Source organism: Streptomyces sp. JN8, assembly GCF_055808075.1.
Genome location: NZ_CM147852.1, coordinates 1,486,059 through 1,542,326, shown reverse-complemented (window position 1 = coordinate 1,542,326; position 56,268 = coordinate 1,486,059). Strand labels below are relative to the sequence as shown.

Sequence of the window (56,268 nt, the reverse complement as noted above, 5' to 3'; positions counted from 1 at the left end):
ACGACCGGCAGCTGGCCGCATGGTTCCTCGCCCGCGTCGACGACGAGGCCCACTACCTCGAACTGGCCGCGTCCCAGGCGGAACAGGCCCTCGCCCTGCTGCCCCCGCCACCCGAGCCGTTTCCCGCCGCGCCCGGGCCGGCCCGCCCCGCGTCCGACCCGCACCCGACCCGATCCGGGCCGTCCCGTCCCCCGTCCGACCCGCACCCGGATCCGTCCGACCCGGCCCGCACCGCCTCCGACCCGCACCCGAGCCGACACCGAGCCGAGCCGTCCGGTGCCGTGCCCCACCCGGCCGGTCCGCCGCCCGCCGGCCGCCCTGACCCGGCCGACGGGGACGTCGCCCGCACGGTCTTCGTGGTCCACGGCCGCGACGACCAGGCCCGCGACGCCGTGTTCACCTTCCTCCGCGCCCTGGACCTGCGGCCGCTGGAGTGGGAGACCCTGGTCGCCGGGACCGGCAGCGCCGCCCCCTACCTCGGCGAGGTCATCGGCCACGCGGTCCGCCGCGCCCAGGCCACCCTGGTCCTGATGACCCCCGACGACGTGGTGAACCTGCACCCGGGCCTGGGCGGGGACGGCGGGGACGGAACCGGCGCCGGGCTGCAGGCCCGCCCCAACGTGCTCCTCGAACTGGGCATGGCGCTGGCCGCGTACCCGGACCGCACCGTCATCGTGAGGGCCGGGGACCAGCGCGAGGTCACCGACCTGGGCGGCCGCAACTTCATCCGGCTGGACGCCGGTCCGGCCTGCCGCCGGAAGATCGCGGACCGGCTGCGGTCGGCCGGCTGCCGGGTCGACGACAGCGGCCAGGACTGGCTGGCCCCCGGCCTGTTCGCGGCCCTGGACGCCTACAGCCGCACCCTCCCGGTCCCCGACCCGCCGGTCCCGGTGCGCTGAGCCGCGGTGCGCGGTCGCCGTGCGGGCGGCTGATGACGGCGTACGACCGGTGAGGGAGGGCCGGGGCTCGCGTCCGCACACGGCGACGCCCCGCGCCGTTCGTGGCGCGGGGCGTCGTACGACCGGCCCGACGGGCCGGGGGAGCGGCCGTCAGCGGTGGCCGCGCAGCTTGCGGAGGAGGCGCTGCGCCTGGCTGCGCCTGCGGGGGTCGGCCGCGGCCCGGCGGACGGACGCCGCCGCGCTACGGCCCTGGGGGCTGTGGGCGAATCGCTTGATGCGGGCCAGCAGTGCGGTCATGGGAGACTCCTCGGATCGTCGCGGTACGGCGTCCCTGCGGGCGCCGCCTATCGGAAGAACGCCAGGTAGCAGTCGAAGAGCTTCATGCGGTGCGGCTGCTCGGCCCTGACCCCGTCCCCTGCCGGGGCGGGGTGCTCCTCGGGGGCCGCGGTCACGTACGTCCAGATCCTGTGCACGATGTCCGCCTTCCTTCCGTCGAGGGCGAGTGCTGCGGTCTTCGCGTTCTGTCACTCCGTGTTGCCCGTCGACGACGCTTCACACCTGCGGGACGGCTCCGGTTCGGGTCCAAGGCCCAGGGGGCCCTGAGCGCCGGTGTTCTGGCGATCCGTCAGGAGATGCGGGCGTGGTGACGGCGGTCCGGAGGAGCGGAATGATCCACCCGTACCCGGGTACCCGGACGCTGACCAACCCGCATGGGAGGAAGCAGTCATGGGCCTGGGAATATTCATCATCATGATCGGCGTCGGCGCCGTTCTCACCTTCGCGACCGACTGGGAGCTGGAGGCGGTGAACCTCGACCTGGTCGGCCTGATCCTGATGGCGGTCGGCTTCCTCGGAACCGCCGTCTACGTCAGCGTCCTTCGCCGCCGCCGGATGGTCGTCCCGTCCGTCGCGCCGACGGTCGTCGAGGACGACCGCCGCGACCTGCTCTGAGGCGGCGAGGAAGCCGGGTGGGTGAGCGGCGTGCGGAGACGCTCACCCTGAGGTCCCCCGGGCCGGGGGACGGCGCTTCCGCACGGGCCGCTCCAGGTGGAGCCTGCCCGTGAGACGTCTCCGCGAGCCGTCCGAGGCAGCGTGAGCATGGAGGCCGCTCGATCCCGGCGAGGGGCTACTTGAGCTCGATCTCGACGAAGGCGAGCGGCTCGGTGCCGGCGTTGACGACCTCGTGTTCGCCGCCGGCCGGCCGTGCGTAGGACTCGCCGGCCCTGAGCTCCGAGACGGTGCTGCTCCCGTCCGGGGTGATCACACGCGTCCGCCCGTCGGTGACGGGGACGACGACATAGTCGTAGGCGTGCACATGGTTGCCGGTCGACTGCCCGGGTTCGAAGTCCCAGCGCGTGACGCGGACCCGGTCGTCCTCGTGCTGCGTGGTCGCGCGTGCCGTCGTGGTCATGGTCGCTCTTTTCGCCGTGGTCGGTTCGGGCGCCGCGGCCGGGCCGCACCGCCCCGACCAGCAGGTTAACCGCAGGCGTCGGCCACGGTGCGGGAGGGCCGTCCCGGGAGCGCGGCGCGGGGTCCCGTACCGAGGGCGCGGGGCGGACGGCCCCAGCGGGAGAAGGGACGACCCTGCCGGGGCCTCCCGTGTCCGCGGGTGCCGGGGGCCGGGGGAGGCGGTGTGCGCCGCGGCGCCGTCGACCGGCACCGGCCGCCGTGCGTCACCGGGTCCCCCTGCGCACGCCGGCGCGGACGGGCGTGACGCTCCACCACGCCATCGCCACGCCCACACCGAACACCATCATCAGCACGACCGGCACGAGGGATTCCTTCCGAGTCCGGGGGTCGGGCCCGCGGGGGCGCCGTTCACGAGTAGACGACCGTGACCTGCTCGAAGCCGAGGCCGCGCAGGAGCTTGTCCAGCATCTCGGTCGTGTTCTTCTCCGCCCGGGCCGTCAGCCCGGACTCGCGGGCGGCGTCGCCGATCCGCTCCGAGGCGAGGACGTTGACGGCCTGCTCGCTCGACGGGTTGTCCGAGAAGAGGTCGCCGAGGCGGTCGAGCAGTCCGCGCTGCTTGGAGACGGCGTACGAACGCTTCGGGTCGAGCGCCGGCGCGCCCAGCCGGGCGTGCGGCAGGCGCAGGGTGGCCTGGTTCCGTTCGGCGTCGACGGTCACGGCGTCGTCCCCGAGGCCGCCCAGTTCGACGTAGGCGCCGACGCTGCCGTTCGCCACGTAGAGGGTCCGCGTGCCGCGGATCGCGTCCGGCAGGAACCGGGCGTCGCGCTCCAGGTCGACCACCACCTGGTAGGTCCCCGCCGCGCCCTCGTACCGGCTCAGGTCCTGCACGGACTTCAGCACGGCCGGGCCGGTCCGGTCCTGCACCCGGGTCCCGAAGACGTCCAGACCGGGGAGCCGGAAGAACTGGCCGATCAGCATGAGGGCGACGGCGACCACGACCAGGGCGACGATGACGGTCCGCCATCTCCCCCGGGTGCGCTTCTCGGTCCGGTCGTCGGTGGGCGAAGGTCTGATCTCGGTGTCGTGTCCCATGCTCGCCTCGTGCCCGCGTCGGGGCCTCCCATTCCCAACTCTCGCCACGCCGAGCGGGGTTGGGACGGGTGGGGAGCGTGTGCCGCGGTCGCGGCCCGACGGCGCCCGGCGGGGCATACAGCCGGGGGGTCGCGGGTACGCGGGCTCCGTCCGAAGGCGGTCGTACGCAGGAGGGGCAGGAACATGATCGGGTGGACCGAGGTGCGCAGACGAGTCGGTGGGGCGGGAGGCGGCGGGAAGGGCGTCGCGGTGAAGCCGGCCGGAGCCGGGCCCGGTGGAGGCGCCGAGGACGGCGCCGCGCCGGTCCGCGCGGTGCCGAGCGTGAAGGAGCCGGCCGCGCCCCCGAAGCGGAAGGAGGCGGCGGCGCCGGTCCGGCGCGGGCCCGGACGGTTCGTGCGGGTGCTCGTCACCCTCCTCGCCCTCGCCGCCATGGTGGCGTTCGCGGTGGTCCTGGCCGGGCTCACCCTGGAGGCCTCGCCGGCGTCCGTGCCCCTCACCCACAACAACCTGACACCGGGCAGTTCGATCGAGAACTACCTCAACCAGCCCGGGTTCGTGGACACCGTCAAGCAGCTCGGGGGGAACATCGCCCTCGGCGTGCCCTTCGGAATCCTGCTGCCGCTGCTGTCCCGCAGGACCCGCGGATTCCTCCGGGTCGCGTTCGTCACCGCCGCCACCATGCTGCTCGTGGAGCTGGTCCAGGGCGCGCTCATCACGGGACGCGCCTTCGACATCGACGACGTCCTCCTGAACACGTCGGGGGCGCTCATCGGCTACCTGCTCCTCGGCCGACGGCTGGGGCGCGCGGTGCGCCCCCGTACCCAGCCGCGGTGGTGGCAGCGGAGGCGTACCGCCGTCCCGTCCGACTGAGGTGCGCGGCGCCGGCACCGCCTTCGAGGACGCATCTGTTCGAGAAGAGGGGTTTGGCGGCGCCGGATCGGTACATGCGGAGTGCAGGAGATTCTCGGGCCACGAACTGGAGGCGCATCATGGGCATCATCGCGTGGATTCTCATCGGCCTGCTGGCCGGACTGATCGCGAAGGCCCTCATGCCGGGCAAGGACCCCGGCGGCATCATCGTCACCATCCTGATCGGCATCGTCGGCGGCCTGCTCGGCGGCTGGCTCGGCAAGGTGATCTTCGGGGTCGACGCCATCGACGGGTTCTTCGACCTCTCCACCTGGATCGCCGCCATCGTCGGCTCGATGATCCTGCTCCTCCTCTACCGTGTCCTCACGGGCAACCGAAGCCGTCGCGCCTGATCCGGTCGAGGCGCGGGGGACTTCCCCCCACCCCCGCGACACGACGGAACGGCCCCACCACCGGAAGGTGGTGGGGCCGTTCCGTCGTGTCGGTGCGAACGATCAGCCGGGCGAACCGGCCGTGTCCGGGCCGACCGGGCCGGCCGGGCGCTCCCGGCCGGGCCCGGTCCTGCGGTCAGCGGACCGCCGTCACCCGCCGAGCCACGCGTTGTGGACGGTCAGCGTCGACGTGTTGCCCTGCTTGTCCGCGACCACGGCGGAGAGGGAGATGCCGCTGTCCTTCGCCGGGCTCTTCACGCTGATCGACCCGTTCCGGACCTGCACCCGCTGCCAGGTCTTTCCCGCGTCGTAACTCACCGACACCGCCAGGGACTTGAGGTTCCTCCCGGCCGCGGAGCCCTGCACGGTCACCGGGACCGCGACCGTGGCGCGCTCCGGGGCTCGCGAGGCGAGGTCGACCGGGGCGGTGAAGCGGACGGTGGAGACCGGGAGCGCGGTGGTGGCCGCGACCTGCCGGGAGCGGAACGTGAAGCCGGTCTCGACCCGGGTGGCCGCGCCCGCGACTCCCGCGGGGCGCTCCACCGAGGTCACCAGGCGGTACTCGGCATCGGCGCCGTCGACCGTGAAGGGCTTCGCGCCGGTCAGCGGGTCGTCGTTCTCGGCGACCTCGACGCCGTCGCGGTACAGCGTCGACCTGGCCGAGGCGTACGGGGAGAACCCGGGGTGCCCGGCGCCGTCGGCGAACAGCGGCAGCGAGCCGACGAGCAGCTGCTCTCCCGTCGCCGGGTCGGGGGCGGTGCGGAACACTCCGGCGCTCTCGCTCAGGAGGGGCCCGAAGACACCGGTGTTGAACGTCTCCCGGTACGTCCGACCCGCCTCGTAGCGCTTCGGCAGGGCCGTCTCCCAGCTGCCCTCGTAGGCCGGGTAGCCCCACTGGTCGGGCGCGCCCGCCTGGTCGAACTTGGTGCGCCACTCGACGCCGTCGGCGGTGGAGACGTAGAAGGTACGGGTGCCCGGTGCGGGCTGCAGGTCGGAGAAGCCGTTGCCCTCCGGTGCGCCCGGGATGCGCGCGAAGGGGGAGACGAGGGCGGACTTGCCCGGGGCGGAGGCTCCGAGGCCGACCTTGAGCGTGGCGAGCTCGTTCGCCTTCACGTGCCTGGTGTAGCCGGTCGAGACGGTGTCCGTCCGGCCGCCGAAGGCGACCGAGTACTGGCTGGTGGCGTCCTTGAGGAAGTGCGCGTCCCAGGTCTGCAGCAGCGAGCCGTCGGTGACGGCCGGGCCCAGGTGGGCGGTGCGGAAGCCGGTGAAGCCCCGGAGGACCCAGCCGTTGCCGACCCGGCCGATGTCGGTGCCGCCGAGTTCGTAGTACGTGCCGCCGTAGTCGACCGTGTCGATGCCGGGCACGGTGAGGTCGACGGGCTTCGTGGTGCGCGCGTCGGCCGTGACCACGGTGTCGCCGGAGATCTCCAGCTTCGGCTGGGCGATCCAGTCGGTGCCCTTCTTGAAGTCCGAGGGGTCCTCGTAGACGGCCGTGTTGAAGGTGTAGGTGCCCTTGGGGACCCGGATGGTGTGGCTGCCCGGCTCGTCGACGACGCGGGTCTCGAAGCCGGCCGCGGGGCCGGAGATCCCGATCAGGGTGCTCTGGAAGTGCCGGGCGTCCGCGCCGTCGCGTCCGACGGCCCGGAGGGTCACGTCGTACGACTCCGCCTCCCGCTCGGCCACGGCGGCCGTGCGGACGGACTGGCCCGCCGCGGTGGCGGTGACGTAGCCCGAGTAGCCGCCGTCGGCGTCGCCGATCCGGGTGTCGGCGGTCAGATCGACCTCGGCCCTGCCGCCCGCGGGGACGGTGACGCGGTCGGCGCCGAGCGTGAAGAACCCCGCGGGGGCCGGTGCGCCCTCGGGGTCGAGGCCGGCGACCGACAGGTCGAGGGTGACGTCGGTGGTGCCGAGGTTGCGGTAGGCGACCGTGCGGGTGAGGGGCAGGTCGTCGGCGTGCGGCCACGCGGCCGTGCCGAAGTTCAGCGAGACCGGGTCGGCGACGACGGTCTGCGCGAGCGCCCTGTCGACCTGGATGCGGCCGGTGCCCTGCTGGAAGGGGGTGTGGTCGCCGCCCTTGGCGGACGCGGTCAGCGCGCCCTTGAGCTCGGCGGACTTCCAGGCCGGATGCCGCTGCTTGAGGAGGGCCGCCGCGCCCGCGACGTGCGGGGTGGCCATGGACGTGCCGTCGAGCTGCAGGTACCCCGGGGCGGGGTGGGGCGTGCCCGGGCGCGTGTCGATCGCGCTGCCGGCCGCGGCGGCCGCGGTGATGGCGACGCCGGGCGCGGTCACGTCCGGCTTGACGGCGCCGTCACCGACGCGGGGGCCGGTGCTGGAGAAGGGGGCGAGGCGGTCGTCGCGGTCGACGGCGCCGACGGTCAGCGCGGCGTCCGCACTGCCCGGGGAGCCCACGGTCGAGGCGCCGCCCTCGCCCTCGTTGCCCGCGGCCACCGTGAACAGGGTGCCCGTCTCGGCGGACAGCCGGTCGACCGCCTCCTCCAGGGGGTCGACGCCGGGGCTGTCGGGGGCGCCGAGGCTGAGGTTGACGACGTCGGCGCCCTGGGCGACGGCCCACTCCATGCCGGCGAGGACGGCGGAGTCGTCGCCGAAGCCGTCGTCGTCGAGGACCTTGCCGCTGATCAGCTTGGCTCCGGGGGCGACGCCCTTGAAGCGGCCGCCCGACGCGGCTCCCGTGCCGGCGGCGATCGACGCGACGTGGGTGCCGTGCCCGACGCGGTCCTCGGCGTCGGCGGAGGCCGAGAAGTTCTTCTCGCCCACCACCTGGGAGGCGAGGTCGGGATGGGTGCGGTCGACGCCCGTGTCGAGGACTGCGATCGTGACGCCCGTGCCGTCGTAGCCGGACTCCCAGGCCTTGTCGGCGCCGATCTGCCGGACGCTGCGGTCCAGGCTCGCGGTCCGCACGCCGTCCAGCCACACCGAGGCGATGCCGGAGGCCGTGGCGCGCAGGCCGTCACCCCGCCGGTCGGTCAGCGCCTCCCAGACCTCGGCGACGTCGTCCGGGGTGGTGCCGACGGCGTCGGCGTCGAGGGTGGGGAAGGTGCGCCGCAGCTGGGTGTCCCCGGCGGCGCGCACTCCGGCCCGTGCGGCACCGGCGCCCGCCCCGCCGTCGTACCGCACGATGAGCCGGAGCCCGTCCCGGTGGCTGTCGCGCAGCCGCGCGTCGGTGAGCACACCGAGGTCGAAGAGCCGCTGGTCCAGCCGGCCGGCGGTGAGCAGGCGCTGCGCGTCGGCGGGCACGACGAGCGTGCGGTCCCCGACGCGCTGGACCTGGACGGGTATGTGCTCGCGGCCGGCGGCGGCTTCGAAGCCCACCATCCGGCCCTGGGCGTTCACGACCACGCGGTCGCCGGTGACCAGCGGGATCCGCTGGCCGCCGCCGGGGCGCGGAATCTCGGGTGCGGCCGTCGCGGGGCCGGTCGTGCCTGCCAGCAGGGCCACCGACGTGGCCGCTGCGACGGTGAAGGCGCGTGCTCTCTTCACATGTGCGCGCAAGTCTCCCCCAGGGAGCTCGGGATGAGGTCGAATGATCGGTTCCGGCGGGGACGCGACGGCGTCCGCCCACCGGTCAGCGCAGTATGTGAGGTGATCGACTCCGGGGTCCGCGAGAGGGATCCCGCCCAGCGCTTTCCGGCCATCCGGCGGGCTCCGCGTGCGATGGGGCCACGACGGCTCCGTGACGGTTGCGTGACACCCGCACGATCCTTGTGCGACAACGACCCCGCCGGATCCTCCGGATCCCGCTTCCCGCCGCCTTCCCGGGGCCGGCGCGGCTCTCCTCGGAGGGGCGGCTTCCTCTTGGCCGTATCCGCACCCCGGGCGCGGGCCCCGGAGGGCGGGACCGCCCGGTCCGGGGGAGCGGGGGCGCAGCACACCGCCGGTCCGGGGGAGGGGGCGCAGCAGTCGGCCGGGCCTCGTCGAGGCCCGGCCGAGTGTCGTGCGCGGGTGTCTAGTTGAACGGGTCGAGCGTCACGTACGCCTGCTGCGGGTTGCCGTCGTGCACCAGCGACTCGTGGGCGCCGACGTCGTCGAAGGCGAAGCCGTAGGCCTTGCCGTCGGCCATCTGGGCGTGGATCTTGCGCGAGTAGTGGTTGGTCACCGCGTCCTGGTAGAAGCCGGCGGACGAGGTGTCGGGCTGGTTGGGGTTCGTCAGCAGGGTGGAGCGGTTGAAACCGGCGCAGAGCGTACGTGAGATGGGGCCGCGCACCTGGTCGTTGGGGGCGTCGAGGAGCTTGTAGCAGCCGAAGACGCTGTCGGAGTCGGGCTTCTGGAACGAGGTGACGACCGCGCCCGAGGAGTTGGTGAAGTTCATGACGTTGCCCGAGACCCGGCCGAAGTACTTCACGGAGGGCTGGTTCGCGAACGGCGTCACGGTCAGCGTCGACGAGGCGTACTTGCTCCAGACGCGGTTGATGTAGTCGTTCATCACCCCCGACGGCAGCGCGCCGGCCTCGATGCCGTGCCCCGGGGCGAGGGCGCGCAGCACCGTGCCGTCCGAACGGGTCTGGACGAGGTTGGCCCAGCCGCCGGGCTGGCCGCGCAGCGCGTCGTAGAAGCCCCGGTAACCCCCGGGCTTGAGCCGGCCCGTGGTGGCGACGGAGCCGTCGGGGCGCTTCACGCCGACGGCGTAGGGCGCCGACACCAGGTCGACCTGGGTGCTGTTGATCCAGAGTCCCGCGTCGTTCAGCGTGTACTCGGACCAGTTGAAGAGGATGTTCCTGTTGGGGTCGCTCGGGTTCTGGACCGCCGGCTGCACCAGACCGCCGGTCGCCACCTTGAAGACCAGCTTCTGGCCGTAGCTGAAATAGATCCGGCCCGAGAACTTCGGCAGCCGGATGGTCATCGAACGGCCGTTGGCGGGGCCCGCGATGGAGGCGTCCGGCGCGGGCGAGGGCACGGAGCCCCCGGCCGGCCAGGGGTGGAAGGTGCCGTTGGCGTCGGCCCAGCCCTGACGGCCCGTGGAGAGCTCGGTGCCGAGGTTGTAGACGTACACCTGCTCCCCGCGGCCGGAGTTGTTCGCGAAGGTGAGCGGGATGGTCGCGGGGACGGCGGCCTCGACGCTGTCGGAGGGGCCGACGACGGCGACGGCGGTGCCGATCAGCGCGGCGGCGACCAGCGGGACGAGGACGGCGCGGCCGCGCCTGTGCCTGCGGTGTGCGGACATGTGGGGCTCCTCGGAGGTGGGGACTCCGTGTGGGGGGAATCCGTGGGTGAGTGGGTGAGTGGGTGAGTCGGTGGGCGCGTGGCTGAGGGGGTGCCGAGCCGGTGACGACCGGGTGGGGTCGCGGAGCGGCGCGGTGGGCCCTCAGGGTCTGAGAGCGCTCTCAAGAATGGTGAGGGTGAGATGGACCTGTCAATGGTTGCGGGGCGTCCCGGGCGAACGCGGCGAGGGGAAACGGGCGTTCGGAGGCCGTCCCGGGTCGCCGCCGGGTGCTCGATCGGCTCAGGCGCGGCGCGCCTCGGCCGCGGCGGCCGCGCGCCGTGGAGGATCGACGGCAAGGTGACCGCGGCGCCGGTGACCAGAACGCCGGTGACGGTCGCCCGTCGCCCGCCACCACCCCGCAGACTGGAGGGATCCGGCCATGAGACCGCTCGCACGCCCGCTGTCCCCGCGCCCCGCCGACCGCCCGGCTACGGCGTGAACGCCGCCCCGCGCGGAAGCGCGCCGGAGGAGGGCGGCTACGGCGAGGCGGTGTTCCCTCCCGGACGGCAGGGCGAGGACGAGCGCATCGACCTCGGCGCCCTCGCCTACGACGACCTCACCATGGCGCGCTTCCGCGCCCTCGGGGTCGGCCCGGGGTGGCGCTGCCTCGACGTCGGCGCCGGCACGGGCACCGTCTCCCGCCGGCTGCTCGAAGAGGCCGGGGCGACGGGCGTGCTCGCCGTGGACCGCGACGTGCGCTTCCTCGTCGAGCGCCCCGTGACCGGCCTCGACGTCATCGAGGCCGACGTCACCGATCCGGACTTCGACCCCGGCCGGTTCCGGCTCGTCCACGCGCGCTTCGTCCTGATGCACCTGCCGGAACGCGAGCGCGTCATCGCCCGGCTGGCCCGCCTCGTCGAGCCGGGCGGCGTGCTGGTGATCAGCGACGCGGTCGACCTGACGAGCGACCGGACGCCCGCAACCCCCTACACCCGGGTGATGCGGGCGATGTGGCGGGCGCTGCGGGAGACCATCGGCACCGACGTCACCGGGGTGCCCGCCTATCCGCAGCTGCTCAGGGAGGCGGGCCTCGTCCCCGTCGCCGCCGAGATCCATGTGCCGCCGCTGCTCGCGGGGAGTCCGATCAGCCGCTTCTGGGCGGACACGTGGGAGCGGAGCCGGGCGCCGATGCGCGCGACGGGCCTCGTCGACGACGCGGCCGTCGACGAGGCGATCCGGTACCTGGAGTCCGACGCCTGCGCGGCGCTCTCCGCGGGGATGCTCACGGCCTGGGGCCGCAGACCGCTCGACGTCCCCTGAGGAGGCGGGCGGTGGCGCCCGCCGGCCCGCCCCGGCGGGCCCGTCACCAGTAGTGCGCGAACCCCATGGCGGCGACCAGGAAGCCGCCGCCGACGCCCGCCAGGGCCGTTCCGGCGACCCAGCCGACCGGAGCCCCCGTGCCGCCGCCGGGCCCGGGCACGAGCGCGCCGGCCGTCCGGGTCTGCCGCCACAGGAACGCCGCCACCAGGACGCCGGTGGCCACGGGAAGCACCACCTCCCGGCTCGTGAAGTACGGGACGGCTCCGCTGACGGCCGCGATCGCGCCGAAGCCGAGCAGCACGCCGAGCCCGTCGAAGCCCGCGCCGAGGCGGCCCGGCCGGTCCTGCAACCGGGTCGACGCACCGACCGCGGCGATCGCCGCGAGCGGGACCATGAGGAGCACGTACCAGCGCCAGGCCACCCCTTCGAGGATCCACCAACTGACCAGCAGGCCGAGTGCCGGGCCGCTGCCCGCGACGGCCACCTGGATGCCGAAGGCTCTGCGCCGCTCCTCCCGGCCCGTCAGGGACGAGGACACGAGGAGCGGGGCGGACGAGCAGACCAGGGCCGCGAAGACGCCCTGGAGGATCCGCCCCGTGACGAGCACACCGGAGGCAGGCGCCGTGGTGAGCAGCACGGCGATGAGCGCGAAGCCCATGAGGCCGGTGAGCAGGGCTCTCTTGCGGCCCATGAGGTCGGCCAGGCGTGCGCCGAACACCAGCGTCACCACGAAGGCCAGCACGTAGAGAGTCGGCACCAGTTGCAGGTAGAGCGTGGACGTCAGTCGGATGATGCCCCCGCCGTACCCCAGGTCCGCGTAGCCGCCCCGCCACATCGCCGCCAGGAAGGACGCCGCGTCGAACAGCACGACCGCCTGGGCCAGGGCCACCATCACCAGGCCCCGCCCGCTCCCGGTGAGCGCTGCGGGCGGGTCCGCGGGCCGGGCCGGGGCCGTGGGCGGGCCCCAGCCGCCGGCCGGCGGCCCGACGGGCCGGGCGCGGGCGCGCTCGGCTCCGGAGTACGCCGGGGCCGTCGGGGTGTAGGCCGGCTGCGGGGGGACCCGCTGGGCGAGCCGGTCCCGCGGATCCGGCACGGCGGCGGGCCGGCCGGCGGGCGGGGCGGGCGCGTAGTCCAGCAGATGGGCGGCGCGACGGCCGAGTTGGGCCAGCACGGCCCCCGGCAGCCACTCGCCGGCCCCCTCGGCCGCCGTCCGGTCGGCGACCTCCTGGGGGGCGGGCCGCTTGGCCGGGTCCTTCTCCAGACAGGCGCGGACGAGGTCGACGAGCTCGTCCGGTACCCCCGTCAGGTCCGGCTCCTCCTCGGCGATCCGGAACAGATGCGCGTTCAGACCCGTCTCCGTCGCGCCGAACAGCAGCCGTCCGGTGGCGGCGTAGACGAGGAGCGCCCCCAGGCAGAACACGTCGGAGGCCGGGGTGAGTTCGAGGCCGCGCACCTGCTCGGGCGACATGAAGCCGGGCGATCCGATCAGCATGCCGGTGCGGGTGTGCAGACTGTCCCCGGCGAGGCTGTCCATCGCCCGCGCGATGCCGAAGTCGATGACGCGCGGGCCGTCCACGGTGACCAGGACGTTCGACGGTTTGAGGTCCCGGTGGATCAGGCCCGCCTCGTGCACGGCGCGCAGGGCGAGCGCGAGACGGTTGGCGAGCGTGGTGACCGACCGCTCCGGCAGCGGACCGAAGTCCTGCGCCACGACGGTGGTCAGGTCGGGGCCGGGGATGTACTGGGTCGCCACCCACGGCACGGCGGCCTCGGTGTCGGCGTCCAGGACGTCGGCCGTCCAGGCCCCGCCCACCCGCCGCGCCGCGGCGACCTCGCGGGCGAACCGCCGCCGGAACTCGGGGTGCTGGGCGTGCTCGGCCTGGACGACCTTGACGGCGACCGTGCGTCCCACGTCGGAGCGGCCCAGGTAGACGAGGCCCATGCCGCCCGCGCCGAGGCGGGCGATCAGACGGTACGGGCCGATGTGTGCGGGGTCCTCCCCCGTCAGCTGTTCCACGGTGGAGAGGTCAGCCCTTCGCGTGCGCGGGGCGGCCGTCGAGCGGCGGGACGGCGGTCTCCGGCGAAGCGGACGGTGCGGTGTGGCCCATGCGGTGATCCCCCTGGATGGTCGCGGAGAACCCAAGGTAGAGCACGGGTCCGAGGCCCGGTGGGGAAGTCGGTGCATCCCGCCGCGCACCCCCTAGTCTGGAGTCATGACAGTCGTGCGGGTCGGCGGCGTCGACGTCGCCTATACGAGGAAGGGGCGGGGGCCGGTCCTGGTCCTCGCCCACGGGGCCGGGAGCGACGGGCGGATGTGGCAGCCGCAAGTCGAGGCGCTGGCCGACGAGTTCACGGTGGTGGCCTGGGACGAGCCGGGGGCCGGGCGATCCGGTGCGCTGCCGCCGGGCTTCGGCGTCGAGGACTACGCGCGCGCCCTGGCCGCGGTCGTCGAGGACGTGGACCTCGGGCCCGCCCAGGTGGCGGGACTGTCCTGGGGCGGGACGGTGGTCCTGGAGCTGTACCGGCGGCGGCCGGACCTGGTGCGCTCGCTGCTGCTGGTGGACACGTACGCCGGGTGGAAGGGCTCGCTGCCGCCGGAGGAGGTCGCCGAGCGGGTCGAGGGGGCGCGGCGGATGCTCGCGGTACCCCGGGAGGAGTTCGACCCGACGCTGCCGGGTCTCTACGCGGACGGCCCGCCGGAGCTCTTCGCCGAGCTGCTGGAGGCGATGGGCCGGGACGTGCGGCCGGAGAGCATGGCCGTGCAGCTCTCCCTGATGGCCGAGGCCGACGAGACCGACCTGCTGCCCCGGATCACGGTCCCGACCCTGCTGCTCTGGGGCGAACTCGACGCCCGGTCGCCCCTGGACATCGCCCTCGCCTTCCAGGACGCGATCCCGCACGCCGAGCTCGTGGTGATTCCCGAGGTGGGCCACATGAGCAACCTGGAGGCGCCGGAGGCCTTCACCGCCGCCGTCCGCACCTTCTGCCGGGCACACGTCTAGGGGGGTGTCGTCGAGCACGCCGTCGCGGGGCCGGACAGGACCTCGACGACGCCCCGGTGAGCGCCCGCCGAGCACGTACGCCCACCGGTCCGGTGCGGGACCCGGCGGTTCCCCTTCGACGGGCGGGGGCTCCGGTCCGGTGAAAGGCTGAGGACGTACCTGGCGGAACCCGGAACCGTGAAAGGCCCTCGCGATGATCACCACCGACTTCGTCCCCGGCTCCCCCTGCTGGCTCGACCTCGGCGCCCCGGACGTCCCGGCCGCGGCCGCCTTCTACAGCGGCGTCCTCGGGTGGGACTACGAGTCCATGGAGGCCCCGGAGGGCGAGGACATGGAAGGCGGCATGTTCCGGAACGACGGGAAGATCGTCGCCGGGCTCGGCAGGCTGACCGAGCCGGGAGCGCGTTCGGCCTGGATGGTCTACTACAGCGTCACCGACGCGGACGCCGCGACGCGGGCCGTGGAGGAGGCGGGCGGCACCGTGCGGGTCCCGCCGACGGACCTCGACGAGTGGGGTCGGATGGCGCAGTTCAGCGACCCGCTGGGCGGGCAGTTCGCCGTCTGGCAGCCCGGTACGAGCAAGGGCGTCGAGCAGGTCGACGCCCCGGGCTCCCTGTCCTGGGTCGAGCTGTACACGACCGACGCCGCGGCGGCGAAGCGCTTCTACGGCAGCGTGTTCGGCTGGCAGTACAGCGAGATGCCGATGCCTGGCGGAGGCGGCGCGTACACGATCATCACCCCGGCCGGACTGTCCGAGGAACGCATGCACGGCGGCCTGATGGAGGTCGGCGAGGCCGACCTGGCGCTCGCCCACGGGCGGCCCTACTGGCACCCGGTCTTCGCCGTCGCCGACTGCGACGCCGCGGTCGGCCGGGTCACCGCGGGCGGTGGGGACGTGCAGATGGGGCCGGACGACGCCGAGGGCGTCGGCCGGCTCGCCGTCTGCCTCGACCCGGCGAAGGCCGACTTCGTGGTCCTGGCCCCGCCCGCCGGCTGAGCCGCGGCCCGGGCTCAGCGCTTCAGCACGCCGTCCAGCCACTCCAGGACCTCCGGCGTCACCGGGTCGGTGATGTCCGCGAACTCCTCGTGCTTCTTGAGGAACTTGGCCACGTACGGGCAGACCGGCACGATCCGCATGCCCGAGGCGCGCACGTCGGTCAGGGCCTGCTCGACCAGGACCGAGGCGAGGCCCCGGCCCGCGTACGCCTCGTCGATCTCGGTGTGGAAGAAGACGCGCCGGTCCTCGCGGTCGCGGTACGCCGTGAGGCCCGCGCGCTGCTCGTCGACGAGGATCTCGTAGCGGTGGCGCGGGTCGACGCGGCGGACGACGGGGGTGGTGGCTGCCTGCTCGCTCATGGCGTGCCTTTCGGTCCGGGGGTCTGCGGAGGTGGTGTGCTGCGGGGTGCTTGCCCGCGGTCGCGGGGACGGTGTGCCGCGGTGCTCGCGCACGCGGCCGCGGGGCTCAGGTGCGGGGAGGGTTCCCGCGGGGGGTGAGGGCGGCGTTCGGCAGGGCCGGCGCGGGCAGGCGGTCGCCGGGGTAGCCCTCGACGTGCCCGAAGCGTTCGGAGGCGCGCTCCCACTCCTCGCGGGCCTCGGCGATGTCCTCGTGGCTGCGGCCGATGAAGTTCCACCACATGACGATCTCCTCGCCGAAGGGCGTACCGCCGATGAGGACGGCCCGCGCGCGGCGGTCGGAGTCGTTCGTCAGGGTCAGGCTGTCGTGTCCGGTGCCGACGTATCCCAGCTCCGCCGGGCGGAGACGGGTGCCGGCGAGCCGGACGTCCCCCTCGTCGACGAGGAGCCCGTGCTCGTGGGCCGGGTCGACGGGCAGGACGACCGTGGCGCCGGGGTCCACGAGCAGCTCGGCGCCGAGGAGCGGGGTGAAGGTCCGCACGGGGGAGGTCTCCCCGGCGAGCGAGCCGAGGAACACCCGGACCTCCGCGCCGTCGACCCGCACCGGGGAGGGGGCGTGGTGCTGGAAGTCGCGGGGCGCGTGGCGGTGCTCGTCGGGCAGCGCCACCCACAGCTGCACTCCGTGCAGGACGGTGGTGTCGGGGGTGGAGACCTCGGTGTGACTGATGCCGTGGCCGCCGGTCATGAGGTTCAGCTCGCCGGGCCGCACGAAGGCGTGGCTGCCCAGGCTGTCGCGGTGCTCGATCTCGCCGCTGAAGAGCCAGCTCACGGTCTGCAGTCCGGTGTGCGGGTGCGGGGCGACGTCCATGCCTCCGGACGCGGCGACCCGGTCGGGGCCGTAGTGGTCGGCGAAGCACCAGGCGCCGATCAGGGTCCGGGACCGCTGGGGCAGGGTGCGCCGTACGGTCATGGCGCGCGGCCCGCCCAGCGGCACGTCCCGCGCGGACAGCACCTCGACCTCCGTGTCGCCCATCCCCGGCCCCTCTCCGCACGACGCGTCCGCGCGATATAGTTTCGCTTTCAACAACTATGGATGATCATAGCCCCAGAAGCCGTGATGCGCACGGACTCCTCGAAGGAGCGCAGGGTGAACGACGCGAACCACCTGACCGACGACCCCACCGATGGTCGCAGGGTCTACCTCGACAAGCAGAGCCCGGCCGCCTACCGGGCGCTGGTCCGCACGGCCGACGCCGTCCGCACCACCGCCGCCGACGCCGGGCTCGACCGGATCCTCGTCGAACTGGTCAACCTCCGCGTGTCGCAGATCAACGGCTGCGCCTCCTGCCTCGACGTCCACACCCGGGCCGCGCTCCGGGCCGGCGAGACCACCCGGCGCCTCGGCGTCCTCCCCGCCTGGCGGGAGACCGAGCTGTTCACCCCGCGGGAACGCGCGGCGCTCGCCCTCGCGGAGGCCACGACCGACCCGGCGGACCGACTCGGGCAGGACCGGGCCTACGGCGAGGCCAGGACGGTCCTGAGCGACGACGAGATCTCCGCCGTCCTCTGGGTGGCCATCGCCATCAACGCCTTCAACCGCGTCTCGATCCTGAGCCGCCACCCCGTACGCGACGCGGCGCCGACGCCTCCGGCGCCCCCCGCCGGGGCCGTACCGGCCGCGGAGGTCAGGGCCTGACCCACCCGGCCCCGGTGGAGGCCAGACGTCCCGTGACCGCCGCGGTCCCCACCAGCAGGGCGAGGACCGCTCCCAGGACGGCCGCGAGCCCGGCGCCCAGCAGGGCGGCGCCGGCGAGGGCGCCCAGGACCAGCGCGAGGACGGCCAGGACCTGGCGGCCGGCCCGGGGGCCCTCGCCGCCGGGCCGCCCGGAGTCCGAGGCCAGTCCGGTCAGGGTCTGCGTCAGCACGGTCGTGGTGAGGTCCGGCACGCCGATCCGCCGGGCCACCGCCGTCTGCGTCCCCATGGCGAGGCCGAGGCACACGATCAGGGCGTACCGGCCCGGCGTGCCCGGACCGCCGCGCTCCACGAGCGCGATGACGAGCGCGGCGGCCACCAGCACCGCCTCCAGGGCGAGCGCCGAGGCGAGCAGCCGCCCCCGGTGTGCGGCGAACCGGGTGCCGAACCGGCCGCCCGCCACCGCGCCGGCGAGGAACGAGGCCAGCGACACGGCCGTGGCGGACGCCGACAGGCCCGCGGTGCCCGCGAGGGCGAACCCCAGGAGGGCCACGTTGCCGGTCATGTTGGCCACGAACACGTTCCCGAGACCCAGAAAGCTCACGGCGTCCACCAGCCCGGTGACCAGGGTCAGCGTCAGCATGAGCGGAGGCAACGGCCCGTGCGGGTCCCCCTTCGGCGGCACCAGGGTGTGCGCCGCGTCGAGCAGCAGCCTGCGCAGCATCGGACGCTCCTTCCACGACGGGGACGGCGGCGGGGTCCGGAGCCCTCCGGTGCGGCGTCCGGATCCCCTCAGTGAGGTTCACCGGTCCGCGCCGGGGCGCGCGCCTCGCCACGCCGGAGCGGTCCGCGTCATGCGGAACGGTCCGCGTCATGCCGGAGCGGTCCGTGCCGGGGCGCGCGAACCGGCCCGCCCCGCGCGGCCGGAACCCCCGACGGCGCGCCCGCCTCTTCCCGGCCGCGATCCCCAAAGGCACGCCCGCCCGGCCGGATTCCTCCGACGGCGCACCCCGCCGTCCCCTTCGTGGCGCTTTCGGGGGGTGCGGGCGGCGGGTGGCCGTGTCCGGCGGCGGGGCGGGCGCGTTGTGAGGGTGTGATCTCTACACGACGCATCTCCTCAGTCCTCGCCGTCGCCGCCGCCTTCTCGTGCCTCGGCGCGACCGCGGCGCAGGCCGCCACCACCGGCCCGCTCGGCCCGCCGATCAGCCCGATCGCCGAACTCGACGCGCTCGCCACCACCGGCATCCCCGCGGAGTCCAAGGCGCAGTTCCCCGGGATGGCGAGTCAGCTCGGCGGGCTCAGCCGGGTGAACGAGCTCAACCAGCTCCACCAGCTCACCGACCAGGCCGCGCCCGTCACCGGACTCCTGCCCGTCGTCTACTGACCGGTCCCCGGACCGTCGGACCGGCACCGCGCGGCCGGCGCGGTGCCGGTCCTCCGTCCCACGGGGCCCGGTCCGGCGTCACCAGCCGAAACGGCGGTCGACCAGCGCGGCGAACTCCTCGAAGGACAGGACCCGGTCGCCGTTCTGGTCGGCCTGGTCGAACAGGGCCGAGGCGTCGTCGTCGGTCCCCACGCCCCACGCCGGGATCACGCCCTGCGCGGCCAGGGTCGGGCCCTTCGCCCGCAGCGCGTTGATCACCTCGATGCGCGTCAGGCTCCCGTCATGGTCGAGGTCGAGCGCGTCGAAGAGAGTGCGGGCCCTGTCGCTCACGATGTGTCCTGCTTTCCTGTGGCCGTGGCAGGTGCATCGGCCGATGCGTCCCTGACCGGAAGGACGCGCGGACGGCCCCGTCCGTTGCCTCGGCACCGCCGCGGCACTTCCCGCCCGCCCCTCCGTACGGCGCGGGCCGGTGACCCGGCACCCTACGGCGGGGGGTTGTCCACAGGTTTCGCCGGAGCGGCCGGGGGTGTCCGCGACGGCCGATAGGGTGGGTGAATGGTCCTTTCCGACGGCTCCGCCGTGATCTCCGAGGCAGCCCAGGTGCTGCACCGCGTCTTCGGCTACAGCTCCTTCCGAGGCGAGCAGCAGGAGATCATCGAGCAGGTCGTCGACGGCGGCGACGCCCTCGTGCTGATGCCGACCGGCGGCGGAAAGTCCCTCTGCTACCAGATCCCCGCGCTGGTCAGAGAGGGCACCGGTGTCGTCGTCTCGCCGCTGATCGCCCTCATGCAGGACCAGGTGGACGCGCTCAGGGCCCTCGGGGTGCGGGCCGGCTTCCTCAACTCCACCCAGGACCCGTACGAGCGGCAGGCCGTCGAGCAGGCCTTCCTCGCCGACGAGCTCGACCTGCTCTACCTCGCGCCCGAGCGGCTCCGCACCGAGGGCACCCAGCGGCTCCTCGACCGCGGCAAGGTGTCGCTCTTCGCCATCGACGAGGCGCACTGCGTCGCCCAGTGGGGCCACGACTTCCGCCCGGACTACCTCGCGCTCTCCATGCTCCACGAGCGCTGGCCCAAGGTGCCGCGCATCGCGCTCACCGCCACGGCCACCCAGGCCACCCACCGGGAGATCGCCGCGCGGCTGGGCCTGGAGGACGCCCGGCACTTCGTCGCCGGCTTCGACCGGCCGAACATCCAGTACCGCATCGTCCCGAAGAACAGCCCGCACAAGCAGCTGCTCGAACTCATCAGGACCGAGCACGCGGGGGACGCCGGAGTCGTCTACTGCCTCTCCCGCGCCTCGGTGGAGAAGACCGCCGCCCTCCTCGTGGAGAACGGCATCGACGCCGTCCCGTACCACGCCGGCATGGACGCCCGGGACCGCGCGGCGAACCAGGCCCGCTTCCTGCGCGAGGACGGCGTCGTCGTGGTGGCGACCATCGCGTTCGGCATGGGCATCGACAAGCCCGACGTCCGCTTCGTGGCCCACCTCGACCTGCCCAAGTCGGTCGAGGGCTACTACCAGGAGACCGGTCGCGCCGGCCGCGACGGCGAGCCCGCCACCGCCTGGCTGGCGTACGGCCTCCAGGACGTCGTCCAGCAGCGCAAGATGATCGACGGCTCCGAGGGCGACGAGCAGCACCGGCGCGCCCTGACCCAGCACCTGGAGGCCATGCTCGCGCTCTGCGAGACGGTCGAATGCCGCCGCGTGCGCCTCCTCGCCTACTTCGGCCAGTCGGGCACCCCCTGCGGCAACTGCGACACGTGCCTGTCGCCGGCCGAGTCCTGGGACGGCACCGTCGCCGCGCAGAAGCTGCTGTCGACCGTCTGGCGCCTGGCCAAGGAGCGGCGCCAGAAGTTCGGCGCGGGCCAGATCATCGACATCCTCCAGGGCAAGAAGACGGCCAAGGTCATCCAGTTCGACCACGACGGCCTGTCGGTGTTCGGCGTGGGCTCGGAGCTGGGCACCGCCGAGTGGCGCGGCGTGGTGCGCCAGCTCCTCGGGCTCGGCCTCCTCGCGGTGGAGGGCGACTACGGCACGCTCGTGCTCACCGAGCAGAGCGGCGAGGTCCTCGGCGGCCGCCGCACCGTCACCCTGCGCAAGGAGAAGGCCCCGGCCGCCGCCCGCAAGGAGTCCGGCGGGCGCTCCGGGAAGAGCGCCCGCGTACCGGTCGACCTGCCGGCCGCCGCGGTGCCGGTCTTCGAGGCGCTGCGCGCCTGGCGGGCCGCGACGGCCCGCGAGCAGGGCGTCCCGGCATACGTCGTCTTCCACGACGCCACGCTCCGCGAGATCGCGACGCTGCTCCCGGGGACGGTCGAGGAGCTCGGGACCGTCGGCGGCGTCGGCGAGGCCAAGCTGGCCAAGTACGCGGAGGGGGTTCTGGAGGCCCTGGCGGAGAGCGGCGCGGCCGGGGGAGCCGCTGCCCCGGCCGAGGCGGAGACCGCGACCCCCGGGTCCGGAGCGACCGCCCCGGCGGTCCCCGGCGCACGGACCGCGCGGACCGCCCAGACCGCCCGGCCCGAGTCCTCCGCGCCGGAGCACGACGCTCCCTTCGACGAGGAGCCGCCCTACGACATGGACGGCATGGAGGAGCCCCCGCCGCCCTACGACGACTGGCGCTAGGGAGGGTCCCGCCGGCCATGTCCCGGCGGCTCCGGCGTGATCGGCGGGATGCCCGCCGGCGGACCGGGCGGGTCCGCCGCCCCGCGGCTCAGGAGAGCTGCGGGGTGAGGCGGCGCAGGCCCCGGCGGTCGTAGTAGCGGGTCATGCCGAAGCCGAAGAGCAGGGCCAGGACCGTGCCGACGGCGATCATGATCCAGCCGCGGGCCAGCCCCGCGTCGGCCTGGGCGTCGAAGTACAGGATGGCCCGGACACCCGCGCTGAGCTGGTGCATCGGCTCGAAGAGGCCCAGGAAGCGGTAGAAGCCCGGGGTGGCCTCCAGCGGGACGGTGGCGCCGGAGGAGGGCAGCGCCAGCGCGATGAAGATGAACATGGAGACGAGCTGGCCGATGCCGCCGAACGCCGCGTTGATGGCCTGGACGCCCAGCCCGACGGCCACCGTCGCGCAGTACGAGAACAGCCACAGCATCGGCAGGTGCGAGGCGTCCATGCCCAGGAGGCCGATCGTGGCGACCATGACGAGGCTCGTGGTGAGGAGCGAGATCCCCGCCGTCATCAGCATCTTCAGCACCAGCGTCTGCGTCCGGTCGATCGGGACCGCGGCGTGCCGGGTGTGCCAGGGACCGATCTCGCTGTCGGCATAGCCGAGCGCGGTGTCGACCCCGCTGTTCACCAGGTTGCCGCCGATGAACCCGCCGAGGACGAGCAGCAGCGTGTAGTAGAAGGCGGTCAGGCCCAGGCCGCTGTGCCGGCCGATCGGATGGCCGACCCGGGTGGTCACGGCGACCGGGTCGGTGAGCAGCAGCCGGGTCGTCGGGACCGCGCCGGCGGCCGAGAGCTGCTTGCCGATGGTCAGCGAGGCCTGATGGGCCGCGTTCTGGTTGATCTGCGCGGCGAGCGAGGAGCCGAGGCTGCCGAGGCCCGGGTTGGTGAGCACGGTGATCGTCGGCCGCACCGTCGCCCGGTTCGTGGTCAGGGTGGAGACGGACGCGGTGAAGTCCGCCGGGACGACCAGGGCGCCGTAGACCTTGCCGGAGGCCAGCGCCTTCCGGGCCCCGGCGAGGTCGAGCCGCTGCCAGTCGATGTCCGTGGCCGAGGGGCGGTCGGCGGCGATCGAGTCGGTGACCTGCTTCCCCAGGGTCTCCCGCTGCCCGGGCAGCGGGGTGCCCCGGTCCTCGTCGACCAGGGCGATGGGAAGCCGGTACAGGTTGTCGTTCGGGTTGAGGATGCCGCCCATGTAGAGGAGCGAGAGGCCCACGGCGACCAGCGCGCTCAGGACGGTCGGTACGAGCCACAGTCGCGGGTTCCGGACCAGGGTCCGGGCGCGGACCTGCGGGCCTGTGGTGTGCGGGGGGTTCGCGGACGTCATGGTGTCATCGTCGGCGCGCACGGCGTCACGGCCGGGATTGCGCCCCGGACGGCGGGACGGGCGTGTCGGGCGCCCGATCCGCCGGGGCCGGCACCGCGGTCGATCCGGCCCCGGCGCGTACCGGCCGGGCGGGTGATTTCCAGCGGTCCCCACTCCGGTTGCGGAGCCCAGATCACCACGTTTGAGTGGGAATGACCCCCCATGCGTCTCTGGAGCTGACATGTCGATGGCGTTCGGTTCTCCCCTCGGTCCGTCCGACCCGTTCAGCGACATGCTGAACCGGTTCTTCGGCATGTCACCCGCGTCGTCGCCCCCGGCCGTCCAGCGCGTCCCGATCGGTCGCCTGCTGACCGAGTCCTCGCACGAACTCCTCGGCCTGGCCACCCGGAAGGCCGTCGAGGACGGCTCGTCCGACCTCGACACGGAGCACCTGCTGTGGGCCGCCACCCAGGTCGACCCCTCGCGCCGCCTCCTGTCCCGGGTCGGCGTCGACCCGGCGGCCCTCGCGGCGCAGCTCGACGAGGTCCTGCCCCGCGAGTCCGGCGAGCCCTCCTCCGAACCCGGACTCACCCCCGCCGCCAAGCGCACGCTCGCCGCCGCCTACGGCCGCTCGCAGGAGGCGGGCGTGTCGTACATCGGCCCCGAGCACATCCTCGCGGCGCTCCTCGACGACTCCGACTCCGGCGCGACCCGGCTCCTGGGCGCGGACGACCACGACGTCAAGAAGCTGCGCGGCCTCACCGACCAGGCGGTCCGCTCCGACGGGGGCGCCCCGGCCGCGGGGAAGCCGCAGCAGCCGGCCACCACCCTCGACGAGTTCGGCAGGGACCTCACGGACGAGGCGAAGGCGGGCCGGCTCGACCCGGTGGTCGGCCGCGCCGAGGAGATCGAGCAGACCATCGAGATCCTCTCGCGGCGCTCCAAGAACAACCCCGTCCTGATCGGCGAGCCCGGCGTCGGCAAGACCGCCATCGTCGAGGGCCTCGCCCAGCGGATCGTGGCCGGCGAGGTGCCCGACACCCTCAAGGGCAAGCGGGTGGTCTCCCTCGACCTGTCCGGCCTCGTGGCCGGCGCGCAGTACCGCGGCCAGTTCGAGGAGCGCCTCAAGAAGGTCATCGAGGACGTCCAGGAGGCCGGCGGCGACATCATCCTCTTCATCGACGAACTCCACACGGTGGTCGGCGCGGGCGCGTCAGGCGAGAGCGCGATGGACGCGGGCAACATGCTCAAGCCGGCGCTGGCCCGGGGCGAGCTGCACGTCGTCGGCGCGACCACGATCGACGAGTACCGCAAGCACATCGAGAAGGACGCCGCGCTCGAACGCCGCTTCCAGCCCGTCCTCATCCCCGAGCCGACGGTCGAGGAGACCGTGCAGATCCTCGAAGGTCTGCGGGACGCCTACGAGGCCCACCACCAGGTCCGGTTCGCCGACGGCGCCCTCACCGCGGCGGCCGAGCTCTCCGACCGGTACATCAGCGACCGCTTCCTGCCCGACAAGGCCATCGACCTGATCGACCAGGCGGGCGCGCGGGTGCGGCTGCGGAGCGCCGGACGCTCCACCGAGGTGGTGAGCCGCGAGGACCGCATCGCCGGACTCCGGCGCGAGAAGGACCAGGCCGTCGCCGCCGAGCAGTTCGAGAAGGCCTCCGAGCTGAAGCGGCGGATCGCCGAGGTGGAGGGCGAGCTCGCGGGCATCCAGGAGCGCCGCGAGGGCGTCGTCTCGGTCACCGCCGCCGACATCGCCGACATCGTCTCCCGGCGCACCGGCATCCCCGTCTCCCAGCTCACCGCCGGCGAGAAGGAGCGCCTCCTCCGGCTGGAGGAGGAGATGCACGCCCGGGTCGTCGGCCAGGACGAGGCCGTCACCGCGGTCTCCGAGGCCGTACGCCGCAACCGCGCCGGCATGGGGGACCCGAACCGCCCCGTCGGCTCGTTCCTCTTCCTCGGCCCCACGGGCGTCGGCAAGACCGAACTCGCCAAGACCCTCGCCGAACTGCTCTTCGGCGAGCAGGACCGCATGATCCGGTTCGACATGAGCGAGTTCCAGGAGAAGCACACCGTCGCCCGGCTCGTCGGGGCGCCGCCCGGATACGTCGGCTACGAGGAGGCCGGCCAGCTCACCGAGAAGGTGCGCCGCCACCCGTACAGCGTCGTCCTCTTCGACGAGGTGGAGAAGGCGCACCCCGACGTCTTCAACACGCTGCTCCAGATCCTCGACGACGGACGGCTCACCGACGGGCAGGGCCGTACGGTCGACTTCCGGCACTGCGTGATCATCATGACGTCCAACATCGGCGCCCACCGGATCCTCGCCCACCAGGGCGACGCGGCCGAGCTCAAGGGCGAGCTGATGGAGGATCTGCGGGGCCGCTTCCTCCCCGAGTTCCTCAACCGCATCGACGACATCATCGTCTTCCACAGCCTCACCGAGAAGGACCTGTCGGAGATCGTCGACCACCTGCTCGACCGCAGCAAGCACCGCGTACACGCCCAGGGTCTGACCCTCGACGTCACCGAGGCGGCGAAGAAGCTGCTCGTGGCCCACGGCTACCAGCCGGAGTTCGGGGCCCGGCCGCTGCGCCGCACGATCCAGACGGAGCTCGACAACCGCATCGCCTCCCTGCTGCTCGGCGGGGAGGCGGAACCGGGGGACACGATCGTCGCCGACGTCGTCGACGACTCCCTCCACTGCACGATCCAGCAGGGCGACGGAGCCGGGCGGGCCCCCGAGGCCGCCGCGACGGCCGCCGCCACCGACGGCAAGGAGTGACCCGATGGCCCCGCACCACAAGTCGAACGAACAGGTCGAGGGCGACCCCGACACCGGACACAGCCGGGGCATGCCCCGCCGCCCGGACGAGAAGGGGCTGGAACAGCGCCTGGAGGAGGACCGCGAGGAGGTCGGCCTCCGCCCGGACGACGAGCGCCGGGGCGGCGAGTAGGTCCCCGACCGGCTCAGGACGGCGTGCGGCGGGCGTCCCCGCCCGCAGCCGTGGCGGCCCGCGCCCGTGCGCGGGCCGTCGCCGTGCGCGCGGACCGGTCAGGCCACGGGCAGGGCGCTCAGCCGCTCGTCGCCGGTGTAGACGTTCATCGAGGATCCGCGCAGGAAGCCCACCAGCGTCAGACCGCTCTCCGCCGCCAGGTCCACGGCGAGCGACGACGGCGCCGAGACCGCCGCGAGCAGCGGGACCCCGGCCATCACCGCCTTCTGGACCAGCTCGAACGAGGCCCGGCCGCTCACCATCAGGGCGTGCTCGCGCAGCGGCAGCAGCCCCTCGCGCAGCGCGTGGCCGACGACCTTGTCGACGGCGTTGTGCCGGCCGACGTCCTCCCGCAGGCACACCAGTTCGCCCTCGGACGTGAAGAGCCCGGCGGCGTGCAGCCCGCCCGTGCTGTCGAAGACCCGCTGGGCGGCCCGCAGCCGGTCCGGCAGGGCGGCGAGGACGTCCGTCCCGATCCGCAGCGGGTCCCCGGCGACCGACCAGGCGGCCGTCGTGCGCACCGCGTCCAGACTGGCCTTGCCGCACAGCCCGCACGAGGAGGTCGTGTAGAAGTTCCGCTCCAGGGAGGCGTCGGGCGCGGCCACACCCGGCGCCAGTCCGACGTCCACCACGTTGTACGTGTTGCCGCCGTCGGCCGTGGCCCCCGCGCAGTAGCGGATCCCGGCCACGTCCTCGGCGGAGTGCACCACGCCCTCGCTCACCAGGAAGCCGACCGCGAGGTCGAAGTCGTCGCCCGGGGTCCGCATGGTCACCGTCAGCGGTCGGCCACCGACCCGGATCTCCATCGGCTCCTCGGCGGCCAGCGTGTCCGGGCGGTAGGAGGAGTCCCCCTCGCGCACGCGCAGGACGCGCCGCCGTACGGTCACTCGTCCCATGGTTCGTTCCTCTCCTCGGAGCGCCGCTCCGGGGTGCCCGGAGCCCGCGGTCCGGATGTCCGGCGATCCGGTCGGTCGGTGGTGCGGGGCGTGCCGGTGCCGGCGGCCCGTCCACGACTCTGTCACGGCGCCGGTCCGGGCATCGCCCCGGGCGCCTGTCCGAGGCGGACGGGCGCCCTGGAGCGGTCTCCACGCCGCCCCCGCCCCCGGCCCGCGGGCGGTCCGGGGACGTTCAGGCGGCCGGCTCGATCGTCACCTTGACGTGCTTCATGATCGGCTGGTCGCTCTGGGTGCTGTGGTCGACCAGCGCGCACAGCACGTTCATCTCGGGCATGTACCCGGCGGCGCAGCCCCGGGGGATGTCGTACGGGACGGCGAGATAGCCGTTGAGGGACCGCCGGCTGCCGTCCTTCGCGGTGCTCGTGATGTCGACCGGTGCCATGTCCGCGATGCCGCGCTCCCGCATGTCGGCCCGGTTCATGAAGACCAGCGTGCGCAGGTTCTTGATGCCGCGGTAGCGGTCGTTGTCGGAGTAGATGGTGGTGTTCCACTGGTCGTGCGACCGCATGGTGCCCAGGGCCAGCGTGCCCGGCTCGGGCACGACGTCGGGCAGCGGGGCGGCGGAGAACTCGGCCCGTCCGGACGGGGTGAGGAAGACCAGCTCCCGGGCCGGCTGCCGGATGCGGAAGCCGAGCGGGAGGCGCACCCGCCGGTTGAAGTCCTCGAAGCCGTCCAGGGCCCGGGCCATGGTGTCGCGGATGCGGTCGTAGTCCTCGATGTACCACTCCCACGGCGTCGGGCTGTCGGGCAGCGCCGCCCGGGCCATGCCGGCGACGATCGCCGGTTCGGACAGCAGGTGCGGTGAGGCGGGGCGCTTCATGCCGATCGACAGGTGCACCATGCTCATCGAGTCCTCGACGGAGGTGCTCTGGACGCCCTTGCGCTGGTGGTCCTTCTCGGTCCGGCCGAGGCACGGCAGGATGAGGGCCTGCCGTCCGTGGACCAGATGGCTCCGGTTCAGCTTGGTGCTGACCTGGACGGTGAGGTCGCAGGTGCGCAGCGCCGCGTAGGTCCGCGGGGTGTCCGGAGCGGCGAGGGCGAAGTTGCCGCCCATGCCGACGAAGACCGAGATCTCGCCGCGCTCCATGGCCTCGATGGTGCGGACCGTGTCCAGGCCGTGCGCGCGCGGCGGTTCGATGCCGCAGACCTCGGCGAGGCGGTCGAGGAACGCGTCGGCGGGGCGGTGGTCGATGCCGCAGGTGCGGTTGCCCTGGACGTTGCTGTGTCCGCGGACGGGGGAGGGGCCGGCGCCCTCGCGCCCCAGGTTGCCGCGGAGCAGCAGCAGGTTGACGATCTCCCGGACCGTGTCGACGCCGTGCTCGTGCTGGGTGAGGCCGAGGCACCAGCTGACGATGGAGCGGTCGGCGTCCCCGTACACCCGGGCCGCCTTCAGGACGTCCGCGCGGGTCAGCCCCGACTGCCGTTCGATCTCCTCCCAGGGCGTCGCCTCGCACACCGCGCGGTACGCGTCGAAGCCGCTCGTGTGGCGGTCGATGAACTCCCGGTCGAGGGCCCGGGGGTCGGTGGCGGACTGCTCCAGGACGGCCTTGGCCAGCCCGCGGATCAGTGCCATGTCGCCGCCGATGCGGGGCTGGAGGTTGAGGGTGCTGGTCCTCGTCGTCTTGAGGAGGGCCATGTCGGTGAAGTCGTGCGGCACGATCGTCCGGGTGGCGGCGGCCTCGACGAGGGGGTTGACGTGCACGATCCGGGCGCCGCGCTGGTGGGCCTCGGCGAGCGCGGTCAGCATCCGGGGGGCGTTGGACGCGGCGTTGACCCCGAAGATGAACAGCGCGTCGGCGGTCTCCCAGTCCTTGAGGTCGACCGTGCCCTTGCCCGTGCCCAGGGAGGCCTGGAGGGCGCGGCCGCTGGCCTCGTGGCACATGTTGGAGCAGTCGGGCAGGTTGTTGGTGCCCAGCTCGCGGGCCATCAGCTGGTACAGGAACGTCGCCTCGTTGCCGAGCCGCCCCGAGGTGTAGAAGGAGGCCCGGTTCGGGTCGTCGAGGCCCCGCAGGGCCCGGCCGACCACCTCGAACGCCTCCTTCCAGGTGATCGGGACGTAGTGGTCCGACTCCGGGTCGTAGACCATCGGCTCGGTCAGCCGGCCCTCGTTCTCCAGGTCGTAGTCGCTCCACCCGGCCAGCTCGGTCACCGAGTGCGCGGCGAAGAACTCGCTCCCGACGCGCTTGCGGGTCATCTCCCAGGTGACGTGCTTGATGCCGTTCTCGCAGATGTCCAGGTGCAGACCCTTGGTGTCGTCGGGCCACGCGCAGCCGGGGCAGTCGAAACCGGTGTTCTCGTGGTTCATCCGCATGATCGCGCGCGGCCCGTCGACGAGGGCCTTCTCGCGGACGAGGAACTCGGTCACGCTCCGGGCCGCGCCCCAGCCCGCGGCGGGGTGGTGGTACGGGTGGAACGAGGGCTCGCCCTCGGGAGCGGGACCCACACGGGGCTCCACGGGATCCGGGTCGTCGGATGTGGGGGAGTGCTGCGCGTCCTGGTCGGTGCTCACGGCAGTTCACCCTTTCACCTGCGGGCATTCGGGGCGTGTCACATCGCAAGGCCACCCCCTCGGCAGGCTATGCCCGCCGGTGCGCGGGTGCCACTCCACTCCGGGCGGACGCACGGGCTGCGCCACGGATCACGCACGCCTACGCTGACGCTGTCCATTTCGTCACTTTTGGTCACCTCTGTCTCTCGGCGGGAGTCCCATGGTCGTCGTACAACCCGTCGTCGCCCCTCCCTCCCGGGCGGCCGTGTTCCTCGTGGCCACCGTCAATCCCGGCGGCGAGACGGCGGTCCGGGAGGCCCTCCAGGACCTGTCGGGGCTCGTCCGGTCGGTCGCCTTCCGGTCGCCCGACGACAGCCTCAGCTGCGTCGCCGGCATCGGCTCCGACGGCTGGGACCGCCTCGTCGGCGGCCCCCGCCCCCGCGAACTGCACCCCTTCCCGGCGTTCACGGGACCCCGCCACCGGGCCCCCGCCACCCCCGGTGACCTGCTGTTCCACGTACGAGCCCGGCGCATGGACCTGTGCTTCGAACTGTCGCGGCTGATCGTGGAGAGCCTGGGCGCAGCCGTCACCGTCGTGGACGAGGTGCACGGCTTCGCGTACTTCGACGAGCGCGACCTCCTCGGATTCGTCGACGGCAGCGAGAACCCCGGGGGCCGGGTGGCGGCCGAGGCGACCCACGTCGGCGACGAGGACCCCGGCTTCCGCGGCGGCAGCTATGTCGTCGTCCAGAAGTACCTGCACGACCTGCGGGCCTGGGACGCGCTCACCGTCGAACAGCAGGAGCACGCCATCGGCCGCGGCAAGGCCTCCAACGTCGAGATGCCCGACGACGTCAAACCGTCCGACTCGCACGTCGCCCTCAACACCGTCGTCGACGAGGACGGCACCGCCCGCCAGATCTTCCGCGCCAACATGCCCTTCGGCCGGATCGGCGGCGGCGAGTTCGGCACGTACTTCATCGGCTACGCGCGCACCCCCGCCGTCACCGAGCTCATGCTCCGCCGCATGTTCCTCGGAGACCCCCCGGGCAACACGGACCGCATCCTCGACTTCTCCCGCGCCGTGACCGGCGGTCTCTTCTTCGTCCCGAGCGCCGACCTCCTCGACGACCTGCCCGCCGCGCCGCCGGCCGCCGCCGCCCGCCGGGGGGACTCCCTCGGCATCGGCGGCCTGAAAGGAGCCTGACTCCCCATGACGACCCCCGACGCCACCCCCGAGGACACGACCCCCGGCCCCACCGGCGCCCTCCACCACGGCCCCGACACGGACAACCTGCACCGCGAACTCGCCCCGATCACCCCCGCCGCCTGGGCCGAGATCGAGGAGGAGGCCCGCCGCACCTTCCGCCGCAACGTCGCGGGGCGCCGCGTCGTCGACGTCCCCGACCCCGGCGGCCCCCGCCTCGCCGCCGTCGGCACGGGGCACCTCAGCGACATGGGATCACCCGCCCCCGGCGTCACCGCCCGCCTGCGGGAGGCCAGGCCCCTCTTCGAACTCAGGGTGCCCTTCACCGTGGACCGGGCCGCCGTCGACGACGTCGAGCGGGGCTCGAAGGACTCCGACTGGCAGCCCGTCAAGGACGCCGCCCGGGCCATGGCCTTCGTCGAGGACCGGACGATCTTCGACGGATACGGGGCGGCCGGCGTCGACGGACTCCGCGCCCGGTCCTCCAACCCCGTCGTCCAGCTCCCCGCCGAGGCGCGCGACTACCCGGACGCCGTCAGCCGCGCCCTGACCCTCCTGCGCCTCGCCGGCGTCGACGGTCCCTACGCGCTGCTCCTCGGCGCCGACGAGTACCGGGCGGTCAGCGAGACCTCCGACCACGGCTACCCGATCGCCGCGCACCTCGGCCGCATGCTCGACGGCAAGCCCATCTGGGCGCCGGCCCTCGGCGGCGGCTTCGTCCTGTCCACCCGCGGCGGCGACTTCGAGCTGGTCCTCGGCCAGGACCTGGCCATCGGCTACACGGGCCACGACGCGACCAGCGTGCAGCTCTACTTCCAGGAGACGCTGACCTTCCGCACGTACACGGACGAGGCCGTCGTCGTCCTGGAGGCGCCCCCGGCCTGAGGGTCGGAGGCCGGGAAACGGGAGGACCGACGCCGTGCACCACCGTCCGCTGCTGCTCTCCGCCGTCCCCCGGCTGGCCCTCTCGGCAGTCGCCGGGGCGGCGGTCGGCGCCGTCGTCGGCGCCACCGTCCACGTGCCCCTGGGCGTCCTCGCCGCGATCGCCGTCGGGGAGACCCTGTTCGTCGTCACCGGCTGGACCGCGCTCTGGCCGATGGACGCCTCCACCACCCGGCGCAACGTCCGCCGCGAGGAGTTCCGGCCCGCCGTCGAGGAACTTGCCGTCGTGGGCACGGCGGTCGGCGGCCTCTGCGGCATCGTCGTCCTGCTCCTGGTCGGCAGGTCCGACCTCGGCCACGCCGCCGCGGCGACCGCCCTCGCCGGGGTGTTCATGGCCTGGGCGGCGCTGCACCTGATGTACGCGACCCGCTACGCCTACCTCTACTACCGGGAGCCCGGCGGCGGCATCGACTTCAACTCCCGCGAACCGCCCCGCTACAGCGACTTCCTCTACTTCAGCTACAACCTCGGCATGACCTACCAGGTCTCCGACACCGACGTCTCCAGCACGACGATCCGCGCGGTCGCGCTCCGCCACTGCCTGCTCTCCTACGTCTTCGGCGCGAGCATCCTGGCCACCACGATCAACCTCGTCACGGGCATCGTCACGGGTTGAGGCCGCTCCGCGCGGAGACCGCGCGACCCCGGCGGCGGCCTAGCCGAGCGACAGCACGACCGCCGTGGCCGGTCCCTCGGGCGTGACGTACCGGACGGAGTCGCCCGCGCGGTGGCCGAGCAGGGCGCTGCCCAGCGGACTGTCCGCGGTGACCATCGTCCGGTCGAGCACCGCCGCGACCTCGCCGATCTGCACGGTCGACTCCGTGCCGTCGTCGAACCGCACGGTCACGCTGCTGCCCACGCCGACCACGTCGGTCGGCGGGGCGCCCGCGACGTCCGCCTCGCGCAGCCGTCCCTCGATCTCGTCGATGCGGCGGTCGAGCCGGTCGAGGTCGTCGCCGCGCTCCAGCTCGTCGGCCTGGTCGGCCCGGTCGCCCGTCTGGTCGCCGCCGCCGTCCCGGAGGGTGACCGCGACGGCCTCGCGTTCGGTGCGGAGGTCGTCGAGCTCCCCCTGCAGTGCCTCGCGGGCGGCGGCGCTGATGGGCTCGGGTCCACCGGTCATTCCTGCTCCCCTGGTGCGGCGGCACGAGGACGTACCGCAGGTCGAATGTTCCGTTTCGGCCATTATCGACCAGATCCACGATCGCCGCCGTCACGTCCGCCCCGACCCGGGCCACCCGCCGGACTCCGGGCCGGGTCCGGCCGACGACCCGGATCCGCCATCGCGGTGCCGGGAGCGGCGGTTGGGCCGGATCCGGGTGCGGGCCGGGCGCGCCAGGGCGGCATCCGCGCCCGCCGGCACGGTCTGTTACGTTGCCGGTGCCCGGGCCACGGACGAGGTGGGCCGGACCCGCGAACAGAGGGAGACCCGCGCGATGGCCGTCATCCACCAGACCACTCTGCAGCCCACCAAGCTCGAACTGCTCACCGAGTGGCTCCCCACCCGCCCCTGGTACCGGGGCGGGGAGGCGCGGCTGGACCGGGTCGGCGGGTTCCGGCTCGACGACCCGGCGGGCGAGGTCGGCATCGAGTTCATGGTCGTGACCGACGGAGAGGGCGCGGACGCCGTCTCGTACCTCGTCCCGCTGACCTACCGCGGCGCGCCGCTGGACGGCGCCGAGGCCGCCCTCGTCGGCACGTCCGAGCACGGCGTCCTCGGCAAGCGCTGGATCTACGACGGCGCCCACGACCCGGTGCTGGTCGCCCAGTTGTACGCCCTCCTCGCCGGTCGCGCCGAGGCCCAGGCCCAGTCGCTGACCGACGTGCAGGACCGCGCGGTCGCCGTCTCGCGCCCCGCGGCCGCGGGGGCGGCCGACGCGGAGCCCGTACGGGTCACGGAGGGAGCCGACCACACGGACGTGGAGGTCCGGGCGCCCGGCGCGCCCGCCCCGCTGACCCTGCGCGTCCGGCGCGTGCTGGCCGCCGGCACGGAGGTGCCGCCCGACGCCGACGGCGGAGTCACCGCCGAGTGGCGGCGCGCCGACGGCACGACGGTCCGGGGCCTGTTCGTCGTCGCGCTCTGAGGGAGGGCCGGGCCGCGGAGCCCCGGCCCCGGCCGCCCGATGCCCGGCGACACCTTCGCCATCCGGCCGGGCCGCGGGCGTCCGGCTCCTACGGCCGCAGCGCCGTGGCGAGTTGGGCGCGCGACCGGACGTCCAGCTTCTGGTAGATCCGGGTCAGCCGCGCCTCGACGGTCTTGACGCTCAGGTACAGCTTCGCCGCCGCCTCCTGGTTGCTGGCCCCCTGGCCCACCAGGCGGGCGAGCCGCAGCTCCGCCTCGGTCAGCGAGGAGAGCGCGGGCAGCGCCTCCTCGCTCCCGGAGGCCGGCCCGGGCCCCTCGCCCGCCGGGCCCGCGGGGGACTCGCACGCCAGGGCCAGCCAGGGCGCCGCTCCGGCCCGCTCGAACACCGACGCCGCCGTCTGCAGCGCGTTCTGCGCCGCCGACCGGCGCCGTCTGCGGCGCTCCACCCGAGCCAGGGCGATCAGCGCCCGTCCCCGCTCCAGCGGCAGCCCGGCCCGGCCGAAGGCCTCGGCCGTGCGGGTGAGCAGGAGCACCGCCTCGTCCGTGCGCCCCTCCGCCGCCAGCCACAACGCGTACGCCCGGTCGCAGCCCAGCAGCACCGTGGACCGGCCCAGCCGGGTCGCCACCGGCCGCACCTCGTCGAGGAGGGCCAGGGCCTCGTCGCCCGCGTCGTGGGCGAGCAGCGCCTCGGCCAGCTCCTCGTGCCAGCGCAGCATCGACGGATCCACGGTCGACTGGGCGCGCTCGTCGGCCTGCACGCGCCGCAGGGTCTCCAGGGCGGCGGCGACGTCGCCGTTGATCAGCTGCACCCGGCCGAGCGCGTACCGGCTGCGGGACAGGAAGACCCGGTCGCCCTCCTCCTCCGAGGCCTGCACGCTCCGCCGGGCGTAGCTCGCCGCCCGGGCGAAGCTGCCGCCCGCCGTCTCCGCGAGGGCCAGGGTGTACCAGGCGGGGCCCGGCGAGAGGCCCGCCTCCAGGGTGAGGGCGAGGGACTGGCCGGCGTGGGCGAGCGCGGCCGCGCACGCGCCCCTGCGGGACTCGATCGCGGCCAGTGTGGAGAACAGCTCGATCGTGTCCTCGACCGAACCGCGCCGCTGCACCAGCGGGAGCAGGGCGTTGAGTTCGTCGCGGGCGTCCGTCAGGCGATCGTCGAACAGGGCGTGACGGATCGTCAGGATCTGGGCGGCGTTGCGGATCCCGAGGGGCCGCTCGGCCAGTTCCAGGGCGCGCGCCTGCGCGAGGACCGCCTCGGCGTCCGGCGCTCCGAGGGCCCGCTCCATCCGCGCCTGCACGGTCAGCGCCTGCGCCGCCGTGCGCGGATCACCCATCGAGGCGGCGAGGGCGGCCGACTCCACGGCCGCCGTCCGCGAACGCTGCGGATCGCCGTCCGCCAGCACGTACTTGACGGCCAGTCGGAGCTGTACGGCGGCCCGCAGCGCGGTGTCGCCCTCCGAGTCCTCCATGGCGTGGACGTACATCTCGTCGAGGCCGGTCAGTCCCTGCCCGGCGGTATCGAGGACGGCGAGGCGGGCCCTGACCCGGTCGGAGGGCACCGCGTCACGGGCGAGGAGGTCGGTGGCCGCCCGCATGGCGAGGTCGGCGCGGGCCGCGCGCGCGGCCTCCTCGGCGGCGTCGACGAGTCGCGCGATCCGCCGCGTGCCGTGCCGCCCGGGTGTCGACTCGGCGGCGAGCAGAGCGAGTTCGGCCGCGAGGGCACTGTTCCCGCGCCGCCGGGCCAGATCGGCGGCGTCCGCGACCTCGGCGGCGAGGTCCTCGTCCGGGCTGTCGGTCGCCAACGCCCGGTGGCGTACCGCCTCCACGGGGTCGTCCACCACCTCGGCGAGGGCCGCGTGCCCGGCGCTCCGCTCGGCCCAGCAGGCGTCGTGCACCAGGGTGGAGGGCAGCAGGCCCGCGGTGAAGGTCACCGAGCCGTCCTCGGCGAGCGACACCAGTCCGGCCCGCTCGGCCGCCGCGAGGTCGGCCTCCGCGTTGGGCCGGCCCGCCCGGCGCACCAGCGTCGACGAGGGCCGCAGCGCGAGCGCCGCCAGCAGCAGCGTCTCGCGCACGGCGAGGGGCGCGGCGCCGAGCAGCTGCCGGGCGAGGTCGCGGGCGCGCCCGGAGAGCGTCAGCGCCTCCGCGTGGTGCACGGGGGTCCGCGCGTCGGCCAGCGAGCGGCCCACGGCGAGGGCGAGCCGGGGATTGCCGCCGCTCGCGCGGTGGATGCGGCCGGCCATCCGGGAGGGCAGCCGGTGGTGGATGAGGAGTTCGGCGATCTCGTCGGCGTGCAGCGGCGGCACGAGCAAAACGTCGGCCTCGGACGGCACCCAGAGGTGGGCGGCGTGGGGGTCGTCGGGGCGGTGCGGCGCGCGGTAGGGCTCGTCGGCCTCCCCGTACGGCTCCGGGGTCTCGACGGCCACCACCCGCAGCGCGGGCGGCGCCAGGTGCAGGGCGAAGCGGAGCAGGTCGGCGCTGTCCGCGTCGACGTGCTGCACCCCGTCGACCACGAGGAGCACGGGTCCCCGGCGGGTCAGGGTGCGGAGGATCTGGGCGATGCCGAGCCGGAGCGCGATCGGGTCCCAGCCGCCCGCGTCGAGCGGCGCCTCGCGGCAGAGCATGGCGACGGCGGTGCGCTGGGGGCCGGGCAGTTCGTCGAAGACGGCGGAGGCCTCGGGCGCGGTGGACGACCGCCCGCCGGAGGCCTTGTCGGACGGGCGGGTCTCGCGGCGTCTGCCGCCGGGCTGCGCCACGCTCACGGTCGCCGCGACCGAGGCCACCAGCGCGGCGGCCGACGCCCCGGGTATCTCGCGGTCGGACGGCAGGGTGGCCAGCCACAGCACGGTCTCGCCGCGTGCCTCGGCCCGGGTCGCCGCGGCGAGCGCGAGTTCGGTCTTGCCGACGCCGGCGGGGCCGGTGAGCAGGGCGCGGCCCCGGGTGTGGAGGGCGCGTTCGAGCCGGGCGAGGAGCTCCTCGCGGCCCACCGGCGCGGGGGGTCCGCCCGGACCCGTGGGGCGCAGGGCGAGGTACGGAGCTGTCGTCACTGTCCATCACCTCCGGCGCGCTCGGGCCCCCGGCCCATGAGCCCCGTGGGCAGAGAATACGGAGCCCACGGGTGGAGTCCAGGCCTTGTGTCCGGCATTCGGACAGGGCCCTTCGGCGGGCAGGGGGCCCGACACGCCAGGACGCGCCCGTGGTGTAGACCACGAGCGCGTCGCTGACCAGCAAGGATGCTGATGTGGGGGGTGGTTCGGTGGTGGAGCGGTGGTGCCTTAGAAGGTCAGGCTCCACGAGTTGATGTAGCCGGTGTCACCCGAGGCCACATCGCGGACCTGGAGCTTCCAGGTGCCGTTGGCGACCTCGCTCGACGCGTCGACCGTGTAGGTGGTCAGGACGTTGTCGGCGCTGTCCGAGGAGGACGAGGCCTTGAGGTTGCGCACCGTGCCGTCGGGGGCGACCAGGTCGACGACCAGGTCCCCGCGCCAGGTGTGCCGGATGTCCACGCCGACCTTGAGGGCGGCGGGGGCGTTGCCGGTGCGGCCGGAGACGGTGATCGAGGACGACACCGTGGCGTTGTCGACGATGGTCACATCGGTCGCGTTGGTGAAGACGGTGCCGGGCTGCGTGGTGGTGGTGACGGCGTCGACGGTCTTCGCGGTGTCGGCGATGCCGGTGCCGCAGCCGCCGGTGCAGGTGCCGGGCAGCGGACGCGCGTTGGTCTTGATCGCGGTCTCGATCTCGGCCGGGGTGAGGCTGCTCTTGGCCGACTTGAGCAGGGCCGCGAGGCCCGCGATGTGCGGAGCCGCCATCGAGGTGCCCTGGTAGGGCTTGAAGTTCTCGGCCGACTGGGTGGTCGTGCCCGAGTTCAGCGTGGAGTAGATGCCGTTTTCGGGGGTGGTGACGGTGCCGGGCGTGTCGGTCGCGCGGCGGGTCTCGCCGCCGGGCGCGGCCACGTCCACGATGCTGCCGAAGTTGGAGTAGTAGGACCGGTTGCCCTCGCGGCTGGTGGACGCCACGTTGATGACGTTGGCGCAGTTCGCGGGAGTGAAGCCGGAGGCGTTGGCGTTGCTGTTGCCCGCCGCGACGACGACGGTGGTGCCGCGGGAGACGGCGCCGTTGATCGCGTTCTGGTAGACGCTCGGGCAGGTGGCGCTGGCGCCGCCGAGGCTCAGGTTGATGACCTTGGCCGGGGTGGCGTTGGCCGGGACGCCCGGGACGGAGCCGCCGGAGGCCCAGGTGATGGCGTCCGCGATGTCGGAGGACGAGCCGCCGCACTTGCCGAGCACCCGCACGGGCTGGATCTTCGCGTTGTACGCGATGCCCGCGATGCCCTTGGTGTTGTTCGTGACGGCGCCGATGGTGCCGGCCACGTGGGTGCCGTGCCAGGAGGAGTTCGAGGCCTTGGAGCCGGTGCCGCACTCGTTGTCGGTGGCGTTCCAGTCGCCCTCGTCCTTCGCGTCCGCGTCGCGGCCGTTGCCGTCGCGGGCGTCGGCGGAGGTCGAGATGAAGTCGTACCCGGAGACGACGTTGGTCGCCAGGTCCGAGTGGGTCGCGTAGCCGGTGTCGATGACGGCGACGGTGACGCCCGAGCCGGTCGTCTTGTCCCAGGCGGCAGGAACGTTCATGCCACCGGTGGGCTCGAACAGGTCCCACTGCTTGGCGTAGTCGGTGTCGTTCGGCGTGACGGCCATCGCGTAGGCGCGGATGTCGGGCTCGACCGAGGCGACGGACGGGTCGGCGCGGAACGCGGCCATGACCTCGGTCACGTCCTGCTTGCTGGCGCTGTCGCCCAGGTCGACCAGGGCGCCGCCGCCGGCGAGGCGACGCTCGAAGGAGAGCTTCTCGCCCGTCTTCGCGGCCTTCTCGGCCGTGTCGCTCTTCGCGGCGGTGTTCGAGCCGGCCTCGGCGGCCTGGCTCTTGTAGGTGACGATGACCTTCTCGACCGGGGCGCTGGGGAGCGCCCGCATGGTCTGCGAAGCCGGTGCGGGCTTCGGGGTGGCAGCGCCCGGGGCGGCGGCGATCGCCCCGGTCGTGGCAGCGGCGCCGAGGATCGCGGCGCTCGCGACCACGGATATGACTCTCCGCCTGGAACCGTTCAAGGTGTGGCCCTTTCGAGTACGACGTAGCTGCGGAGCAGTGGCGGCGGCGCGGGAGGCCAGGGCGAAGTGGGGTCGCTGTCCGGCATTCCCTGGGCTGGGGGGCCCGTGCGCCGCCACCGGCGCGACGGCCCGGGTCAAGGCCGTCCCCGGCGGAAGCGACCCCTCCGCATGCACCTGTCAGGGTGCGGTCGGGGGGATGATATCTGCCGGTGCGGAGGACAGTAGGGAACGGGGGGGTGAACCCGATACGGGGAAAACCCTTGTCACCCCTCACGGGGCTGCGGGGGTCCGGTGAGGGGAGGTCCGACCGGGGGAGCGGGCACCGGATTCCGCGCCGCGTCGACCGCGCGCCGGGCGGCCGGCCGACGTCCGGTCCGACGCCTCACCGGCACGTTCCGCGGGGAAGGTACGTACCTGCCTCAGGGGAAAGGTACACACCTCTCGACGGGTGCCGGCAGGGCCCCCCTCCCCAGGGGGGTCGACGAACTCCCGTCGTCTGCCCAGCGGTCGCCCGGGCAGGCGGGGGCGTTCCGGAAGGGTCGCGCGCGGGACGCCGGAGGCCGGTCGCCTCCCGCCGGGGGCCTGGCAGGGCGCGCCTCAGCCGAGTTCGAGGGTCGTCACCCCGAAGACGCGCTCGCGTGCCACCGGGCGGACCGGGCCCGTGTACATCCGGGCCGTCTCGAACGTCGGCTCCAGGCCCCGCTCCTCGGCGAGCCGGGCCGCCGCCGGGTTCGACTCCGGCATGTCGACCGCGATCCGCGCCGCCCCGAACGCCCGCGCCTCCGCGGCGAGCGCGTCGAGGAGAACGGCCGCGTCGGCGGGGGTGTCCGCGAACAGCGGTCCCACCCGCGCCGCGTCCTGGGCCGGCCGGACCACCCCGTACCCGGTCGGACGACCGTCGACGACCCGCGCCAGCGCGCGATGCCCCGGTGTGGTCAGCCAGGAGGCCAGGAAGCGGGGACGGTCGGCGTGGTGGCAGGCGCCGTCGTACGCGGCGAGGACGGCCGGCTCCACGGATCCCGCGGGCACCACACCGGGCGGCGGGCCGTCGACGGCCGGGACCGCGCCCTCGTACCGCGCGGTGCGGTACGCCGTCCTGAAGCCGGAGCGCCGGTAGTTGTCCTGCTGGTCCGGCACCCCGTCGAGCCCCACGGACCGGCCTCCGGCGTGCGGCAGGGCGGCCCGCCAGGTGGCCGACCCGTGACCGAGGCCGCGCAGGTCGGGGCGGACGAGGTAGAAGCCCAGGAACGCGTACGCGTCGTCGTAGGTGACGACCGAAATGGCCGATACGGGCTCCCCGTCGACCCGGCCCAGGAAGAAGCCCCGGGGGTCCTGCGCGAAGAACGACGCGGCGTCCGAGCGGCCCGGGTTCCATCCTTCGTCGGCCGCCCAGGAGCGGACGAGCTCCCAGTCCCGCTCGGTGGCGCGGGAGACGGACAGCGGGCCCGGGAGGGCGGAGGTCATGGGGTTCCCTTCAACGGCCGGGAGCGGTCGCTCGATCGATCGGGACGCGGCGGGTCCGGAGACCGACGCCCCTGGTGCCGGCGACACGACGGCGCCGGGGACCCGGCATCCGGGTGCGCGCATCCGCACCCGGGACCGAAGCCCGGGACAGCGGCGACCGGAACGCCGAATGCTTCGAGGCCGGCCCCGACCGGCGACGGCGAGGCGGCACCCGGAACCGGCGAAGCGGAACCGGAGGACCGGAGGAGAAGCCGACGGAGTCCCTCCGGAGGACCGGGTGAAGCGCGCCGAGCTTAACGCCGCACGACGTCCCTCCCGGCTCCCGCCGATCAATTCCGGCCGCGTCGGTCCCCGCGAAAGGCGGCGGGGCGGGGGCCGGGTCTCAGTGGACCAGCCGGAGGCGCGGCCCCGCGACCGCGAGGCGCACGGTCTGACCCCACGTCAGTTCCAGCGCGTCCGACTCGACCCCGTCGCCGAACACCACCAGCCGGTCCGACTCGACGGTGAGGCGCAGCCCCTGGCCCGGGTCGAGGAGCCCCTCGACCCGGCTCGTCCCGGTCGCCGGGGAGGGCCAGGCCTCCCGGACGAACCAGGCGAGCCGGGCGTCCGCGGGCGCGGGCAGCGCGAGCGCGCTGGACCGCTGCTCCCACAGGGACCGCAGCCAGCCCGTGGATCCCGTGCCCGTGCCGACGAGCACCCCCGAGGAGGCCTGGGCCTCCGGCGGGAGCCCCGCCGCGTCGAGGTCCAGCGTGTACCGGGCGGTCTGGTGGCCGCGCGGTCCGACGTAGATCTCGTTCAGCGCCAGGAGCCGCTGCGCGTCGTCGGTGACGGCCTCCACCATCGTCAGCTCGTCGACCGTCGCGCCGTCCCCCGCCGCGTACGGCAGCAGGCGCCGTGCCCGGTCCGCGCGGTGGCGGACGAGGACCCCGGGATTGCGCCCCGGGTCGGCATCGATCCCGATGACGGGCTGCCCGGTCAGGTACTTCGCCGCGTTGGCGACCAGACCGTCCTGCCCGACCACCACGACCACGTCCTCCGGGCCGAACAGGAACCGGTCCAGGTCGGCGCGCTCCACCCTGGTCTGCCGCCAGGTCAGGGGCACGGCGGCCGCCACCTCGGCCAGGGCCCGGTGGGTGCGCTCGTGCCGCTCGCGGACCGCGTCGACGGAGCGGCCGCGCGCGGAGAGGAAGAACGCGGCCTGACCGTGCGTGCCGTGCCGGCCGAGGAGTTCCTCGTACTCCGTGGTCCGGTGCACGAGCACCGCGCGCGGCGCGAGGCTCACGGCCTGGCCCCGCCCTCGCCGAGCTTGGCGAGCAGCCCCGTCAGGACGTCGGGCGAGAGCGTCAGGTGCTCGATCCGCGGCAGGTTCTCCGCGGCGCGGGAGACGGCCAGGGCGTGCAGGGTCGCGGGCTCCACCTCGGCGTGCGCCCGCAGCCAGGCGGACTGCGCCCCGGCGCGTGCCTGACCGACCTCGCGCGCCGCCTCCGCCTCGGCCTGCGCCAGGCGGACCTTGCGTACGGCCTCGGCCTCGGCGCGGACGGCGTCGGCGGCGGCGTTCTCCTCGGCCTCGCGGCGGGCGTTGGTGCCACGCTGCTCGACGAGCCGCTCCTCCTGGCGGGCCAGCTCGATCTTGCTCGCCAGCTCGTTCTCCGCGATGGCGCGCTCGCGCTCGACGGCGACCGCCCGGCGCTCGTACGTGGCCCGGTCGGCCTCCTGCTGGATCTGCTCGCGGGCGGGGGTCCGCAGGGCGCGCTCGACCTCGGGCTCCGGGCGGATGGCGACCACCCGGACCGCGACGACCTCGATGCCGGTCGCCGGCAGACGGGGCTCGGCGGCGAGTCCGGCCGTGACGCGGTCGCGCACCGCCGCGACGCCGTCGACGAGCGCCTCGGCCAGCGCGGTGCGGGCGAGGACGTCGAGGGCGTGCTGCTGGGCGGTCTCGGTGAGGAGGGTGGCGATCTGCTCCAGCGGGGTGCCGCGCCACGCGCCCGAGTCGGGGTCGATGGAGAAGTCGAGCCGGGTGGCCGCGGCCGCGGGGTCCCCGATCCGGTAGGTCACGGTGGACTGGACGCTGACGTCCTGGAAGTCGGCGGTCCGGGCGTGGAACGCCATGGCCAGTTCGCGGTCGTTGACCGGGACCTCGGAGAGGGCCGCGGTGAGCGGGCGGAACCAGAAGCTCAGTCCCTCGCCGTCGTGCACGAGCTTGCCGCGGCTCTGGTGGCGTATGTGCGCGGTGGGTGCGGAGCGGAGATGGCGCCAGCCGGCCCGCCGGGTGATGTCGGCCATGAAGAAACCCCCTTGTCGTCATGTTGACGATAGGGGGGTTCCTCGCTTGTCGTCAAGATGACGAATTCGAGGGGTGCTCTCCGTGCGCGAGCGGGGAGCCCGGTGGTGCGGGGCGCCGATGGGGCCTGGCGGCTCGCGGTCGGCGCGGGCTCGCCGTGGGCCCCGGCCGGGCCTCTCAGCCGGCGGCCGGTGCGGGGACCGGCAGGGGGTCCGCGGCGTCCGCGTCGGTGAGGCCGGACGGCACCGCGAGCGGCACGGGCGCGGCCGACTCGGGGCGGGCCGAACGGGCGGCCGGACCGGTCGAGCGGGGTGTCGGCACCGACCCGAGGGTCCGCCGGACGGCGGTACGCGCGGGCGTGGAGGCCCCGTTCACCGGCGAGGGGATCACCACGGCGTCGCCGGGGGCGGCCGTCGGGCCGGGTGCGGGGGAGGACGCGCCGGCGGGCACGGGGTTCGTGGCCGGCGCGGGGAGGGGCGTGGCCGGCGCCGGGAGGCTCGGTGCCGAAGGGATGAGGTCAGGGGCCGGCGCGGTGCGGGTCGGGGTCGGCGCGGGGTCCGCTGAGATCGAAGCGGTGAGGTCCGGGGCCTGTGCGGTGCGGTCCGATGTCTGCGAGGAGAGGTTCGAGGCCTGCGCGGAGGGGTTCGGGGCCGGAGCGATGAGGTCCGAGGCCGACACGGGGACGTCCGGGGCCGGGGGTGCGTCCGGGGTGCCCCCCTTCGTCAGGAGCACCACGCCGCGCGCCGCGACCAGGGACGCGCCGGCCGCGACCAGCCAGCCCCAGGCGCCGGCGCGGAAGGTCTCCCCGAGCAGCGCCACGCCGATGATCGCCGCGGCCGCCGGGTTGGAGAGGTTGACCACGGCGAGCGGCGCCGCGAGGCCGCCGCGGTAGGCGGCCTGGGAGAGCAGCAGGCCGCCGGTCGCGAAGCCGGATATCAGCACCGCGAGGAGCGCGGTCTGCCACCAGGCCGGCTTCCCGCCGGGGAGTTCCAGCGCGAACGCGGCCGTCAGCGTCTGGGTGAGCGCGGAGGCGACGCCCGAGGCGATCCCGGAGGCCGTGGCATGCCCGAGCCCGCGCGGACCCTTCGCGCCCGACGGGCGCCGGCCGGACGCGAGCGCGGCGATGAGGAGCGCCGTCGCCGCGGCGACGACCAGGGACTCGCGCAGGCTGAGCGCCTCGCCGGGGGCGGTGGGACCCGTCACGGCGACGAGCCCCACCAGACCGGCCAGGGTCCACAGGGCCCCGCGCCACTCGGTGCGGGTCACCCGGCGCCGGGCCGCGTACGCGCCGAGCGGCAGCGCGGCCACCAGGGTCAGCGCGCCGAGCGGCTGGACGAGCGTCAGCGGTCCGTAGTGCAGCGCGGCGACATGGGCGAGGGCTCCGGCCGCGTTCAGGCCGACCGCCGACCACCACTGCCCCCGGGCCAGCAGCCCGCGCAGCGCCCCCCGTCCGTCCTGGACGGGGGAGGCGGCGGCGAGCCGGGACTGGGCGACGGCGGCGAGCGCGTATCCGGCGGCGGAGACGAGCGAGAGGAGCACCGCGACGACGGTGCCGGTGACGGGGTTCATCGGAGCGCTCCGACCGGAAGGGCGGCCGAACCGGCCTGACGGGGTACGGGTGGGGGCGCCGTCCGGTGGCCGGGGGCGCGGACGGCGAGCAGGGCGAGACCGAGCAGCGCGGCGGCGGCGAGCGCGTCGAACCAGTAGTGGTTGGCCGTGCCGACGATGACGAGCAGGGTCAGCAGCGGGTGCAGCAGCCACAGGACGCGCCACCGGGAGCGGGTGGCGGCGATCAGGCCGATGGCCACCATCAGCGCCCAGCCGAAGTGCAGCGAGGGCATGGCCGCGAACTGGTTGGCCATCGAGTCGGTCTCCGGCGTCGCGCCGTACACCGAGGGGCCGTAGACCCGCGCGGTGTCGACGAGTCCGCTGGCCGCGAGCATCCGGGGCGGCGCCAGCGGCATCAGCAGGTGCAGGGCCAGCGCGGCGCCGGTGACGAGCGCGAGGACGCGGCGCGACCACACGTAGTGGGCGGGGCGGCGCAGGTACAGCCAGACGAGGAAGGCGATCGTGGCGGGGAAGTGCACGGCCGCGTAGTAGGTGTTCGCGGTCCGGATCAGCGGTTCGCCGTGCAGCAGGAGCTGCTGGATCGTTCCCTCGCCCGGAAGGTGCAGCGCGCGCTCGGCGTCCCAGACGCGGTCGGCGTTCCGGAAGGCGCGGGCCTCGTGGCCGTTGGCGAAGAGCCGGCCGAACTTGTAGACGAGGAAGAGCGCGGTGACGAGCGCGAGCTCGCGCAGCAGGGGAGGCCGCGCGGACGCGCCGCCGTCCCCTCCGTCGTTCCCGGGTGCCTCGGTCCCGGGGGTAGGCGTCAGCCCCGATCCAGCAGGACGTGGTCCTCGTATCCCGCGTATCCCGGAAGCCATCGCACGGCCCTCTAATCCGTCATATCGCCAACAAACGGAGTGAGCCTAGATCCGATTTCATCGAGACGCAAGCGTATCGATACGTTTGCGTCTCGATTGTGCACCCCCTACTCTCGTATGTGCAGAGACAGAGGTGTCCGGGAGGGATCGATGTCCACGTCCGCGTCCACAGCAGAGCCGGCGTCCGCGTCCGGGACGCAGTCCACGGAGGCGTCAGGACCGGCGCCCGCGCAGGCGTCCGCGGAGGCCGCCGGCGCCCGCCGCAGCAAGATCACGCCGGAGCGCGAGACGGAGCTGTACGACGCCGTCCTCTGCCTCCTGCGCGAGGGCGGCTACGACTCGGTGACCATGGAGGGCGTCGCGGCCCGCACGAAGTGCGGCAAGGCCACCCTCTACCGGCAGTGGGGCACGAAGCCGCAGCTCGTCACCGCCGCGCTCGCCCGGCGCCGCTGCACCGTCTTCACCGGGATCGACACCGGCACCCTCGCCGGCGACCTGCGCGAGGCCGGCCGGATCGCCGCCTCGCACCGCGAGCGCGACGCCGAACTCATGGAGGCCGTGGCGCAGGCCTTCATCCAGCACCCCGACCTGCGCGCGGCGCTCCGCGAGACGGTCATCGCCCCCGAGGTCGCCGCGATCGACGAGGTCGTGGCCCGGGCGGTCGCGCGCGGGGAGGTCGACGCCGACAACCCCGCGATCGGCTTCGTCGCCCCCTGCTTCCTGGGCATGCTGCGCATCGAGCGGCTCTTCGAGGACCGCTTCACGGACGCCACGACCATGCGGACCTTCGTGGACGCCGTCCTCCTTCCGGCGCTGCGCGTCGAGGGGTGAGCCGGGGGCCGGTCCGTCAGGCTTGAACCATGCCCGCAGACCCCGCAGCCCCCGCCCCGCCGGCCCCTCACGTCCGCGTCCGGCGGATCTACGAGCCCCCCTCGCCGGACGACGGCGTCCGGGTCCTCGTCGACCGCCTCTGGCCGCGCGGACTCGCCAGGACCGACGCCCGCATCGACGAGTGGCCCAAGGCGCTCACCCCGTCCACGGAACTCCGCCGCTGGTACCACGGAACCGAGGGCGGGTACGAGGAGTTCCGCCGCCGCTACCGGGCCGAGCTGGCCGCCCCCGAGGCCCGGGCGGCCCTCGACCGCCTGAGGCTGCTCGCGGCGGAGGGGACGATCACCCTCCTCACGGCGACCAAGGAGCCCTCGGGGAGCCACACGTCGGTCCTGCTGGAGGAGCTGGGCGCGGGCCCGGCGGCGTGACCCTCAGGCCGGGCCGAGCCGCAGCCGAGGCGCCTCGGCCGCGGCGTCGACGACGGGCGGACGACCGCCGTCGGCCGCGGAGGTGCGCTCCGCCAACTCCCGCGCCCATGCCACGAGTCCGGCGGCGTCGATGCCGTGGGCGGCGGCGGACGCCATGCCGCCGGGCGCGCCCGGACCGCCCGCGAGCCGGTCGGCGCCGCGGCGCAGCAGCCGCGCCCCGCCCGCCGTGTTGCCGCGGGCGGCGTGCGTGAGCCCCACGGCGAGCTGGGCGAGCCCCTGCCAGAGGTCCCGCTCCGACGCGGGCCCGGACTTCCAGGCGTCCTCGAAGACCTCGTGCGCGTGGAACGGCATGCCGGCGTCCAGCAGCCGCTGCGCCTCCCGCAGACTCTCCGCGGGAGCCCGGACGACCCCCTCGGGCTGCCGCGGCACGCCCTCGGCCCCGTACGGCAACGGCCGTCCGAGCCCGTCCCGCGGCCGAGCGCTCCGAGCCCGCCCCTCCTCGTCACGATCCATGCCAGGCCCACTGGCTGTCCGGTTCACCCGTCCATTGTCGCCGCCCCCGGGCAACATCCCTGGCCACATGCGGCGCGGTGACAGCCCGTGCGTCAATCCGCCCGGCGGAGTGAGGTAGTGTTTTCCCTGCACGGCGCCGCGGGGGGAACCCCACGGAGACGCGCATCGGGACGTGGCGCAGCTTGGTAGCGCACTTGACTGGGGGTCAAGGGGTCGCAGGTTCAAATCCTGTCGTCCCGACTTTTCGAAGTCGCAGATCAGGGGCCGTTTCAGAGCAATCTGAAACGGCCCCTCGATCGTTTCCGGGGAGCGCGGCGGGCCGCCGGCCCCGGGCCGGGTCGGCGGGGAGGTGTCCCGGCCGCGCCCTTCGGAACCGGCAGGCGCGGCCGCGGGGTGTGTCAGGTCTTCGGGACCGTGTTGACGTAGGCGGTGCCCTCGCCGTGGAAGCCGTCCACCGTCTCCTGGACCTCCGCCGGCGTGACGGCCTCGTCGGCCTTGTAGTAGACCCAGTCGACCTTCATGTCCCAGGTGCGCGGGCCGCCCGTGAAGGGGAGGTCGATGAGCCAGTTGCTGAAGTGGATGTCCATCTGCTCGCGTGCGACGTACTTCCCGGAGCTGGTGAAGAGCTCCTCCCCGTCCAGGGAGTAGACGACCTTCGCGTCCGTCGCGGTGATCACCATGGTGTGCCAGCCCCCGAGCCGCCGCTTCTGGGTCTTGTGGACCCGGTCCGGCGGGTCGGCCCGGTACCAGCTGACGTTGTCGAGCCGCGGCCCCGGCGTGCCCCAGCCGCCGTTCGGCAGGTACTCGAAGTCCAGCTCGCTGTACTTCTCCGAGGAGTCCGAGGAGGAGATCGGGAAGAAGGTCTGGACGACGTGGTCGCCGTTGCGACCGCTCGTGGGCCTGTCGCTGAGGTGGATCCGGGCCGCGTAGGTCCCGTTGAGGAAGTTCCCGCCCGTGGTCTGCACCTCGGTCTGCGTGGTGCCCTGCGCGGTGCCGTCGGTGGTGGAGCGCAGCCGGAGGACCCTGCCCCCCTGGGCCGCCGGGTCGGAGGGGAAGGCGGCGCCGTCCGCGCTCCAGCTGTCCCTGACGCCCGGGCCGCCCCCGCCGGTTCGGATCTCCCAGCCGTTCGCGGCGAGTGAGGGGTCGTCGGCGCCGGTGTAGTCGAAGTCGTCGAAGAGGGTCCCCGGCGGCCCGGTCGGCGTGGGCGTCGTCTCCCGCGCGGGCGCGGCCGCGTCGGCGCTCCCGCCGGTCGCGGGATCGGCGGAGCACGCGGCGAGCACGCACAGGACGGCGGGCAGGGCGAGCGCGGTCCACGCTCGGCGACGAGAGGTGCGGCGAGGCAGGCTCACACGGGCTCCTTGGGGGCGTAGAGGCGGTGACCGGACACGCCCGTCGCATGCGGATCGCATGCGGATCGATCGCCGATCGCAGGAATCGAGCGGTCATCCTAGCGAAGGATTCAAGCCAGCCCTCTCGCTGCTCGCGACCCGGTCATCCAGGGGCCCAGTCAGGCCCGTTGACATACCGATCCGGTTACGAGATTCGATCGGATCATGTCAAATGTGCACAACGCACACCAATCGCTGCGTGTCATGCGCTACGGTCCGCTCTACGCTTCAGCGGTCTCCCACCCTGCACAAAAAGGCCACAGATCATGCGCCAAGTCGCCACACCCTTCGGGCCCGAAACGTTTCCCGCGGTCCCTTCCGTCGTGGCCGAATCGCATCAGTGGGAGCCTGCTCCGGCACCGGTGTTCGTCGACCAGTCCGGTCTGCGCAGCCGGCTGATGCGCCGCTTCGGCTGGCCGGTCTCCGTGCTCGGCGCGATCCTCGCCGCCGTCATGGGCAGCAGCCTCATCGGCATGCAGTCGGACGCCCCCGCGATGGAGATACCGCCCAAACCCTCCTACCAGCCCCTCACGGGCCCGCTGGCCCCCTCCCTGCTCTAGCGAGCCGGCCCGCCGACACCCCGCCCCCGGACTTCGGCCGTCCCGTCTTCCGGCACGGCGACGGCCCCCTCGACTGTCACGACGGCGACCGCATCGTCCGCCACGTCGGCCGTCACCTCGGTCGCCACCCCGGCGGCACCCCCGGTCACGGCGTCCGCCCATCCAGCCGAGCACCACACCCGTCCCTCGCGAACCGGGACCACCGTGCCGCCCGGAGCAACCCCCGCGGTCCGGGCCGGGCATGCCCGCCCCCCCCCGCACCACCCATCTCCAGGAGCGTCCTTGTCCCGCCACCAGCGTCAGCGCCGTCGGCAGTCCCTGCTGAGACCGCGCCGCCTGGCTGCTCCACCGCTGCGCTTCTTCATGCCGCTGTCCCTGCTGGCCTGCCTGCTCGCGCTGCTCGTCCTCCGCGGCCTCGCCACCAACGAGGCGTTCCACGACACCCGGGTCGCGACCTCGGTCGACAAGACCACCGTGCCGGAGAACCTGCTCAAGGGCGGCCCGATCATCGACGCCCGCGGCGAGAAGAACGAGCGCCCGGCGAGCTACCGGATCCCCGACCACACCGTGGTCCTGAGCTTCGACGACGGCCCGTCGCCGGAGTGGACCCCGAAGATCCTGGACGTGCTCGCGGCCCACGACATCCGCGCCGACTTCTTCGTGACCGGCGCGATGACCACCCGCCACCCCGAGCTGATCCGCCAGATCGTCGCGGGCGGCCACGAGATCGGCGTGCACAGCTTCACCCACCCCGACCTCGCCTACCAGTCCGAGGCCCGGATCAGCTGGGAACTCGCGCAGACGCAGCTCGCGCTGGCCGGCGTGGCGGGCGTCCACAGCGCGCTGTTCCGCCCGCCGTACTCCTCCGACGCCTCCGCGCTCGACGACTGGAACTACCCGGTGATCAAGTACGTGGGCTCCCACGGCTACCTCACCGCGTTCATCGACCGCGACACCCACGACTGGAAGCGCCCCGGCGTCGACGCGATCGTCAAGGCCGCGATGCCCCGCAAGCCCGGGGAAGGCGAACTGATCCTGCTGCACGACGCCGGCGGCGACCGGGCCGAGACCCTGGCCGCGCTCGAGCAGATCATCGTGAAGCTGAAGGGCGAGGGATACCGCTTCGCCACCATCTCCGAGGCCCTCGGCGCCACCGACGCGACCGTGCCCGTGGACGGCTACCAGCTGTGGGCGGGCAAGGGCTACATCTGGGCCACCCAGGCCGCCGTGCTCACCCTGCCGGTGCTGGTCGCCCTGCTGGCCGTCGTCGGCTTCCTCAACTTCGGCCGCTTCGCGCTGATGCTCGTCCTCGCCCCCCTGCACGCCCGGCGCTCCCGGCGGCGCGACGCCTGGGGAGCGCCCGTGACCGAGCCGGTCACCGTCCTCGTCCCGGCCTACAACGAGCGCGAGTGCATCGCGAACACCCTGAACTCCCTCGCCGCCAGCGACTACCCGATCGAGGTGCTCGTCATCGACGACGGCTCGACGGACGGCACCGCGGACATCGTCGAGGAGATGGACCTGCCCTTCGTCCGGCTGATCCGCCAGGCCAACGGCGGCAAGTCCAGCGCGCTCAACACCGGCATCGCCGCCGCGTCGTACGACATCATCGTGATGATGGACGGCGACACCGTCTTCGAGCCGTCCACCGTCCGCGAACTGGTCCAGCCGTTCGGCGACCCGACCATCGGCGCGGTCGCGGGCAACGCCAAGGTCGGCAACCGCGACAGCCTCATCGGCGCCTGGCAGCACATCGAGTACGTCCTCGGCCACAACCTGGACCGCCGGATGTACGACATGCTCAACGTCATCCCGACCATCCCCGGCGCGGTCGGCGCCTTCCGCAGGGAGGCCCTGCGGCGGGTCGGCGGGATGAGCGACGACACCCTCGCCGAGGACACCGACATCACCATGGCGGTGCTCTGCGACGGCTGGCGGATCGTCTACGCCGAGCGCGCCCGCGCCTGGACCGAGGCCCCCGCCAGCCTCCAGCAGCTCTGGTCCCAGCGGTACCGCTGGAGCTACGGCTCCATGCAGGCGATGTGGAAGCACCGCCGCGCCGTCACCTCCCGCGGTCCGGCCGGGCGCTTCGGCCGCCTCGGGCTGCCGCTCGTCGTGCTGTTCGGCGTGGTGGCCCCGCTGCTCGCCCCGCTGGTCGACCTGTTCCTGCTGTACGGCGTGCTCTTCGCGGACGCCCCGATCACCCTCGCCAGCTGGGGCGGCTTCATCCTGCTCCAGGCCGTGCTGTCCTGGTACGCCTTCCGGCTCGACGGCGAGAAGCCGCTGCATCTGATCAGCCTGCCGATCCAGCAACTGGTCTACCGGCAGCTGATGTACATCGTCCTGCTGCAGTCCACGATCACCGCGCTGACCGGTGGCCGGCTGCGCTGGCAGAAGCTCCGGCGCACCGGCGAGGTCGCCGCACCGGTGGAGGCCTGACATGACCGCGTCCTTCGATTTCGGGCGAAACCAGGAGACCCTGCGGCTGAGGATCCCCGACGCCTTCCGGCCGGAGTTCCACCCGGAGCCGGAGCCGGAGCCGGAGCCGGCGGCTCCGGCCCCGCGTCGGTCCGGCCGGGACCGCTACCTCGACCTGCTGCGCGCGCTGGCGCTGGTCCGCGTGGTCGTCTACCACAACTTCGGATGGTTCTGGCTGCCCGTCGTCTTCCCGTCGATGGGCGTGATGTTCGCGCTGGCCGGGTCGCTGATGACCCGCTCGCTCAGCCGTCCCGCCCTCGGCGTCGTCCGGAGCCGCATGCGCCGGCTGCTGCCGCCGATGTGGCTGTTCGGCGCGGTCGTCCTCACCCTGGAGATCATCGACGGCTGGGGCCCCGACGCCGAGGGGCATCCCGAGTGGTGGTGGGGGAAGCTGCTCTTCTGGCTGGTGCCGCTGAGCACTCCGCCGTACGCCGAGTCGCTGAACGGCTTCGGCGGTCTCGTGGAGCCGGGCTGGGCGGAGCAGGTCGTCGTCCCGCTCTGGTACCTCCGCGCGTACCTCTGGTACGTCCTGCTGTCCCCGCTGATGCTGTGGGCGCTGCGGCGGATGCCGGTCGTGACGCTGGCCGTGCCGCTCGTGGTGACGGTCGTGCTGAACACGCTCCTCGTCGACCAGGAGTTCCTCTACGGCCGCGTCCGGGAGAACCTGAGCGACTTCGCGATGTTCGGCTCCTGCTGGATCCTCGGCATGGCCCACCAGGAAGGCCTGCTGAAGAAGATCCCGCAGTACGTCGTGCCCTCCGTGGCGCCGCTGGTCATGGTGGCCGGCTGGTGGTACCTGCAGACCCGGCCGGTCGATCCGACCGTGCACACCGACATCGAGAGCTGGCCGATCGCCCAGGCCCTGTGGTCCTTCGGCTTCGTCGCGATCCTGCTCCACGTCAGCCCCTCCTGGGAGCAGTGGCCCCGCCCGCTGGAACGCTGGAACGGCCTGATCAGCCTGCTCAACTCCCGCGCGGTCAGCGTCTACCTCTGGCACGTGGCCGCGCTGGTCGTCGCCATCCCGCTGATCGACCCCCTCTGGTCCGTCGGCTTCGTCTACGAGCACTTCCAGTGGCTGCTGATGAGCCAGTGGTTCCCGCTGCTGGTGGCGATCCCGCTGATCGGCCTGCTGGTCCTGGCCTTCGGCTGGGTGGAGGACGTGGCCGCGAAGCGCCGCCCGCGCCTCTTCCCGTACCCGCGTCGTGTACGGGGCAGGCGCAGAGCGGGCGCCTGACCCGCGGCGCACCGCGCCCAGGACCGCCCGACGGCCGTTCCCTCCCCTCGGGGGAGGGAACGGCCGTCACGGGTTTTCGGGGTTGCGTGCTTCTCCTCGGTCGTCGTCTCCCCGATCATGGGACGACGGGTGGCCCTTCGGTCGGGGCGGGGGCGGCCCGATGCTGATCCGGACCAGAACCCGGTGCGACGGCGCATCAGGGGGAGGTCGTTCGCGGCAACCGGCTCTGAACGGAGAAGACTCGTGATCGTCGGAGTTCTCAAAGAAGCGCGGGACGGTGAGAAGCGTGTCGCGGCCACGCCTGCCACGATCGAACAGGTCCGCAAGCTCGGGTACGAGGTCGTCGTCGACCCCGGTGCGGGGGCCGCGGCCGGGTTCACGGACAGCGCCTACGAAGCCGCCGGCGCGAGGATCGGGGACGCGGCGGCCGCGGACGTGGTCCTCGGGGTGAACGCCCCCGGTCCCGGGCAGCTGGACGGGGTGCGGCCGGAGGCGACGGTGATCGCTCTGTTCGCGCCCGCGTTCGACCCGGCGATGGTGGAGGACCTGGGCCGCAGGCCGTTCACGGCCCTGTCGATGGACGCCGTGCCGCGGATCAGCCGGGCGCAGTCGATGGACGTGCTGTCGTCCATGGCGAACATCGCGGGGTACCGGGCGGTGGTGGAGGCGGCGCACGAGTTCGGGCGGTTCTTCACCGGTCAGGTGACCGCCGCGGGCAAGGTGCCGCCGGCGAGGGTCCTCGTGGCGGGCGCGGGGGTCGCCGGCCTTGCGGCGATCGGGACGGCGGGTTCGCTCGGCGCGGTGGTGCGGGCGACCGACCCGCGGCCGGAGGTCGCCGACCAGGTCCGTTCGCTCGGGGGCGAGTACCTGTCGATCGCGTCCGCCGAGGTCGAGGTCTCGGCCACCGGGTACGCCAAGGAGATGGGGGACGACTACAAGGCGCGTGAGGCGGAGCTGTACGCGGCGCAGTGCCGTGAGGCGGACATCGTCATCACCACCGCCCTGATCCCGGGGCGTCCGGCGCCGGTGCTCATCACGGCGGAGATGGTGGCCGGGATGAAGCCGGGGTCGGTGGTCGTCGACATGGCCGCGGCCAACGGCGGCAACGTCGTCGGCACCGTGAAGGGCGCGAGGACGGTCACGGAGAACGGGGTGACGATCCTCGGCTACACCGATCTGGCGGGGCGGCTGCCCGCCCAGGCCTCGCAGTTGTACGGCACGAACCTGGTGAACCTGCTGAAGCTGATGACCCCGGACAAGGACGGCCGGCTCGTCCTGGACTGGGACGACCCGGTCCAGCGCTCGATCACTGTGGTGCGTGACGGCGCGTCGGCGTGGCCGCCTCCGCCGGTCCAGGTCTCGGCGACCCCCGTCCCCGCGACCCCCGCCCCCGCGGCGACGGAGCCGGCGGTACGGAAGCCGCCGACGGCGGGCCGGAGGTTCGGCGCCGTGGCGCTGGCCGCGCTGCTGCTGTTCCTCGCCGCCGGGTTCGCGCCCGCGGCGCTGCTGCCCCACCTGACGGTGTTCGTGCTGGCCATCGTGATCGGCTACTACGTGATCGGCCATGTCCACCACGCCCTGCACACACCGCTGATGTCGGTGACGAACGCGATCTCCGGGATCATCGTGGTCGGCGCGCTGCTGCAGATCGGGCACGGGAGCACGGTCGTCACGGTCCTGTCGGCCGTCGCGATCCTGCTGGCCAGTATCAACGTCTTCGGCGGCTTCGCGGTGACGCGTCGCATGCTCGCCATGTTCAACCGGAGCTGACATGTCTGCGAACCTTGCCGCCCAGGCGGCCTACCTCGTCGCCGCGCTGCTGTTCATCCTGGCGCTGGCGGGACTCTCCCGGCACGAGTCCGCCCGGCTCGGCAACGCCTTCGGCATGCTCGGCATGGGCGTCGCGCTCGTCGCCACGGTCGTGCTCGCCGTCGACGGCGACATCGGCGCGGCCGCCCTGGGACTGATGGCCGCGGCCATGCTGACCGGCGCGCTGATCGGCCTCCAGCGGGCCCGCGGCGTCGAGATGACCGGCATGCCCGAGCTGATCGCGCTGCTGCACTCCTTCGTCGGCCTCGCCGCCGTCCTCGTCAGCTGGAACGGCTACCTCGACGTCGAGCACCGGCCCGACGGCGAGGAGGCCCGCGCCCTGGACGCGCTCGGCACCCTGGGCATCCACCACGCCGAGGTGTTCATCGGGCTGTTCATCGGAGCGGTGACCTTCACCGGCTCCATCGTCGCCTACCTCAAACTCTCCGCGAAGATCGACTCCAAGCCGCTGACGCTGCCGGGGAAGAACGCCCTCAACCTCGGCGCGCTCGGCCTCTTCCTCGTCCTGACCGTGTGGTTCGTCAGCGCGCCCGCGCCGTGGCTGCCGATCGCCGTCACCGCCCTGGCGCTCGCGCTGGGCTGGCACCTGGTCGCCTCGATCGGCGGCGGGGACATGCCGGTCGTCGTCTCCATGCTGAACAGCTACTCCGGCTGGGCCGCGGCCGCCTCCGGCTTCCTCCTCGGCAACGACCTGCTGATCGTCACCGGCGCCCTCGTCGGCTCCTCCGGTGCCTACCTGTCGTACATCATGTGCCGGGCGATGAACCGCTCCTTCCTCTCCGTCATCGCCGGCGGCTTCGGCATCGAGGCCCCCGCGGGCTCGGACGTCGACTACGGCGAGCACTCGGAGATCACCGCGCAGTCCACCGCCGAACTCCTCGCCTCGGCCCGCTCCGTCGTCATCACCCCCGGCTACGGCATGGCCGTCGCCCAGGCCCAGTACCCCGTCGCCGAACTCACCTCGAAACTCCGGGCGAAGGGCGTCGACGTACGGTTCGGCATCCACCCCGTCGCCGGCCGGCTGCCCGGCCACATGAACGTCCTGCTGGCCGAGGCCAAGGTCCCCTACGACATCGTCCTGGAGATGGACGAGATCAACGAGGACTTCGAGAAGACCGACGTCGTCCTGGTCATCGGCGCCAACGACACCGTCAACCCGGCCGGCGCCGACGACCCCTCCAGCCCGCTCGCCGGCATGCCCGTCCTCACCGTCTGGGAGGCGGGCCGGGTCATCGTCTTCAAACGCTCCATGGCCTCCGGCTACGCGGGCGTGCAGAACCCGCTGTTCTTCCGCGAGAACACCTCGATGCTCTTCGGCGACGCGAAGGCCCGCGTCGAGGACATCGTCGGCGCGCTCTGAGCGGGGGAGAGGGAGGGAGCACGGGCGGGGGCCGGATCGGAGGGCGGCCGACCGGACCCCGTGGCGGGCTCGTCCGGGTGGACCCGTGACCGTGCGGGGGCCGGGCTTCCGGGTGACCATCGACGTGACCGGGAAGCGGGGGAGCGGGAGAGACGGAGACCGTCATGGCAGCAGCTTGGGAACCCCGGCCCTCGGCCGGAACCGAGGCCGACGGGCCCGAATGGCGGCCGGTCCTGGACGTGCCGCCGCCCGGGCGCCAGCGCCGCTGGACCGTGCTGCTGCGCTGGCTCCTGCTCCTCCCGCAGTTCGTCGTCGTCGCCCTGCTGTCCTTCGTCGCGTTCTTCGTCACGATCGCGGGCTGGTTCAGCGCCCTGGTCCTGGGCCGGCTGCCCGACCCCATCGCCTCCTTCCTCGGCTCGGTCCTCGCCTACCAGACCCGGGTCACCGCCGACGCGACCCTGCTCGTCGACCGCTACCCGCCGTTCTCCTTCGACGCCCCCGACTACCCGGTGCGCATCGAACTGCGCGCCACCCCGCTCAACCGGCTCGCCGTCCTGTTCCGGCTGATCCTGATGATCCCGGCGGCCGTCGTCAGCAGCCTGGCGATGTCCGGCTGGTTCGCCGTCAGCTGGGTGTTCTGGCTGATCGGGATCGTCCTGGGCCGGCTCCCCGAACCGGTCTTCGGGGCCACCGCCGCCGTCGTCCGCTACCGCATGCGCCTGACGGCCTACGCCACGATGCTCACCCCGGTGTACCCCAAGGGGATCCTGGGCGACGGCCCCGAGACCGCGGCGCTCCCCGCGTACTCCGCGACCCGCCCGCTGCGGCTGGGCACCGGGGCGCAGGTCCTGGTCTGGCTCTTCCTGCTCCTCGGGCTCGCCGGTCATCTGACCTCGGGCACCGTCGACTACGACGACACGGGCGACGACCGCGCGACCGCCGCCGCACCGGCGGCGGAATGACCACCCCGGCCGCCCCGGCCCCGGGTGCCGAGAGCGGCGGCACCGGGGACACGGCCGACGTCTCCGCGTGATGCGGTGGGCGACGAGCGCCGCGTCCTACGGTGGTCCGATGCGATCCGTACCGAGATGGGCCCTTCTGTCCTCGGGATGCGCCCCTCTGCTGCTG

48 protein-coding genes, 1 tRNA gene and 1 pseudogene (2 of these 50 running past the window's edge) are annotated in these 56,268 nt (G+C 73.8%); 26 read left to right on the top strand and 24 right to left on the bottom strand.

The window, feature by feature from the left end; translation table 11 throughout:
* Positions 1 to 899, top strand: the 3' portion of a protein-coding gene (locus ACY0MR_RS06685; protein WP_473559739.1) for a CATRA conflict system CASPASE/TPR repeat-associated protein. The gene continues 1,000 nt to the left of window position 1, outside the view; the window shows 899 of its 1,899 coding nt (coding positions 1,001–1,899); the start codon falls outside the window, past its left edge; the stop codon is at positions 897 to 899.
* Positions 900 to 1,049: 150 nt separating this feature from the next.
* On the opposite strand, the gene ACY0MR_RS06680 is transcribed toward ACY0MR_RS06685, so the two are convergent.
* Together ACY0MR_RS06680 and ACY0MR_RS06675 are read right to left on the bottom strand one after the other, a co-directional pair.
* Positions 1,050 to 1,196, bottom strand: coding sequence for a hypothetical protein (locus tag ACY0MR_RS06680; RefSeq protein ID WP_361858468.1), 147 nt, complete (start codon positions 1,194 to 1,196; stop codon positions 1,050 to 1,052).
* A 47-nt stretch (positions 1,197 to 1,243) separates the two neighbouring features.
* Entirely contained in the window at positions 1,244 to 1,372 is a 129-nt protein-coding gene (locus tag ACY0MR_RS06675) for a hypothetical protein (protein ID WP_404078153.1), read from the bottom strand.
* Positions 1,373 to 1,625: 253 nt separating this feature from the next.
* Here ACY0MR_RS06675 and ACY0MR_RS06670 point away from each other — a divergent pair, with 253 nt between their 5' ends.
* Positions 1,626 to 1,850, top strand: a complete 225-nt coding sequence (locus tag ACY0MR_RS06670) for a DUF6458 family protein (RefSeq protein WP_361858463.1) — start codon at positions 1,626 to 1,628, stop codon at positions 1,848 to 1,850.
* A 175-nt stretch (positions 1,851 to 2,025) separates the two neighbouring features.
* Here the strand turns inward: ACY0MR_RS06670 and ACY0MR_RS06665 are convergent, their stop codons facing one another.
* Positions 2,026 to 2,310 carry a cupin domain-containing protein gene (locus tag ACY0MR_RS06665; RefSeq protein ID WP_388795598.1) on the bottom strand — a complete coding sequence of 95 codons (285 nt, stop codon included), beginning with the start codon at positions 2,308 to 2,310 and terminating at the stop codon, positions 2,026 to 2,028.
* Positions 2,311 to 2,717: 407 nt separating this feature from the next.
* A complete protein-coding gene (locus tag ACY0MR_RS06660) occupies positions 2,718 to 3,401 on the bottom strand; it encodes a DUF4230 domain-containing protein (protein WP_388795595.1) in 684 nt (227 codons plus the stop codon).
* 183 nt (positions 3,402 to 3,584) lie between these two features.
* Here ACY0MR_RS06660 and ACY0MR_RS06655 point away from each other — a divergent pair, with 183 nt between their 5' ends.
* Together ACY0MR_RS06655 and ACY0MR_RS06650 are read left to right on the top strand one after the other, a co-directional pair.
* Positions 3,585 to 4,271: a VanZ family protein gene (locus tag ACY0MR_RS06655; protein WP_473559736.1), complete on the top strand. Its 687-nt coding sequence runs from the start codon at positions 3,585 to 3,587 to the stop codon at positions 4,269 to 4,271.
* Between the two features lie 119 nt (positions 4,272 to 4,390).
* Complete coding sequence (locus tag ACY0MR_RS06650) at positions 4,391 to 4,663, top strand: GlsB/YeaQ/YmgE family stress response membrane protein (protein WP_361858451.1); 273 nt, start codon at positions 4,391 to 4,393, stop codon at positions 4,661 to 4,663.
* Positions 4,664 to 4,852: 189 nt separating this feature from the next.
* Here the strand turns inward: ACY0MR_RS06650 and ACY0MR_RS06645 are convergent, their stop codons facing one another.
* Together ACY0MR_RS06645 and ACY0MR_RS06640 are read right to left on the bottom strand one after the other, a co-directional pair.
* Positions 4,853 to 8,200 (bottom strand): S8 family peptidase, encoded by a 3,348-nt coding sequence (locus ACY0MR_RS06645; protein ID WP_473559734.1) that lies wholly within the window; start codon positions 8,198 to 8,200, stop codon positions 4,853 to 4,855.
* Positions 8,201 to 8,666: 466 nt separating this feature from the next.
* Complete coding sequence (locus ACY0MR_RS06640; RefSeq protein WP_473559732.1) at positions 8,667 to 9,881, bottom strand: glycoside hydrolase family 64 protein; 1,215 nt, start codon at positions 9,879 to 9,881, stop codon at positions 8,667 to 8,669.
* 474 nt (positions 9,882 to 10,355) lie between these two features.
* On the opposite strand from ACY0MR_RS06640, the gene ACY0MR_RS06635 reads away from it, so the two are divergent.
* A complete protein-coding gene (locus ACY0MR_RS06635; protein WP_473559731.1) occupies positions 10,356 to 11,180 on the top strand; it encodes a class I SAM-dependent methyltransferase in 825 nt (274 codons plus the stop codon).
* Positions 11,181 to 11,223: 43 nt separating this feature from the next.
* Here ACY0MR_RS06635 and ACY0MR_RS06630 read toward each other — a convergent pair whose 3' ends face one another.
* Positions 11,224 to 13,197 (bottom strand): bifunctional serine/threonine protein kinase/MFS transporter, encoded by a 1,974-nt coding sequence (locus ACY0MR_RS06630; RefSeq protein ID WP_388795579.1) that lies wholly within the window; start codon positions 13,195 to 13,197, stop codon positions 11,224 to 11,226.
* 196 nt (positions 13,198 to 13,393) lie between these two features.
* On the opposite strand from ACY0MR_RS06630, the gene ACY0MR_RS06625 reads away from it, so the two are divergent.
* Entirely contained in the window at positions 13,394 to 14,182 is a 789-nt protein-coding gene (locus ACY0MR_RS06625) for an alpha/beta fold hydrolase (protein ID WP_388795576.1), read from the top strand.
* A 193-nt stretch (positions 14,183 to 14,375) separates the two neighbouring features.
* Positions 14,376 to 15,179, top strand: coding sequence for a VOC family protein (locus ACY0MR_RS06620; RefSeq protein WP_473559728.1), 804 nt, complete (start codon positions 14,376 to 14,378; stop codon positions 15,177 to 15,179).
* 14 nt (positions 15,180 to 15,193) lie between these two features.
* Here ACY0MR_RS06620 and ACY0MR_RS06615 read toward each other — a convergent pair whose 3' ends face one another.
* Complete coding sequence (locus ACY0MR_RS06615) at positions 15,194 to 15,538, bottom strand: GNAT family N-acetyltransferase (RefSeq protein WP_473559726.1); 345 nt, start codon at positions 15,536 to 15,538, stop codon at positions 15,194 to 15,196.
* Between the two features lie 106 nt (positions 15,539 to 15,644).
* On the bottom strand, positions 15,645 to 16,568 hold the full coding sequence (locus ACY0MR_RS06610; RefSeq protein WP_404078176.1) for a pirin family protein: 924 nt from the start codon (positions 16,566 to 16,568) through the stop codon (positions 15,645 to 15,647).
* Positions 16,569 to 16,682: 114 nt separating this feature from the next.
* Between ACY0MR_RS06610 and ACY0MR_RS06605 the strand changes: the two genes are divergently transcribed.
* Complete coding sequence (locus tag ACY0MR_RS06605) at positions 16,683 to 17,231, top strand: carboxymuconolactone decarboxylase family protein (protein ID WP_392864009.1); 549 nt, start codon at positions 16,683 to 16,685, stop codon at positions 17,229 to 17,231.
* Here the strand turns inward: ACY0MR_RS06605 and ACY0MR_RS06600 are convergent.
* The gene (locus tag ACY0MR_RS06600) at positions 17,221 to 17,949 is read right to left on the bottom strand and encodes a YoaK family protein (protein ID WP_473561718.1); all 729 of its coding nucleotides are present in this window, start codon (positions 17,947 to 17,949) and stop codon (positions 17,221 to 17,223) included. The two genes, ACY0MR_RS06605 and ACY0MR_RS06600, sit on opposite strands and share 11 nt — an antisense overlap.
* 372 nt (positions 17,950 to 18,321) lie before the next feature.
* Between ACY0MR_RS06600 and ACY0MR_RS06595 the strand changes: the two genes are divergently transcribed.
* Positions 18,322 to 18,612 carry a hypothetical protein gene (locus ACY0MR_RS06595; protein ID WP_388795561.1) on the top strand — a complete coding sequence of 97 codons (291 nt, stop codon included), beginning with the start codon at positions 18,322 to 18,324 and terminating at the stop codon, positions 18,610 to 18,612.
* Positions 18,613 to 18,690: 78 nt separating this feature from the next.
* Here the strand turns inward: ACY0MR_RS06595 and ACY0MR_RS06590 are convergent, their stop codons facing one another.
* Complete coding sequence (locus tag ACY0MR_RS06590; protein WP_148005617.1) at positions 18,691 to 18,942, bottom strand: EF-hand domain-containing protein; 252 nt, start codon at positions 18,940 to 18,942, stop codon at positions 18,691 to 18,693.
* A gap of 225 nt (positions 18,943 to 19,167) precedes the next feature.
* Between ACY0MR_RS06590 and recQ the strand changes: the two genes are divergently transcribed.
* A complete protein-coding gene (recQ, locus tag ACY0MR_RS06585) occupies positions 19,168 to 21,234 on the top strand; it encodes a DNA helicase RecQ (RefSeq protein WP_473559723.1) in 2,067 nt (688 codons plus the stop codon).
* 88 nt (positions 21,235 to 21,322) lie between these two features.
* Here the strand turns inward: recQ and ACY0MR_RS06580 are convergent, their stop codons facing one another.
* Positions 21,323 to 22,600, bottom strand: coding sequence for a YhgE/Pip domain-containing protein (locus ACY0MR_RS06580; protein WP_473559721.1), 1,278 nt, complete (start codon positions 22,598 to 22,600; stop codon positions 21,323 to 21,325).
* 220 nt (positions 22,601 to 22,820) lie between these two features.
* On the opposite strand from ACY0MR_RS06580, the gene ACY0MR_RS06575 reads away from it, so the two are divergent.
* Both ACY0MR_RS06575 and ACY0MR_RS06570 read left to right on the top strand, forming a co-directional pair.
* Complete coding sequence (locus ACY0MR_RS06575; protein WP_473559719.1) at positions 22,821 to 25,370, top strand: ATP-dependent Clp protease ATP-binding subunit; 2,550 nt, start codon at positions 22,821 to 22,823, stop codon at positions 25,368 to 25,370.
* 4 nt (positions 25,371 to 25,374) lie between these two features.
* Positions 25,375 to 25,542, top strand: a complete 168-nt coding sequence (locus tag ACY0MR_RS06570; RefSeq protein ID WP_473559717.1) for a hypothetical protein — start codon at positions 25,375 to 25,377, stop codon at positions 25,540 to 25,542.
* A 98-nt stretch (positions 25,543 to 25,640) separates the two neighbouring features.
* Here ACY0MR_RS06570 and fdhD read toward each other — a convergent pair whose 3' ends face one another.
* Together fdhD and ACY0MR_RS06560 are read right to left on the bottom strand one after the other, a co-directional pair.
* Positions 25,641 to 26,477: a formate dehydrogenase accessory sulfurtransferase FdhD gene (gene fdhD / locus ACY0MR_RS06565; RefSeq protein WP_392864005.1), complete on the bottom strand. Its 837-nt coding sequence runs from the start codon at positions 26,475 to 26,477 to the stop codon at positions 25,641 to 25,643.
* A 232-nt stretch (positions 26,478 to 26,709) separates the two neighbouring features.
* Entirely contained in the window at positions 26,710 to 29,046 is a 2,337-nt protein-coding gene (locus tag ACY0MR_RS06560) for an FdhF/YdeP family oxidoreductase (protein ID WP_473559715.1), read from the bottom strand.
* 199 nt (positions 29,047 to 29,245) lie between these two features.
* On the opposite strand from ACY0MR_RS06560, the gene ACY0MR_RS06555 reads away from it, so the two are divergent.
* Genes ACY0MR_RS06555 through ACY0MR_RS06545 form a run of 3 tightly spaced genes read left to right on the top strand, consistent with a single transcriptional unit; the run spans position 29,246 to position 31,790 of the window.
* Complete coding sequence (locus ACY0MR_RS06555; protein ID WP_404078192.1) at positions 29,246 to 30,232, top strand: Dyp-type peroxidase; 987 nt, start codon at positions 29,246 to 29,248, stop codon at positions 30,230 to 30,232.
* Between the two features lie 6 nt (positions 30,233 to 30,238).
* On the top strand, positions 30,239 to 31,117 hold the full coding sequence (locus ACY0MR_RS06550) for a family 1 encapsulin nanocompartment shell protein (protein WP_473559713.1): 879 nt from the start codon (positions 30,239 to 30,241) through the stop codon (positions 31,115 to 31,117).
* Positions 31,118 to 31,151: 34 nt separating this feature from the next.
* Positions 31,152 to 31,790 (top strand): DUF1345 domain-containing protein, encoded by a 639-nt coding sequence (locus ACY0MR_RS06545; RefSeq protein ID WP_451059579.1) that lies wholly within the window; start codon positions 31,152 to 31,154, stop codon positions 31,788 to 31,790.
* A 39-nt stretch (positions 31,791 to 31,829) separates the two neighbouring features.
* Here ACY0MR_RS06545 and ACY0MR_RS06540 read toward each other — a convergent pair whose 3' ends face one another.
* Positions 31,830 to 32,294 (bottom strand): GreA/GreB family elongation factor, encoded by a 465-nt coding sequence (locus ACY0MR_RS06540; RefSeq protein WP_388795532.1) that lies wholly within the window; start codon positions 32,292 to 32,294, stop codon positions 31,830 to 31,832.
* 313 nt (positions 32,295 to 32,607) lie between these two features.
* Here ACY0MR_RS06540 and ACY0MR_RS06535 point away from each other — a divergent pair, with 313 nt between their 5' ends.
* Positions 32,608 to 33,255, top strand: a complete 648-nt coding sequence (locus ACY0MR_RS06535) for a maltokinase N-terminal cap-like domain-containing protein (protein WP_388795529.1) — start codon at positions 32,608 to 32,610, stop codon at positions 33,253 to 33,255.
* An 88-nt stretch (positions 33,256 to 33,343) separates the two neighbouring features.
* On the opposite strand, the gene ACY0MR_RS06530 is transcribed toward ACY0MR_RS06535, so the two are convergent.
* The 7 genes from ACY0MR_RS06530 to ACY0MR_RS06500 form a co-directional block, all read right to left on the bottom strand.
* Positions 33,344 to 36,292, bottom strand: coding sequence for a helix-turn-helix transcriptional regulator (locus ACY0MR_RS06530; protein WP_403313681.1), 2,949 nt, complete (start codon positions 36,290 to 36,292; stop codon positions 33,344 to 33,346).
* A 228-nt stretch (positions 36,293 to 36,520) separates the two neighbouring features.
* The gene (locus ACY0MR_RS06525; RefSeq protein ID WP_388796244.1) at positions 36,521 to 38,215 is read right to left on the bottom strand and encodes a S8 family serine peptidase; all 1,695 of its coding nucleotides are present in this window, start codon (positions 38,213 to 38,215) and stop codon (positions 36,521 to 36,523) included.
* 729 nt (positions 38,216 to 38,944) lie between these two features.
* Positions 38,945 to 39,811, bottom strand: a complete 867-nt coding sequence (locus ACY0MR_RS06520; protein WP_473559710.1) for a GNAT family N-acetyltransferase — start codon at positions 39,809 to 39,811, stop codon at positions 38,945 to 38,947.
* A 382-nt stretch (positions 39,812 to 40,193) separates the two neighbouring features.
* Positions 40,194 to 41,093, bottom strand: a complete 900-nt coding sequence (locus ACY0MR_RS06515) for an NAD(+)/NADH kinase (RefSeq protein WP_388795520.1) — start codon at positions 41,091 to 41,093, stop codon at positions 40,194 to 40,196.
* Complete coding sequence (locus tag ACY0MR_RS06510) at positions 41,090 to 42,097, bottom strand: SPFH domain-containing protein (RefSeq protein ID WP_361860863.1); 1,008 nt, start codon at positions 42,095 to 42,097, stop codon at positions 41,090 to 41,092. The genes ACY0MR_RS06515 and ACY0MR_RS06510 overlap by 4 nt, the downstream gene beginning before the upstream one ends.
* Before the next feature lie 175 nt (positions 42,098 to 42,272).
* Complete coding sequence (locus ACY0MR_RS06505) at positions 42,273 to 43,664, bottom strand: DMT family transporter (protein ID WP_473559708.1); 1,392 nt, start codon at positions 43,662 to 43,664, stop codon at positions 42,273 to 42,275.
* Complete coding sequence (locus ACY0MR_RS06500) at positions 43,661 to 44,467, bottom strand: phosphatase PAP2 family protein (protein ID WP_388796241.1); 807 nt, start codon at positions 44,465 to 44,467, stop codon at positions 43,661 to 43,663. Before ACY0MR_RS06500 ends, ACY0MR_RS06505 begins: the two co-directional genes overlap by 4 nt.
* Before the next feature lie 201 nt (positions 44,468 to 44,668).
* On the opposite strand from ACY0MR_RS06500, the gene ACY0MR_RS06495 reads away from it, so the two are divergent.
* Both ACY0MR_RS06495 and ACY0MR_RS06490 read left to right on the top strand, forming a co-directional pair.
* Entirely contained in the window at positions 44,669 to 45,349 is a 681-nt protein-coding gene (locus tag ACY0MR_RS06495; protein ID WP_388795514.1) for a TetR/AcrR family transcriptional regulator, read from the top strand.
* Positions 45,350 to 45,378: 29 nt separating this feature from the next.
* Positions 45,379 to 45,777, top strand: a complete 399-nt coding sequence (locus ACY0MR_RS06490) for a DUF488 domain-containing protein (RefSeq protein WP_473559706.1) — start codon at positions 45,379 to 45,381, stop codon at positions 45,775 to 45,777.
* A gap of 3 nt (positions 45,778 to 45,780) precedes the next feature.
* On the opposite strand, the gene ACY0MR_RS06485 is transcribed toward ACY0MR_RS06490, so the two are convergent.
* Positions 45,781 to 46,206, bottom strand: coding sequence for a DUF309 domain-containing protein (locus ACY0MR_RS06485; RefSeq protein ID WP_473559704.1), 426 nt, complete (start codon positions 46,204 to 46,206; stop codon positions 45,781 to 45,783).
* A 250-nt stretch (positions 46,207 to 46,456) separates the two neighbouring features.
* Between ACY0MR_RS06485 and ACY0MR_RS06480 the strand changes: the two genes are divergently transcribed.
* Positions 46,457 to 46,530 (top strand) — tRNA-Pro (locus ACY0MR_RS06480).
* 158 nt (positions 46,531 to 46,688) lie between these two features.
* On the opposite strand, the gene ACY0MR_RS06475 is transcribed toward ACY0MR_RS06480, so the two are convergent.
* Positions 46,689 to 47,639, bottom strand: a complete 951-nt coding sequence (locus ACY0MR_RS06475) for a glycoside hydrolase family 16 protein (protein WP_388795505.1) — start codon at positions 47,637 to 47,639, stop codon at positions 46,689 to 46,691.
* A gap of 362 nt (positions 47,640 to 48,001) precedes the next feature.
* Here ACY0MR_RS06475 and ACY0MR_RS06470 point away from each other — a divergent pair, with 362 nt between their 5' ends.
* The 7 genes and pseudogenes from ACY0MR_RS06470 to ACY0MR_RS06440 form a co-directional block, all read left to right on the top strand.
* Positions 48,002 to 48,238 (top strand): hypothetical protein, encoded by a 237-nt coding sequence (locus ACY0MR_RS06470; RefSeq protein WP_388795502.1) that lies wholly within the window; start codon positions 48,002 to 48,004, stop codon positions 48,236 to 48,238.
* 363 nt (positions 48,239 to 48,601) lie between these two features.
* Positions 48,602 to 50,677 (top strand): bifunctional polysaccharide deacetylase/glycosyltransferase family 2 protein, encoded by a 2,076-nt coding sequence (locus ACY0MR_RS06465; RefSeq protein WP_392864156.1) that lies wholly within the window; start codon positions 48,602 to 48,604, stop codon positions 50,675 to 50,677.
* A 1-nt stretch (position 50,678) separates the two neighbouring features.
* On the top strand, positions 50,679 to 51,950 hold the full coding sequence (locus tag ACY0MR_RS06460; protein ID WP_473559702.1) for an acyltransferase family protein: 1,272 nt from the start codon (positions 50,679 to 50,681) through the stop codon (positions 51,948 to 51,950).
* 243 nt (positions 51,951 to 52,193) lie between these two features.
* Positions 52,194 to 53,720, top strand: coding sequence for a Re/Si-specific NAD(P)(+) transhydrogenase subunit alpha (locus tag ACY0MR_RS06455; protein ID WP_473559700.1), 1,527 nt, complete (start codon positions 52,194 to 52,196; stop codon positions 53,718 to 53,720).
* 1 nt (position 53,721) lies between these two features.
* Positions 53,722 to 55,140, top strand: a complete 1,419-nt coding sequence (gene pntB, locus ACY0MR_RS06450) for a Re/Si-specific NAD(P)(+) transhydrogenase subunit beta (protein WP_388795490.1) — start codon at positions 53,722 to 53,724, stop codon at positions 55,138 to 55,140.
* 164 nt (positions 55,141 to 55,304) lie between these two features.
* A complete protein-coding gene (locus ACY0MR_RS06445) occupies positions 55,305 to 56,102 on the top strand; it encodes a DUF4389 domain-containing protein (protein ID WP_388795487.1) in 798 nt (265 codons plus the stop codon).
* Positions 56,103 to 56,211: 109 nt separating this feature from the next.
* Positions 56,212 to 56,268 (top strand): annotated as a pseudogene (locus ACY0MR_RS06440) (DUF998 domain-containing protein) (its annotated part continues 528 nt past the right edge of the window); the annotation flags it as partial.

What these genes read in the sequence shown, in the direction of transcription:
- ACY0MR_RS06610 (WP_404078176.1), bottom strand. Translation starts at nt 16,568, where the DNA reads ATGGGCGACACGGAGGTCGAGGTGCTGTCCGCGCGGGACGTGCCGCTG.
- ACY0MR_RS06620 (WP_473559728.1), top strand. Translation starts at nt 14,376, where the DNA reads ATGATCACCACCGACTTCGTCCCCGGCTCCCCCTGCTGGCTCGACCTC.
- ACY0MR_RS06505 (WP_473559708.1), bottom strand. Translation starts at nt 43,664, where the DNA reads ATGAACCCCGTCACCGGCACCGTCGTCGCGGTGCTCCTCTCGCTCGTC.
- ACY0MR_RS06655 (WP_473559736.1), top strand. Translation starts at nt 3,585, where the DNA reads ATGATCGGGTGGACCGAGGTGCGCAGACGAGTCGGTGGGGCGGGAGGC.
- ACY0MR_RS06670 (WP_361858463.1), top strand. Translation starts at nt 1,626, where the DNA reads ATGGGCCTGGGAATATTCATCATCATGATCGGCGTCGGCGCCGTTCTC.
- ACY0MR_RS06490 (WP_473559706.1), top strand. Translation starts at nt 45,379, where the DNA reads ATGCCCGCAGACCCCGCAGCCCCCGCCCCGCCGGCCCCTCACGTCCGC.
- ACY0MR_RS06615 (WP_473559726.1), bottom strand. Translation starts at nt 15,538, where the DNA reads ATGAGCGAGCAGGCAGCCACCACCCCCGTCGTCCGCCGCGTCGACCCG.
- ACY0MR_RS06575 (WP_473559719.1), top strand. Translation starts at nt 22,821, where the DNA reads ATGTCGATGGCGTTCGGTTCTCCCCTCGGTCCGTCCGACCCGTTCAGC.
- ACY0MR_RS06445 (WP_388795487.1), top strand. Translation starts at nt 55,305, where the DNA reads ATGGCAGCAGCTTGGGAACCCCGGCCCTCGGCCGGAACCGAGGCCGAC.
- ACY0MR_RS06540 (WP_388795532.1), bottom strand. Translation starts at nt 32,294, where the DNA reads ATGACCGGTGGACCCGAGCCCATCAGCGCCGCCGCCCGCGAGGCACTG.
- ACY0MR_RS06625 (WP_388795576.1), top strand. Translation starts at nt 13,394, where the DNA reads ATGACAGTCGTGCGGGTCGGCGGCGTCGACGTCGCCTATACGAGGAAG.
- ACY0MR_RS06650 (WP_361858451.1), top strand. Translation starts at nt 4,391, where the DNA reads ATGGGCATCATCGCGTGGATTCTCATCGGCCTGCTGGCCGGACTGATC.
- pntB (WP_388795490.1), top strand. Translation starts at nt 53,722, where the DNA reads ATGTCTGCGAACCTTGCCGCCCAGGCGGCCTACCTCGTCGCCGCGCTG.
- ACY0MR_RS06660 (WP_388795595.1), bottom strand. Translation starts at nt 3,401, where the DNA reads ATGGGACACGACACCGAGATCAGACCTTCGCCCACCGACGACCGGACC.
- ACY0MR_RS06525 (WP_388796244.1), bottom strand. Translation starts at nt 38,215, where the DNA reads ATGCGGGCGCTCCCCAGCGCCCCGGTCGAGAAGGTCATCGTCACCTAC.
- ACY0MR_RS06580 (WP_473559721.1), bottom strand. Translation starts at nt 22,600, where the DNA reads ATGACGTCCGCGAACCCCCCGCACACCACAGGCCCGCAGGTCCGCGCC.
- ACY0MR_RS06460 (WP_473559702.1), top strand. Translation starts at nt 50,679, where the DNA reads ATGACCGCGTCCTTCGATTTCGGGCGAAACCAGGAGACCCTGCGGCTG.
- ACY0MR_RS06495 (WP_388795514.1), top strand. Translation starts at nt 44,669, where the DNA reads ATGTCCACGTCCGCGTCCACAGCAGAGCCGGCGTCCGCGTCCGGGACG.
- ACY0MR_RS06665 (WP_388795598.1), bottom strand. Translation starts at nt 2,310, where the DNA reads ATGACCACGACGGCACGCGCGACCACGCAGCACGAGGACGACCGGGTC.
- recQ (WP_473559723.1), top strand. Translation starts at nt 19,168, where the DNA reads ATGGTCCTTTCCGACGGCTCCGCCGTGATCTCCGAGGCAGCCCAGGTG.
- ACY0MR_RS06465 (WP_392864156.1), top strand. Translation starts at nt 48,602, where the DNA reads ATGCCGCTGTCCCTGCTGGCCTGCCTGCTCGCGCTGCTCGTCCTCCGC.
- ACY0MR_RS06510 (WP_361860863.1), bottom strand. Translation starts at nt 42,097, where the DNA reads ATGGCCGACATCACCCGGCGGGCCGGCTGGCGCCATCTCCGCTCCGCA.
- ACY0MR_RS06520 (WP_473559710.1), bottom strand. Translation starts at nt 39,811, where the DNA reads ATGACCTCCGCCCTCCCGGGCCCGCTGTCCGTCTCCCGCGCCACCGAG.
- ACY0MR_RS06535 (WP_388795529.1), top strand. Translation starts at nt 32,608, where the DNA reads ATGGCCGTCATCCACCAGACCACTCTGCAGCCCACCAAGCTCGAACTG.
- ACY0MR_RS06570 (WP_473559717.1), top strand. Translation starts at nt 25,375, where the DNA reads ATGGCCCCGCACCACAAGTCGAACGAACAGGTCGAGGGCGACCCCGAC.
- ACY0MR_RS06555 (WP_404078192.1), top strand. Translation starts at nt 29,246, where the DNA reads ATGGTCGTCGTACAACCCGTCGTCGCCCCTCCCTCCCGGGCGGCCGTG.
- ACY0MR_RS06550 (WP_473559713.1), top strand. Translation starts at nt 30,239, where the DNA reads ATGACGACCCCCGACGCCACCCCCGAGGACACGACCCCCGGCCCCACC.
- ACY0MR_RS06680 (WP_361858468.1), bottom strand. Translation starts at nt 1,196, where the DNA reads ATGACCGCACTGCTGGCCCGCATCAAGCGATTCGCCCACAGCCCCCAG.
- ACY0MR_RS06640 (WP_473559732.1), bottom strand. Translation starts at nt 9,881, where the DNA reads ATGTCCGCACACCGCAGGCACAGGCGCGGCCGCGCCGTCCTCGTCCCG.
- fdhD (WP_392864005.1), bottom strand. Translation starts at nt 26,477, where the DNA reads ATGGGACGAGTGACCGTACGGCGGCGCGTCCTGCGCGTGCGCGAGGGG.